At 71.1% G+C, this 56,196-nt stretch carries 47 protein-coding genes and 1 tRNA gene (1 of these 48 cut by a window edge); 23 read left to right on the top strand and 25 right to left on the bottom strand.

What is annotated here, in order from left to right; translation table 11 throughout:
* The first annotated feature begins 99 nt into the window (after positions 1-99).
* From ACGFW6_RS25255 to ACGFW6_RS25240, 4 genes are all read left to right on the top strand, one after another.
* On the top strand, positions 100-1,908 hold the full coding sequence (locus tag ACGFW6_RS25255; protein WP_393514006.1) for an ABC-F family ATP-binding cassette domain-containing protein: 1,809 nt from the start codon (positions 100-102) through the stop codon (positions 1,906-1,908).
* A gap of 373 nt (positions 1,909-2,281) precedes the next feature.
* On the top strand, positions 2,282-4,114 hold the full coding sequence (locus tag ACGFW6_RS25250; RefSeq protein WP_393514003.1) for a PQQ-binding-like beta-propeller repeat protein: 1,833 nt from the start codon (positions 2,282-2,284) through the stop codon (positions 4,112-4,114).
* A gap of 71 nt (positions 4,115-4,185) precedes the next feature.
* Positions 4,186-6,009 carry a PQQ-binding-like beta-propeller repeat protein gene (locus tag ACGFW6_RS25245; RefSeq protein ID WP_393514000.1) on the top strand — a complete coding sequence of 608 codons (1,824 nt, stop codon included), beginning with the start codon at positions 4,186-4,188 and terminating at the stop codon, positions 6,007-6,009.
* Between the two features lie 304 nt (positions 6,010-6,313).
* Complete coding sequence (locus tag ACGFW6_RS25240) at positions 6,314-7,006, top strand: LuxR C-terminal-related transcriptional regulator (RefSeq protein WP_393513997.1); 693 nt, start codon at positions 6,314-6,316, stop codon at positions 7,004-7,006.
* Between the two features lie 193 nt (positions 7,007-7,199).
* On the opposite strand, the gene ACGFW6_RS25235 is transcribed toward ACGFW6_RS25240, so the two are convergent.
* Positions 7,200-7,553 carry a hypothetical protein gene (locus tag ACGFW6_RS25235; RefSeq protein ID WP_393513994.1) on the bottom strand — a complete coding sequence of 118 codons (354 nt, stop codon included), beginning with the start codon at positions 7,551-7,553 and terminating at the stop codon, positions 7,200-7,202.
* A 20-nt stretch (positions 7,554-7,573) separates the two neighbouring features.
* A complete protein-coding gene (locus ACGFW6_RS25230) occupies positions 7,574-9,280 on the bottom strand; it encodes a sodium:solute symporter family protein (protein WP_393513991.1) in 1,707 nt (568 codons plus the stop codon).
* Positions 9,281-9,471: 191 nt separating this feature from the next.
* Here ACGFW6_RS25230 and galT point away from each other — a divergent pair, with 191 nt between their 5' ends.
* From galT to galK, 3 genes are all read left to right on the top strand, one after another.
* Entirely contained in the window at positions 9,472-10,533 is a 1,062-nt protein-coding gene (gene galT, locus ACGFW6_RS25225) for a galactose-1-phosphate uridylyltransferase (RefSeq protein WP_393513988.1), read from the top strand.
* On the top strand, positions 10,530-11,492 hold the full coding sequence (galE, locus tag ACGFW6_RS25220) for a UDP-glucose 4-epimerase GalE (RefSeq protein WP_393513985.1): 963 nt from the start codon (positions 10,530-10,532) through the stop codon (positions 11,490-11,492). Before galT ends, galE begins: the two co-directional genes overlap by 4 nt.
* 109 nt (positions 11,493-11,601) lie before the next feature.
* Positions 11,602-12,765 (top strand): galactokinase, encoded by a 1,164-nt coding sequence (galK, locus tag ACGFW6_RS25215; protein ID WP_393513983.1) that lies wholly within the window; start codon positions 11,602-11,604, stop codon positions 12,763-12,765.
* 142 nt (positions 12,766-12,907) lie between these two features.
* Here the strand turns inward: galK and ACGFW6_RS25210 are convergent, their stop codons facing one another.
* Positions 12,908-13,810, bottom strand: coding sequence for a sulfotransferase family protein (locus ACGFW6_RS25210; protein ID WP_393513980.1), 903 nt, complete (start codon positions 13,808-13,810; stop codon positions 12,908-12,910).
* A 41-nt stretch (positions 13,811-13,851) separates the two neighbouring features.
* The gene (locus ACGFW6_RS25205) at positions 13,852-14,313 is read right to left on the bottom strand and encodes a GNAT family N-acetyltransferase (protein WP_393514205.1); all 462 of its coding nucleotides are present in this window, start codon (positions 14,311-14,313) and stop codon (positions 13,852-13,854) included.
* A gap of 270 nt (positions 14,314-14,583) precedes the next feature.
* Here ACGFW6_RS25205 and ACGFW6_RS25200 point away from each other — a divergent pair, with 270 nt between their 5' ends.
* Entirely contained in the window at positions 14,584-15,357 is a 774-nt protein-coding gene (locus tag ACGFW6_RS25200; protein ID WP_150502036.1) for a response regulator transcription factor, read from the top strand.
* 206 nt (positions 15,358-15,563) lie between these two features.
* On the opposite strand, the gene tamR is transcribed toward ACGFW6_RS25200, so the two are convergent.
* Positions 15,564-16,061, bottom strand: a complete 498-nt coding sequence (tamR, locus tag ACGFW6_RS25195; protein WP_059196100.1) for a MarR family transcriptional regulator TamR — start codon at positions 16,059-16,061, stop codon at positions 15,564-15,566.
* 95 nt (positions 16,062-16,156) lie between these two features.
* Between tamR and ACGFW6_RS25190 the strand changes: the two genes are divergently transcribed.
* From ACGFW6_RS25190 to ACGFW6_RS25180, 3 genes are all read left to right on the top strand, one after another.
* Positions 16,157-16,966 (top strand): trans-aconitate 2-methyltransferase, encoded by an 810-nt coding sequence (locus ACGFW6_RS25190; RefSeq protein ID WP_393513977.1) that lies wholly within the window; start codon positions 16,157-16,159, stop codon positions 16,964-16,966.
* Positions 16,966-17,334 carry a VOC family protein gene (locus ACGFW6_RS25185; RefSeq protein WP_393513974.1) on the top strand — a complete coding sequence of 123 codons (369 nt, stop codon included), beginning with the start codon at positions 16,966-16,968 and terminating at the stop codon, positions 17,332-17,334. The genes ACGFW6_RS25190 and ACGFW6_RS25185 overlap by 1 nt, the downstream gene beginning before the upstream one ends.
* 63 nt (positions 17,335-17,397) lie before the next feature.
* Positions 17,398-17,571: a CsbD family protein gene (locus tag ACGFW6_RS25180; protein WP_271664250.1), complete on the top strand. Its 174-nt coding sequence runs from the start codon at positions 17,398-17,400 to the stop codon at positions 17,569-17,571.
* A 49-nt stretch (positions 17,572-17,620) separates the two neighbouring features.
* Here ACGFW6_RS25180 and ACGFW6_RS25175 read toward each other — a convergent pair whose 3' ends face one another.
* Positions 17,621-18,298: a TetR family transcriptional regulator gene (locus ACGFW6_RS25175; RefSeq protein ID WP_393513971.1), complete on the bottom strand. Its 678-nt coding sequence runs from the start codon at positions 18,296-18,298 to the stop codon at positions 17,621-17,623.
* Positions 18,295-19,305, bottom strand: coding sequence for an acyl-CoA desaturase (locus ACGFW6_RS25170; protein WP_393513968.1), 1,011 nt, complete (start codon positions 19,303-19,305; stop codon positions 18,295-18,297). Before ACGFW6_RS25170 ends, ACGFW6_RS25175 begins: the two co-directional genes overlap by 4 nt.
* Before the next feature lie 307 nt (positions 19,306-19,612).
* Between ACGFW6_RS25170 and ppc the strand changes: the two genes are divergently transcribed.
* Positions 19,613-22,345: a phosphoenolpyruvate carboxylase gene (gene ppc, locus ACGFW6_RS25165; RefSeq protein WP_393513965.1), complete on the top strand. Its 2,733-nt coding sequence runs from the start codon at positions 19,613-19,615 to the stop codon at positions 22,343-22,345.
* Positions 22,346-22,414: 69 nt separating this feature from the next.
* Here the strand turns inward: ppc and ACGFW6_RS25160 are convergent, their stop codons facing one another.
* From ACGFW6_RS25160 to ACGFW6_RS25130, 7 genes are all read right to left on the bottom strand, one after another.
* Positions 22,415-23,086 carry an LPXTG cell wall anchor domain-containing protein gene (locus ACGFW6_RS25160; RefSeq protein WP_393513962.1) on the bottom strand — a complete coding sequence of 224 codons (672 nt, stop codon included), beginning with the start codon at positions 23,084-23,086 and terminating at the stop codon, positions 22,415-22,417.
* Between the two features lie 146 nt (positions 23,087-23,232).
* The gene (locus tag ACGFW6_RS25155; protein ID WP_393513959.1) at positions 23,233-23,721 is read right to left on the bottom strand and encodes a hypothetical protein; all 489 of its coding nucleotides are present in this window, start codon (positions 23,719-23,721) and stop codon (positions 23,233-23,235) included.
* A gap of 65 nt (positions 23,722-23,786) precedes the next feature.
* Complete coding sequence (pth, locus tag ACGFW6_RS25150; RefSeq protein ID WP_393513956.1) at positions 23,787-24,389, bottom strand: aminoacyl-tRNA hydrolase; 603 nt, start codon at positions 24,387-24,389, stop codon at positions 23,787-23,789.
* Positions 24,390-24,486: 97 nt separating this feature from the next.
* Positions 24,487-25,083, bottom strand: a complete 597-nt coding sequence (locus ACGFW6_RS25145; protein ID WP_330354664.1) for a 50S ribosomal protein L25/general stress protein Ctc — start codon at positions 25,081-25,083, stop codon at positions 24,487-24,489.
* A gap of 197 nt (positions 25,084-25,280) precedes the next feature.
* A complete protein-coding gene (locus ACGFW6_RS25140) occupies positions 25,281-26,261 on the bottom strand; it encodes a ribose-phosphate diphosphokinase (protein WP_030952253.1) in 981 nt (326 codons plus the stop codon).
* Between the two features lie 75 nt (positions 26,262-26,336).
* Complete coding sequence (gene glmU / locus ACGFW6_RS25135) at positions 26,337-27,785, bottom strand: bifunctional UDP-N-acetylglucosamine diphosphorylase/glucosamine-1-phosphate N-acetyltransferase GlmU (RefSeq protein WP_393513951.1); 1,449 nt, start codon at positions 27,783-27,785, stop codon at positions 26,337-26,339.
* 122 nt (positions 27,786-27,907) lie between these two features.
* Positions 27,908-27,979: transfer RNA gene (locus tag ACGFW6_RS25130), tRNA-Gln, on the bottom strand.
* Positions 27,980-28,396: 417 nt separating this feature from the next.
* Here ACGFW6_RS25130 and ACGFW6_RS25125 point away from each other — a divergent pair.
* Positions 28,397-29,728, top strand: a complete 1,332-nt coding sequence (locus tag ACGFW6_RS25125; RefSeq protein WP_393513948.1) for a sensor histidine kinase — start codon at positions 28,397-28,399, stop codon at positions 29,726-29,728.
* A 69-nt stretch (positions 29,729-29,797) separates the two neighbouring features.
* Here ACGFW6_RS25125 and ACGFW6_RS25120 read toward each other — a convergent pair whose 3' ends face one another.
* Complete coding sequence (locus tag ACGFW6_RS25120; RefSeq protein WP_393513945.1) at positions 29,798-30,292, bottom strand: SUKH-3 domain-containing protein; 495 nt, start codon at positions 30,290-30,292, stop codon at positions 29,798-29,800.
* Between the two features lie 193 nt (positions 30,293-30,485).
* Positions 30,486-31,010 carry a YwqJ-related putative deaminase gene (locus ACGFW6_RS25115; RefSeq protein WP_393513942.1) on the bottom strand — a complete coding sequence of 175 codons (525 nt, stop codon included), beginning with the start codon at positions 31,008-31,010 and terminating at the stop codon, positions 30,486-30,488.
* Positions 31,011-31,318: 308 nt separating this feature from the next.
* Here ACGFW6_RS25115 and ACGFW6_RS25110 point away from each other — a divergent pair, with 308 nt between their 5' ends.
* The 3 genes from ACGFW6_RS25110 (at position 31,319) to ACGFW6_RS25100 (ending at position 36,940) form a co-directional block, all read left to right on the top strand.
* On the top strand, positions 31,319-32,344 hold the full coding sequence (locus ACGFW6_RS25110; protein WP_393513939.1) for an SMI1/KNR4 family protein: 1,026 nt from the start codon (positions 31,319-31,321) through the stop codon (positions 32,342-32,344).
* 8 nt (positions 32,345-32,352) lie between these two features.
* Positions 32,353-35,808, top strand: a complete 3,456-nt coding sequence (locus ACGFW6_RS25105) for an SUKH-4 family immunity protein (RefSeq protein ID WP_393513936.1) — start codon at positions 32,353-32,355, stop codon at positions 35,806-35,808.
* Positions 35,809-36,052: 244 nt separating this feature from the next.
* Complete coding sequence (locus ACGFW6_RS25100; RefSeq protein WP_393513933.1) at positions 36,053-36,940, top strand: cellulose-binding protein; 888 nt, start codon at positions 36,053-36,055, stop codon at positions 36,938-36,940.
* 24 nt (positions 36,941-36,964) lie between these two features.
* On the opposite strand, the gene ACGFW6_RS25095 is transcribed toward ACGFW6_RS25100, so the two are convergent.
* The 5 genes from ACGFW6_RS25095 to ACGFW6_RS25075 form a co-directional block, all read right to left on the bottom strand.
* On the bottom strand, positions 36,965-38,575 hold the full coding sequence (locus ACGFW6_RS25095; RefSeq protein ID WP_393513931.1) for a cation acetate symporter: 1,611 nt from the start codon (positions 38,573-38,575) through the stop codon (positions 36,965-36,967).
* Positions 38,572-39,090, bottom strand: coding sequence for a DUF485 domain-containing protein (locus ACGFW6_RS25090; RefSeq protein WP_393513928.1), 519 nt, complete (start codon positions 39,088-39,090; stop codon positions 38,572-38,574). The genes ACGFW6_RS25095 and ACGFW6_RS25090 overlap by 4 nt, the downstream gene beginning before the upstream one ends.
* Before the next feature lie 236 nt (positions 39,091-39,326).
* Entirely contained in the window at positions 39,327-40,031 is a 705-nt protein-coding gene (locus tag ACGFW6_RS25085; protein ID WP_393513925.1) for a hypothetical protein, read from the bottom strand.
* Positions 40,032-40,141: 110 nt separating this feature from the next.
* Positions 40,142-40,636 carry a GNAT family N-acetyltransferase gene (locus ACGFW6_RS25080; protein ID WP_393513922.1) on the bottom strand — a complete coding sequence of 165 codons (495 nt, stop codon included), beginning with the start codon at positions 40,634-40,636 and terminating at the stop codon, positions 40,142-40,144.
* A 161-nt stretch (positions 40,637-40,797) separates the two neighbouring features.
* Positions 40,798-42,366 (bottom strand): MFS transporter, encoded by a 1,569-nt coding sequence (locus ACGFW6_RS25075; RefSeq protein WP_393513919.1) that lies wholly within the window; start codon positions 42,364-42,366, stop codon positions 40,798-40,800.
* Positions 42,367-42,809: 443 nt separating this feature from the next.
* Here ACGFW6_RS25075 and ACGFW6_RS25070 point away from each other — a divergent pair, with 443 nt between their 5' ends.
* Positions 42,810-43,598, top strand: a complete 789-nt coding sequence (locus ACGFW6_RS25070) for an ABC transporter ATP-binding protein (RefSeq protein WP_030952029.1) — start codon at positions 42,810-42,812, stop codon at positions 43,596-43,598.
* Complete coding sequence (locus ACGFW6_RS25065) at positions 43,595-46,159, top strand: ABC transporter permease (protein ID WP_393513916.1); 2,565 nt, start codon at positions 43,595-43,597, stop codon at positions 46,157-46,159. The genes ACGFW6_RS25070 and ACGFW6_RS25065 overlap by 4 nt, the downstream gene beginning before the upstream one ends.
* A gap of 84 nt (positions 46,160-46,243) precedes the next feature.
* Here the strand turns inward: ACGFW6_RS25065 and ACGFW6_RS25060 are convergent, their stop codons facing one another.
* Complete coding sequence (locus ACGFW6_RS25060; RefSeq protein WP_393513913.1) at positions 46,244-47,698, bottom strand: DUF2079 domain-containing protein; 1,455 nt, start codon at positions 47,696-47,698, stop codon at positions 46,244-46,246.
* Positions 47,699-48,125: 427 nt separating this feature from the next.
* Between ACGFW6_RS25060 and mfd the strand changes: the two genes are divergently transcribed.
* Positions 48,126-51,656: a transcription-repair coupling factor gene (gene mfd / locus ACGFW6_RS25055; RefSeq protein ID WP_393513910.1), complete on the top strand. Its 3,531-nt coding sequence runs from the start codon at positions 48,126-48,128 to the stop codon at positions 51,654-51,656.
* 54 nt (positions 51,657-51,710) lie between these two features.
* Here mfd and ACGFW6_RS25050 read toward each other — a convergent pair whose 3' ends face one another.
* Both ACGFW6_RS25050 and ACGFW6_RS25045 read right to left on the bottom strand, forming a co-directional pair.
* Entirely contained in the window at positions 51,711-52,127 is a 417-nt protein-coding gene (locus ACGFW6_RS25050) for an SgcJ/EcaC family oxidoreductase (RefSeq protein WP_393513907.1), read from the bottom strand.
* Between the two features lie 81 nt (positions 52,128-52,208).
* Positions 52,209-52,790: a TetR/AcrR family transcriptional regulator gene (locus ACGFW6_RS25045; protein ID WP_393513904.1), complete on the bottom strand. Its 582-nt coding sequence runs from the start codon at positions 52,788-52,790 to the stop codon at positions 52,209-52,211.
* Positions 52,791-52,919: 129 nt separating this feature from the next.
* Here ACGFW6_RS25045 and ACGFW6_RS25040 point away from each other — a divergent pair, with 129 nt between their 5' ends.
* Positions 52,920-53,801 carry a hypothetical protein gene (locus tag ACGFW6_RS25040; RefSeq protein ID WP_393513901.1) on the top strand — a complete coding sequence of 294 codons (882 nt, stop codon included), beginning with the start codon at positions 52,920-52,922 and terminating at the stop codon, positions 53,799-53,801.
* Between the two features lie 161 nt (positions 53,802-53,962).
* Here ACGFW6_RS25040 and ACGFW6_RS25035 read toward each other — a convergent pair whose 3' ends face one another.
* A complete protein-coding gene (locus ACGFW6_RS25035; RefSeq protein WP_393513898.1) occupies positions 53,963-54,145 on the bottom strand; it encodes an antitoxin in 183 nt (60 codons plus the stop codon).
* Positions 54,146-54,352: 207 nt separating this feature from the next.
* On the opposite strand from ACGFW6_RS25035, the gene ACGFW6_RS25030 reads away from it, so the two are divergent.
* From ACGFW6_RS25030 to ACGFW6_RS25020, 3 genes are all read left to right on the top strand, one after another.
* Positions 54,353-55,120, top strand: a complete 768-nt coding sequence (locus ACGFW6_RS25030; protein ID WP_393514202.1) for an HNH endonuclease family protein — start codon at positions 54,353-54,355, stop codon at positions 55,118-55,120.
* A 43-nt stretch (positions 55,121-55,163) separates the two neighbouring features.
* Positions 55,164-55,907 (top strand): N-acetyltransferase, encoded by a 744-nt coding sequence (locus ACGFW6_RS25025; protein ID WP_393513895.1) that lies wholly within the window; start codon positions 55,164-55,166, stop codon positions 55,905-55,907.
* Positions 55,908-56,129: 222 nt separating this feature from the next.
* A protein-coding gene (locus ACGFW6_RS25020) for a hypothetical protein (protein ID WP_393513893.1) crosses the window boundary here: on the top strand, positions 56,130-56,196 show its beginning. 572 nt of this gene lie beyond the right edge of the window; only the first 67 of its 639 coding nucleotides appear in the window; it begins with the start codon at positions 56,130-56,132; the stop codon falls past the right edge of the window.

The raw sequence follows: 56,196 nt of genomic DNA, 5'->3' as shown, positions 1-56,196 counted from the left end.
GGGTCCCCGGGGCGCACGGCTGTGCGGACGGCGGCGTACGGGGCTGTCGGCGGGCCCGACTACCCTGGAAGGTCGATCGTCCCCCTGGGCAGGAGAGAAATGGCCGTCAACCTGGTCAATGTCGAGAACGTCAGCAAGGTGTACGGCACCCGTGCCCTGCTCGACGGTGTCTCGCTCGGCGTCTCCGAGGGCGACCGCATCGGCGTCGTCGGACGCAACGGCGACGGCAAGACGACCCTGATCCGGATGCTGGCCAAGGTGGAGGAGGCCGACACCGGCCGGGTCACCCACTCCGGCGGACTGCGCATCGGCGTGCTCACCCAGCACGACTCGCTCGACTCCGCCGCGACCGTCCGGCACGAGGTCATCCGGGACATGGCCGACCACGAGTGGGCGGGCAACGCCAAGGTCCGGGACGTGCTCACGGGCCTCTTCGGCGGGCTCGACCTGCCCGGCTTCCCGCAGGGCCTGGACACCGTCATCGGCCCGCTCTCCGGCGGCGAGCGGCGGCGGATCGCGCTCGCCAAGCTGCTCATCGAGGAGCAGGACCTCATCGTCCTCGACGAGCCCACCAACCACCTCGACGTCGAGGGCATCTCCTGGCTCGCCCAGCATCTGCGGGAGCGGCGCTCGGCGCTCGTGTGCGTCACCCACGACCGCTGGTTCCTCGACCAGGTCTGCACCCGCATGTGGGACGTCCAGCGCGGCGACGTCTTCGAGTACGAGGGCGGCTACTCCGACTACGTCTTCGCGCGGGCCGAGCGTGAGCGCATCGCCGCGACCGAGGAGGTCAAGCGGCAGAACCTGGTCCGCAAGGAGCTGGCCTGGCTGCGCCGCGGCGCCCCCGCGCGGACGTCCAAGCCGCGCTTCCGGGTCGAGGCCGCCAACGAGCTCATCAAGGACGTGCCGCCGCCCCGCGACAGCAGCGAGCTGATGAAGTTCGCCTCCTCCCGGCTCGGCAAGACGGTGTTCGACCTGGAGGACGTCACCGTCCAGGCCGGCCCCAAGGTGCTGCTCAAGCATGTGACGTGGCAGCTCGGCCCCGGTGACCGCATCGGTCTGGTCGGCGTCAACGGCGCGGGCAAGACCTCGCTCCTGCGCGCCATGGCCGAGGCCGCGCGGACCGAGGGGGAGACCCAGCCGGCCGGCGGGCGGATCGCGGTCGGCAGGACCGTCAAACTCGCCTACCTGTCCCAGGAAGTCGCCGAGCTGAACCCGAACTGGCGGGTGCTGGAGGCCGTTCAGCAGGTGCGTGAGCGCGTCGACCTGGGCAAGGGCCGGGAGATGACCGCCGGTCAGCTGTGCGAGACGTTCGGCTTCAACAAGGACAAGCAGTGGACGCCGGTCGGCGACCTGTCCGGCGGTGAGCGCCGCCGGCTGCAGCTGCTGCGCCTGCTCATGGACGAGCCCAACGTCCTCTTCCTGGACGAGCCCACCAACGACCTCGACATCGAGACCCTCACCCAGCTGGAGGACGTCCTCGACGGCTGGCCGGGCTCGATGATCGTCATCTCCCACGACCGGTTCTTCGTCGAGCGCACCACGGACCAGGTGTTCGCCCTGCTCGGCGACGCCACGCTGCGGATGCTGCCGCGCGGTATCGACGAGTACCTGGAGCGCCGGCACCGCATGGAGGCGCAGGTCGCCGCCGCTGCCGCGACTCCGGCCGCGGAGAAGGCCGTACCGGAGAAGAGCGCGGCCGACGCGCGTGCCGCCAAGAAGGAGTTGCAGAAGATCGAGCGGCAGCTCGACAAGCTCTCCGAGCGGGAGACCAAGCTGCACGCGCAGATCGCCGAGCACGCGACGGACTTCGGGAAGGTCGCCGAACTCGACGCGGAGTTGCGGGACTTGGCGGGTCAGCGGGACGAGCTGGAGATGCGCTGGCTGGAACTCGCCGAGGACGCGTAGCGCTTCGCGGGGCGGCCGTGACCACGGAAGTGCCGGGCTCCTGTGGGGTGTCGGGTGCGGTGGTGTCGGGGCTGGTCGCGCAGTTCCCCGCGCCCCTTCAGGGCGCCTGCGGCGCCACTTCCACGGCCTCCTCAGGGCGTCGGCGGTGTCTCTTCACGGCGTTCGCGCGTGGGCTGTGAAGGGGGCGTGAAGGCGCATAACGAGGGCATCACGGGGCGGTTCTCCCTTGGGAACAGGGGGTGATGGGGGCCGGTGCGCTGTCGGTGGCGGGTGATAGAAAGGGCCGCCTGAGAACAGTCTGAGAAATGCTGGTGTGGCGGAAACGCGACGGCACAGAACGTGGCACCACACCGGTCTCAAGGGGGAACCGCTCATGAGCCAGCCGCCCAACCAGCCGCCGCAGGGCGGTTTCGGCGCACCACAGGATCCGCGGCAGGGCGGCTTCGGAGCGCCGCAGCCCGGTCAGCAGGGCGCGCCGCAGACCCCGCCCCCGCCGCAGGGCGCCCCCCAGACACCCCCGCCGCCGCAGGGCCCGCCGCAGACGCCGCCGCCCCCGCAGACCCCGCCGTCCGGCGCCCCGCAGCCCGGCTACGGCTACCCGCAGCAGCCGGGCCAGCCCGCCCAGCCGGGCCCGTACCAGTCCGGCCCGTATGCCCAGCCGCAGCAGCAGCCGTACGGCTATCCGCAGCAGCCCGGCCCCTACGGCCAGCAGCCCGCCCCCGGTTACGGCTATCCGCAGCAGCCGCAGTACCCCGGCGCCCCCGGCACCCCGCCCGGCGGCTCGCGCAATCCCTTCAAGGGCAAGCCCGCCGTGGCCATCGGTGCCGCGGTCGCCGTCCTGCTCGTCATCGGCGGCACCGTGTTCGCGGTGACCCGCGGCGACGACAAGAAGGACGAGCCGGTCGCCCAGCAGAGCGACGACCCCAAGGGCTCCGCGTCGCCGTCGGACTCCGGTGACGGCGGCAGCACGGGCGGCGAGGACCCGGAGAACCTCAACGCGGGCCGCCAGGCCGGCGAGGCGAAGGTGCTCTGGTACAAGCCGGCGCCCGACGCGCCCAAGTCCGGCGCCGACGCCCCCGGCATGTGGATCACCGACAAGACCGCGGTGAAGGCGGCGTACAAGCAGCTCTTCGGCTTCAAGGTCGCCGACGGCGCCGACGCCTGGGACCCGATCACGTTCCCGGAGAAGATCTGCGCGGTCACCCCGCAGAAGTCCGACAGCGACAAGATCGTCGTCGCGTACATGAGCGGCAGCAGCGACCGCGCCAAGTGCAACCAGCTGCAGCAGGTCGACCTGAACACCGGCGACAAGGGCTGGAAGGGCGACGTCGCCGACGGCCAGCTCTTCGACAGCACCCTCGACGTCGAACTGTCCATCACCGGCAAGACGTTGCTGGTGGGCCGCTCGCAGTCCGGCACGGCGTACGACATCGACAGCGGCAAGAAGATGTGGGACAAGACGCGGTTCGGGGACAAGTGCTTCCCCGACGCGTTCGCGGGCGGCGAGAAGATCATCGCCGTCGCGTCCTGCGCCGCCTCCAGCAGCGACGAGCACGACGAGGTGCAGCAGCTCGACCCGGCGACCGGCAAGGCGAAGTGGACCATGCGCTTCGACAAGGGCTGGCGCGTCTCACGCGTCTTCTCCCTCGACCCGCTGGTCATCTACGGCACCAACGAGGACAAGAAGGCGTGGAACATCTCCACCTTCGACTCCGCCGGCAAGATCCGCTCGCAGGTCGACGCCGACCTCGAGATCGGTGCCGAGTGCGGCTGGGCCATCCTCCAGCGTGACCTTCAGGGCTGCTCCGGCGTGGTCGCCGACGCCAACACGCTGTACATGCCCACCAAGGCGACCGCCAGCGCCAACGAGATCGTCGCCATCGACCTCGGCAACGGCAAGGAGAAGTGGCGGGTGAAGTCCCCCGCCGACGACTCGATGCTGCCGATCAAGGTCGAGGACGGCAAGCTCATCGCCTACGTGCAGGCGTCCTACGACGCGGGCGGCCAGGTCGTGGCGATCCCGGTCTCCGGGAGCAGCCACCAGCCGGCGAAGGTGCTCCAGAACCCGGCGAGCGCCGCGGACATCGAGAACGGCTTCTTCTCCAAGGCCTACGACTGGGCCGACGGCCGCTTCTACCTCTCCAGCACCCGGCTGAGCGGGCAGGACGAAGCCAAGGAGAAGCTGATGCTCGCCTTCGGCGAGTGAGACGCGCGCCGCTCGCGCCCCTCGCACCCGACCTCGTGTCCGTCGTCCCCCTCCCCTGAGGTACCCACGCCATGACCCAGCCGCCGCCTCCGCCGCCCAACCAGCCCCCGCAGGGCGGGTTCGGCCCGCCGCAGGACCAGCCGCCCCAGCAGCCGGGCGGCGGCTTCGGCGCACCCCAGACGCCGCCGCAGCAGCCCCAACAGCCGCCCGCGCAGCCTCCGCAGCCGCCCGGTCAGCCCGCGTACGGCTATCCGCAGGCGCCCCAGGCCCCGCAGGGAGCCCCCCAGACCCCGCCCGGCTACGGCTACCCCACCCCGCCGGCCGGGTACGGCCAGCCGCAGAACCCTTACGGCCAGCCCCAGAACCCCTACACCCAGCCGCCCGGCTACGGCTATCCGCAGCAGACCGTGCCGATGCACCCCCAGCCCGGACAGCCCGCCGGCGGTGGCCGGTCCAGCTCGCAGCTGGCCGTCGTCATCGCGGCCGCGGTCGTGGTGATCGCCCTGATCATCGGCGGCGTCTGGTACGCGAAGGCCGGTGACAAGGGCGGCAAGGACGACACCGCCAGTTCCAGCGGCGGCACCGGCGGCGGGGGCGACGACTCGGGCGGCGGCTTCGACGCCCCCGACGGGTCGGAGAAGGTGCCCTCGAACACCGCCTCCTCGGTCCTCTTCCAGGTCCCGGCGCCCGATGTCGACGACGACACCAGCATCGTCGTGTCCGGCTCCTGGCTGACCGACAAGGCGTACGTCAAGAGCGGTGTCGCGGAGATTGTCGGCTACGACCCCGACAAGGGCTCCAAGCTGTGGTCCGTCAAGCTGCCCGGCCCGGTCTGCCAGGCCGCCAGGCACATCAGCGAGGACGGGGTGACGGCGGTCGCCTTCGAGCCCGCCATGCCGACCAAGGACAAGCCCTCGCACGGCTGCACCCAGGTCGCCGCGATCGACCTCGACGCGGGCAAGAAGCTCTGGACGAAGACCGCCCAGAACGAGGACGGGCTGATCCGCTACGACAACATCACCCTCAGCGGTGGCACGGTCGCGGCCGGCGGCACCAGCGGCGGCGCCGCCTTCGACCTGAAGACCGGCAAGTCGCTGTGGGTCCCGAAGGCCGACGACAGCTGCTACGACCTCGGGTACGCGGGCGGCCCGAAGATGGTCGCGGTCCGCAAGTGCGGTTCCTACGACCAGCCCCAGCTGCACATCCAGACCATCGACCCGAAGACCGGGAAGGTGATCTCCGAGTACGAGATGGCCGAGGGCGTCGAGTACGCCAGCGTCATCTCCACCGACCCGCTGGTCGTGGCGGCCGAGGCCGGCCAGTCCGAGGACGCCATCGGCATCACGGATGCCTTCTCCATCGACAACAGGACCGGCAAGCTGCGCATCCGCATCTCCGTGCCGGGCGACCAGTACGCGGCCCGCTGCTCCGGCGTCACCACGATCGAGGCCTGCACGGGCGTCGTGGTGGGCAACGACCGGCTGTATGTGGAGACCGAACAGCACGACGGCGGCGGCGAGTACGGCCAGACCAACGAGATCGTCGCCTTCGACCTGGCCACCGGCAAGCAGACCGGCCAGCGCGCGGACGCGGGCGACCGGTACACGATCACACCGCTGCGCATGGACGGCGGCAACGTGATCGCGTACAAGCGTCCCCCCTACGACAAGGGCGGGCAGATCGTCAGCATCGACGGCGGCAGCTTCGAGGAGACCAAGCTGCTGGAGAACCCGTCCACCAGGGCGGTGCGGGACGTGGAGACGCGGATGTCGCCGGAGTACTCCGAGATCCTCTACGCGCAGGGCCATCTGTACATGTCCGCCAAGTTCGCCAGTGAGCTGGGCAGTTCGGACACCCGCAAGTCCCATGTGATCGCGTTCGGCGCGAGCGGCTGACGCGGCCGCGCCCGGTCGTCGAGACGGCTCCGTCCCTGCTCGGGGGCGGGGCCGTTCGCGTACCGCCTCATCGCCCTCGAATGCGCGGAAAGCCAGAAAATCCGCCGTTCCGGGGCACTTCTCGCCGGTAGGGGGAGCGCAACGTCGAACAAGCGTGTAGCTTCCGGGGGCATGAAGGGCGGGGGAGCCGGGAGGGGGCTTCTGTCCGCGCAGACCAGTGGGCACCCGTAGTGGGGCATCCGGACTGGCGCAGGCGGTCCTGGGTATTGATGGGGATCCACTGGGGGGACTGGGGGGTTGCTCGATGGGAGTTCGGCTCATGGTGGTCGACGACCACCGATTGCTCGCCGAGGCGCTGGCCTCGGCACTGAAGTTGAGGGGGCACCGGGTGCTGGCCGCGGCGGCGCCTGCCGCGGGGGCGGCGGAACTGGTGATCACGCGGGCGCCCGAGGTGTGCCTGCTGGGGACGGCGACGCCCGCGGAGCCGGGGATGTTCGACCCGGTGGCGAAGATCAAGCGGGAACGCCCGCAGGTGGCGGTGCTGGTGCTCGGCCCGGTGCCGAGTCCGCGGGGCATAGCGGCGGCGTTCGCGGCCGGGGCGTCCGGCTACGTCCGGCACGACGAGCGCATAGAGGGCGTCGAGCGGGCGATCATGAAGGCACGGGCGGGCGAGGCCGCGGTGGCACCGCAACTGCTCCAGGGCGCGTTCAGTGAACTGCTCAACCCCGCCGCGCAACCGGACGACGAGGGCCAGCGCCTGCTCCAGATGCTCACACCGCGCGAGGTCGAGGTCCTGGTCCGGGTGGCCGACGGTGAGGACACCCGCCTGATCGCCGCCGGCATGGGCATCGCCCCGTCCACGGCCCGCACCCATGTCCAGCGCGTCCTGATGAAACTCGGCGTCGGCTCCCGCCTGGAGGCGGCGGCCCTGGCGGCGCGTACGGGGTTGCTGGACCGGGCGGGTCCGGTGACGCAGGCGGAGACTCGGGGGGAGTAGGCAACGCCGGTCCGCATGTCTTCGGCCCGTCCGGCGTTCGGGGGCGAGCCGGTCGGCACCTTTCAGCCTGTCCGGCGTTTGAGCACGAGGCCCGTTCAGGGCCGAAGCGGGGGTCCGGGGGCGGCAGCCCCCGGGGGGACGGGAAGGCAGGGGCGGCGGGGGCGAGAAAGGAATGGCCCGCCCCCACCCACCGTCAGCCCTTCGGCGCCGCCCCGGCCTCCTCCTCCGCCTCGACATCCGGCGGTGGCGGAGCCGTCGGCCGCAACTTCAGCCAGACCAGGAAGAAGATGCCCAGCAGCAGCATCCCCAGCCCGGTCCACAGGTTGATGTTGACGCCCTCGGCCTTGTCGATGGCGGCGTCGTCATCGGTGAGCCCGGCGATCGTGACGATCACGCCGTAGATCACGAAGAGCCCGCCGATGATGCGCCGGATGTCGAACAGCCGCGCGGCCGTCGTCGACTGCCCCTGGAGTTCGCTGACCTCGCGCTGGACGTCCTGCTCGGAGAATCCGGAGGACCTGGGGTGTTCGGAGTGATGGTCGGTCATGGTCTGTCAGTCCTCCGTCGTCAGAACGAGAACGAGAACGGGATGTAGCAGGCGGCCGCCAGCACCACCGCGCCCCAGCCCAGCAACGCCGGCTTGCGGTACCACGCGTCGTCGCCCTCGGCCGGCGGCTCGGCCATCCCCGGGGAGCGGGTGCCGTAGACCAGGCCCTGGAGTTCCTCCGTCGGCTTGGGAGCGGTGAACAGGGAGACGGCGATCATGACGACCGCGCCGGCCACGAATCCCGCGATCGCGGAGACGAAGTTGGCGCCCTGGTCGGTGGGGATGGAGATGATGTCCAGTTTGTAGAAGACGAAGTAGTTCACCATCGCCGCCGTCGTGCCGGCGAGCAGACCCCAGAAGCCCGACTTCATCGACGCCCGCTTCCAGAACATGCCGACGATGAAGACCACGAACATCGGCACGTTGAAGAAGGAGAACAGCGTCTGGAGGTAGCTCATGATGTTCGAGAACGACGAGGCCAGGAACGCCGTGCCGATCGAGGCCATGACACCGACGGCCGTGATCAGCCGTCCGAAGCGGACATAGTAGGAGTCCTCGCGGTCCTTGACCACGTACTTCGCCCAGATGTCCGTGGTGAACACCGTGTTGAAGGACGACACGTTCGCCGCCATGCCGGCCATGAACGCGGCCAGCAGACCGGTCACCGCGATGCCCAGCACGCCGTTGGGCAGCAGCCCCTCCATCAGATAGGGGATGGCGTCGTTGTACTGGTAGCCCGACTCCTCCGTGCCGAAGCCGGGGACCAGGGCCGCGGCCGCCAGGCCCGGGATCATCACCAGGAACACGATGAAGATCTTCGGGAACGCCGCGATCAGCGGCGTGCGCTGGGCGGCCGAGAGGTTCTTCGCGGACAGCGCCCGCTGGACCTCGGCGAAGTTCGTCGTCCAGTAGCCGAAGGAGAGCACGAAGCCGAGGCCGAGGACGATGGTCAGCCAGTTCGCGCCCAGCGGGTTCGCCTCGCCGATGCCGGTGCCGCCCCACGCGGTGACGAAGTCGTCGCCGTGGGTCTGGGTCAGCTTGTCGCTCAGGCCGTCCCAGCCGCCGACCTTCTTCAGCGCCAGCACGGTGATCGGGATCAGCGCGGCCAGGATCACGAAGAACTGCAGGACCTCGTTGTAGATCGCGGAGGACAGCCCGCCGAGGGTGATGTACGCGAGCACGAAGAAGCCGGCGACCACGATGGCCACCCACTGCGGCCAGCCCAGCAGGGCCTCGACCACGATCGCCAGGGCGTACAGGTTGACGCCGGCGATCAGGATCGCCGCGAAGGCGAACAGGATCGAACTGAGCAGGTGTGCCCATTTGTCGAAGCGCAGGAGCAGGAACTCGGGGACCGAGCGGACCTTGCTGCCGTAGTAGAAGGGCATCATCACCAGGCCGAGGAACACCATGGCCGGGATGGCGCCGATCCAGTACCAGTGGACGGTGTAGGCGCCGTACTGGGCACTGTTGGCGGCCATGCCGAGGATCTCGGTGGCGGCCAGGTTGGCGGAGATGAAGGCCAGGCCGGTGACCCAGGCAGGCAGGGAGCGCCCGGAGAGGAAGAAGTCGAGGGTGGTCTTCACCGAGCGGCGGGCCGCGAAGCCGATGCCCAGCACCACCACGAAGTAGATGCCGAGCAGCGTGTAGTCGAGCCAGTTCGTCGGGAGCCGCAACTCGGCCGCGAGGTAGGTGGGGGTGGTGGGGGAAATTGTGGGGGTTTGCATGCGTACTCGCTTCGTCTCGCGAATCGATACAGAGCGGAACCTACGCCCCTGCGTTCAGTAATTGAACACGTCCGGTGATGCTCTTTGTTTGATTGTGATGTTGACGCGGGTGGTGAGTTGTGTTTCGCTGTGTTTAGTTCTGTTTGATGGAGACTCGGAAGAACCCTGAGCGGCTCGAAATGGAGTCCGGCGTGAAGAAGACCTCGACCCGACTGGCCGACGGTCGTGAGCTCATCTACTACGACCTGCGCGACGACACCGTGCGGGACGCGGTCGACCGCCGCCCTCTGGAGCGGACCGTCACGTCGTCCGAGATCCGTCACGACGTGCTGCTGGGCGACGCGGTCGCCATCGCCTCGCACCGGCAGGGGCGGACGTACCACCCGCCGGCCGACCAGTGCCCGCTGTGCCCCTCCGAGGGCGACCGGCTGAGCGAGATCCCCGACTCGTCGTACGACGCCGTGGTCTTCGAGAACCGTTTCCCCTCGCTCGCCGGCGACTCGGGGCGCTGCGAGGTCGTCTGCTTCACCTCCGACCACAACGCGTCCTTCGCCGACCTCTCCGAGGAGCAGGCGCGGCTGGTCCTGGACGCGTGGACGGACCGGACATCGGAGCTGTCCTCCCTCCCCTCCGTCCAGCAGGTGTTCTGCTTCGAGAACCGCGGCGCCGAGATCGGTGTCACCCTGGGGCACCCGCACGGGCAGATCTACGCCTACCCCTTCACCACGCCGCGCACCGCCCTGATGCTGCGCTCTCTCGCCGCGCACAAGGACGCCACCGGCGGGGAAAACCTGTTCGACGCCGTCCTGGAGCGTGAACTCGCCGACGAGCGGGTCGTCCTGGAGGGTGAACACTGGGCGGCCTTCGTGCCGTACGCCGCCCACTGGCCGTACGAGGTCCACCTGTACCCCAAGCGCCGTGTGCCCGATCTGCTCGCCCTCGGTGAGGACGCCCGCTCAGAGTTCCCCAAGGTTTATCTGGAACTCTTGAGGCGCTTCGACCGGATCTTCGGTGAGGGTGAGTCCTCGACGCCGTACATCGCCGCCTGGCATCAGGCGCCGTTCGGCACGCTGGAGGACTTCGAGGGCGTCGTGCGGGACGATTTCGCGCTTCACCTCGAGCTTTTCACCATCCGCCGCACTTCCGGCAAGCTGAAGTTCCTCGCGGGTTCCGAGTCCGGCATGAACGTGTTCATCAACGACGTGCCGCCGGAGCGCGCGGCCGAGCGACTGCGAGAGGTAGCGAGTAGATGAGTGGGAAGTTTCTGGTCACCGGCGGAGCCGGCTACGTCGGCAGCGTGGTCGCGCAGCACCTGATCGAGGCGGGTGACGAGGTCGTCGTGCTCGACAACCTCACCACCGGCTTCCGCGAGGGTGTGCCGTCCGGGGCGTCCTTCATCGAGGGCGACATCCGTGACGCCGCCAAGTGGCTGGACTCCTCCTTCGACGCGGTGCTGCACTTCGCCGCGTTCTCGCAGGTCGGCGAGTCGGTCGTGAAGCCCGAGAAGTACTGGGACAACAACGTCGGCGGCACCATGGCGCTGCTCGGTGCCATGCGTGAGGCGGGCGTGCGCAAGCTCGTCTTCTCCTCCACGGCGGCCACCTACGGCGAGCCGGCCGAGGTACCGATCGTCGAGTCCGCCCCGACGCAGCCCACCAACCCCTACGGCGCCTCCAAGCTCGCCGTCGACCACATGATCACCGGAGAGGCGGCGGCCCACGGCCTCGGTGCCGTGTCGCTGAGGTACTTCAACGTCGCCGGCGCCTACGGCGAGTACGGCGAGCGCCACGACCCCGAGTCGCACCTGATCCCGCTCGTCCTCCAGGTCGCCCAGGGCCGGCGTGAGGCGATCTCCGTCTTCGGCGACGACTACCCGACGCCGGACGGCACCTGCGTGCGCGACTACATCCACGTCGCCGACCTGGCCGACGCCCACCTGCTGGCGCTGAAGGCGGCCAAGCCGGGCGAGCACCTCATCTGCAACCTCGGCAACGGCAACGGCTTCTCCGTCCGCCAGGTCATCGAGACCGTCCGCCAGGTCACCGGACACCCGATCCCCGAGGTCACGGCCCCGCGCAGGGGCGGCGACCCGGCGGTCCTGGTCGCCTCCGCCGACGCCGCCCGCGAGCGGCTCGGCTGGAACCCGTCCCGCGCGGACCTCGCGGGCATCGTCGCGGACGCGTGGGAGTTCGCGCAGCGACGCGCAGGTTAAGTTCTACGGCCGGTGCCGCCGGCCGCAGGTTCTCAGGCGTGCGGCCGGTCAACTCACCGGCCGCTTCGGCCGGTTCGGCCGGTTCAGCAGGGAAGGTCAGGGTCAGGGGATGAACGTCGACACGGCAGCCGCGGTCGCCGAGCGGTTCGAGGAGCTGTACGGGGCCGGGCCGGAGGGGGTGTGGGCCGCGCCGGGCCGGGTCAACCTGATCGGCGAGCACACCGACTACAACGACGGCTTCGTCATGCCGTTCGCGCTGCCGCACACCGCGGTCGCGGCGGTCTCACGGCGCGCCGACGGCGTGCTGCGGCTGCACTCGGAGGACGTCGAGGGCGGCGTCGTCGAAGTGCGCGTCGACGACCTCGAACCCGAGTCGGACCGTGACTGGACGGCGTACCCGTCGGGCGTGGTGTGGGCGCTGCGCCAGGCCGGCCACGCCGTGACCGGCGCCGACATCCACCTGGCCTCCACGGTCCCGGCCGGCGCCGGCCTGTCCTCGTCGGCGGCCCTGGAGGTCGTCGTGGCGCTCGCCCTGAACGACCTGTACGACCTGGGTCAGAAGGGCTGGCAGCTGGCCCGGCTGTGCCAGCGGGCGGAGAACGTGTACGTCGGCGCCCCGGTCGGGATCATGGACCAGACGGCGTCCGCGTGCTGCGAGGCGGGGCACGCCCTGTTCCTCGACACCCGCGACCTGTCCCAGAAGCAGATCCCCTTCGACCTGGCCGCCGAGGGCATGCGGCTGCTGGTCGTCGACACCCGGGTCAAGCACTCGCACAGCGAGGGCGAGTACGGCAAGCGCCGCGCCGGCTGCGAGAAGGGCGCCGCGCTGCTGGGCGTGGACGCGCTGCGCGACATCGCCTACGACGACCTGGCCGCGGCCCTCGACCGGCTCGGGGACGAGGAGGAGGTGCGCCGGCTGGTGTGCCACGTCGTCACCGAGGACCAGCGGGTCGAGCGGGTCGTGGCGCTGCTGGAGTCGGGTGAGACACGGGCGATCGGCCCGGTGCTGACCGAGGGACACGCCTCCCTGCGGGACGACTTCCGCATCTCCTGCCCGGAGCTGGACCTGGTCGTGGACACGGCCCTGGCCAGTGGCGCCCTGGGCGCGCGGATGACGGGCGGCGGCTTCGGCGGCTCGGCGATCGTGCTGGCCGAGGCGGCGGACGTGGAGACCGTCACCAAGGCGGTCGAAGCGGCCTTCGCCGGCGCCGGGTTCACGGCGCCGAGGGTGTTCGAGGCGGTACCGGCGGCGGGGGCGCGGCGCGTGCGCTGACGCTCCGCTGGGTGGGCCGCGTCACGTTGTCGGTCGTGTGCGGCGCCGTGGGGGCTGGTCGCGCAGTTCCCCGCGCCCCTGAGGGCGGCGCCACGCGCCTGCCCGCCCCCGGGGGAGGGGGCGGCGCTGCGGGCCGGCTCGCTCAGAGGTACCCCCACTCGCGGCACATCGGCCGCAGCGCCTCCGGGATGTCGTCCGGCGGCGGTGCCGGGCGGTCCGGCTGGACGCGGCCCGAGCGGATCTTGTCGTTCCAGTCGCCGAAGCCGCCGCCCAGCACGGCGCCCTCCAGGCTGCCGCCGTAGTCGAGCATGCCGGGCTCGTACTCCAGCTCCAGGAAGCGGCAGATGCCGCCGAGCGCTGCGGCGGGGTCGGCGGTGAGGTCCTCGTAGCGCAGGATGTGCCCGCCGACCTCGGCGTACGCCTCCTCCATGGCCTCCATGTACTTCAGTACGCGGGTGGCCGCGTCGCCGGCGGTGCGGTCCGGGACGGCCTCGTGCCAGGACCGGGCCACCGCGGCCGGATGCCGGCGCAGGAAGACGAAGCGGGCGTCGGGCCAGGCCGCGGCGATGCGCCGCCAGGCGAAGGCGTTGCCCGGGGTCTTCTCCACGACGAACGACTTGCCGGCCTTCACCAGCTCCCGGTGCAGGGTGCGGTCCCACAGCAGCGCTTCGAGCTCCTCGTGCCCGAGCCCGAGCGCGCGCATGGACTTCTCGGTCGGGCTGTGCGCCTTGAAGTACACCTCCAGACCGGTCAGATGCAGCTCGTGCGAGGCGTGCAGCCGGGAGTGCGCGCCCAGCATCATGCGCAGCAGCGTCGATCCGGACCGCACCGACGTCAGGATGAACACCGGCCGCTTCAGCAGCCGGTCCACCGCCGGATCCACGGGCCTGCCCGCGGCCTCGGCCGCGGGGCGCTCCGGGCGCGGACCGCGGGGCTTCGGTATGGCGTCGAGGCTGCCCGGCGCCGGCCGGGGGACGGGCACCTTGCGCACCTGGTACCCGGTCGTCGCACCGATCTTCGAGTTCAGCTTCCGCAGCATGCTCATGGGGCGGAGGGTAGGGGAGGTGTCTGAGACGACACTGAGACTCAGCTCTGGTTCAGATGTTTGGTCAGCGTGTACTCCGTGATGCCCGGCGGATAGTCCGGGATCACGCAGACCACCTCGTACCCCTGCTTCCGGTAGAACCCCGGCGCCTGGAAGTCCCAGGTCTCCACGCGTGCCGAGGTGCAGCCCCGTTCGGCACGGGCCACGCTCTCCGCGTGTGCGAGCAACTGCGAACCCAGTCCGGTCCCGCGGGCGCGCTCGTCGACCCAGAGATAGGTGACGTGGAGCCAACTGGTCCAGGTGTGGCCGACGAGACCGCCGGCCAGGGCGCCGGAGTCGTGCAAGGCCCATACCTGGAGCGGAAGTTCACGTTCACCTGGGGTTCCGCGCAGGGCGCGCAGGATCGGGGAGGCCGCGGTGTTGGCGTCCCGCAGCCGGCGGCGGAGCAGATCCAGCCGTGATTTGTCGACTTCTGTCTCCAGACGAAACATGCGGCTCACCATAAACGCGCTGGACAACCAGTTCTGCAAATTACCTTCCGCTCCTGGCCCCCGGCCGTACCCTGATGAACAGCACCGGTGGGGGCCGGTGCTGATCAGGGGGCGAGACAGGTCGGGTTCGACGCCCGAAGTGGGGGGTAGCAGTTCCTGCACGGCGGCGGCCGTGCGCCATCCCCGCTTCGGGCGTCGTGCCCGCGACGGTGTTCGTCTCCCGGTGTCGTCTTCGACGATGGGGTATCCCCTGCTCTTCGAGAGCGTGGGGAAGGGGGTTTCGTGGTTCGCATCCGAGTGCTGGTCGTCGACGACCACCGCATCTTCGCCGAGTCGCTCGCCGCCGCCCTGGCCGCCGAGCCCGACGTCGACGTCTCCGCCGCGGGCAGCGGTCCGGCCGCGCTGCGCAGTCTGGAGCGCGCCGCCGCCGAGGGGCGCCGGTTCGATGTCCTGCTCGTCGACGCCGATCTGGGCGGCAACGTGCCAGGTGTCCGGCCCGCCGTGCCCGTTCAGGAGGTGGGCGAGGACGGGCTCGTGGACGGCATCTCGCTGGTCGCCGGGGTCCGCTCCGCGCAGCCGGCGGTTCGGACCGTCGTCCTCGCCGAGAAGGACGATCCGCGCCGGGCCGCGCTCGCGCTGCAGGCCGGTGCGTCCGGCTGGGTGGCCAAGGACTGCTCGCTGTCCCGGCTGCTCACCGTCATCCGCGGGGTGCTGCGCGACGAGACCCATCTGCCGCCCGCCCTGCTCACCGGGGTGCTGCGGGAGCTGACGGCGGCCCGCAAGCACCGCACCGAGAGCGAGCGGCTGGTCGAGTCGCTGACACCGCGGGAGCGCGAGGTGCTGCGTTGCATGGTGGCGGGCCTGGGGCGCAAGGCCGTCGCCGAGCGCCTGTATCTCTCCCCGCACACCGTCCGCACACACATGCAGAACGTCCTCGGCAAGCTGGGCGTCCACTCGACCCTGGCCGCGGTCGCACTCGCCCGCCGTGCGGGGGTGGGCCCGGTGGACCTGGGCGCGACGGGCCGCATCATCCCGGAGGAAAGCAGCAGCGCCTGACGCACGCAGCCGAACTCCACCCCCAGGGCGCGGGGGCCGTGCCGACAGCCTTGACCGGCACCGCTGAGCCGCACCCCCCAAGGGGCGGGGGCCGTGCCGACGGCCCTGACCGGCACCGCTGAGCCGCACCCCCCAGGGGCGCGGGGAACTGCGCGACCAGCCACGACGGAGCCGCGGACGGCGAACGGTAGGTCGCGGCTCTCGGCTCAGCCGGGAATGTTGTCGAACGGCGCGGTCAACTGGCGCAGCAACCCGGCCAGTTCACCCCGCTGCGCCCGCGAGAGCTCCGCCAGGATCGCCCGCTCCTGGTCCAGCAGCCCGGCAAGCGCCTGATCCGCCCGATCGCGCCCCTCGTCCGTGAGCCGGACGAGGACCCCGCGCCGGTCGCTGGGATCGGGCAGCCGCTCCACCAGGCCCTTCTTGGCCAGGCGGTCGATGCGGTTCGTCATCGTGCCCGAGGTGACCAGGGTCTGGGTCAGCAGCTGTCCCGGGGAGAGCTGATACGGCGTCCCCGCGCGCCGGAGCGCGGTCAGTACGTCGAACTCCCAGGGTTCCAGGCTGTGCTCGGAGAAGGCGAGCCGGCGTGCGCGGTCCAGATGCCGGGCCAGTCTGCTGACGCGGCTGAGCACCTCGAGCGGTTCCACGTCGAGGTCAGGGCGCTCCCGGCGCCACGCTGCGACCAGCCGATCGACCTCGTCCTCCATGACGATCAGTGTAGTGGTTGTGTCGACGTGAAGTCTCTTGACGTCAAGATACCTGTCAGGGCAGGCTGGAGAGCGAGCCGAGACAGGAGGCCCTCATGTCCGCTGCCGCCACCCCCACCTGGGACCCCGCCCAGTATCTGCGTCACGCCGGCCACCGCGCCCGCCCCTTCGCCGACCTGCTGGCCCGCGTCCCGGGCCTGCCCACCGAGCGGCCCCGCATCGCGGACCTCGGCTGCGGACCCGGCAACGTCACCGCCCTGCTCGCCGAACGCTGGCCCACCGCGCACATCACCGGCTACGACAACTCCGCCGAGATGCTCGACAAGGCCCACGTCGAGCACGAGGGCCCCACGGCCGGCGGCGGCCGCCTCGACTTCGCCCCGGCCGACGTACGGACCTTCACGCCCGGGCAGCCGCACGACCTGATCATCAGCAACGCCACGCTCCAGTGGGTGCCCGGGCACGCGGACCGGTTCGCGGACTGGGTGGCCGCCCTGCGTCCCGGCGGCACCTTCGCCTTCCAGGTCCCCGGCAACTTCGCCGCACCCAGCCACCGCCTGATGCGCGACCTCGCGCCCCGCCACGGCCTCGACGACGTCCTGCGCCACGACGACGCCGTGCTCGACCCGCGCGACTACCTGGCCCGGCTGGCCGACCTGGGCTGCGCGGCGGACGTGTGGGAGACGACGTACGTCCACCTCCTGACCGGCGAGGACCCGGTGCTGGACTGGGTCAAGGGGACGGGGCTGCGGCCGGTCCTCACCGCGCTCGCCGACGAACCCGAGCGGCGCGACGCCTTCCTGGACGAGTACCGGGCGGCCCTGCGCACGGCCTATCCCACCGGCGCGCACGGCACGCCCTTCCCGTTCCGCCGGATCTTCGCCGTGGCCCGCAGGGAGGCGTGATGATCACCGCCGTCGACCATGTGCAGCTCGCGGCCCCGCCCGGCTCGGAGGAACGGCTGCGGACGTACTACGTGGACGTCCTCGGCATGACCGAGATCCCCAAGCCCTCCGTGCTCGCCGCGCGCGGCGGCTGCTGGTTCCGGGCGGGCGGCGTGCAGCTGCACCTCGGCATCGAGACCGGCTTCAGACCGGCGAGGAAGGCGCACCCCGGGCTGCGGGTCACCGGGATCGAGCGGTACGGCGACCGGCTGAGGGCGCACGGGGTGCCGGTGGAGTGGGACGACAGCCTGCCCGGGCACCGGCGGTTCTACTCCCGGGACCCGGTGGGCAACCGGCTGGAGTTCCTGGAGGCCCAGGCCGCTGTTTGAGCGGCCCCGCACCGGGTCACCCGCTGGGGGACAGCGAAGTCCAACCTTGCGGGAGTGAGCAACGTGGCGAAGGAAGAGAAGACCCGTGCCATGAAGGAGCAGGCCAAGGGCAAGGCCAAGGAAGCCGTGGGCCGCGTCGTCGGCAACGAGCGCATGACCGCCGAGGGCAAGGCCGACCAGATGAAGGGCGACGCGCGCCAGGCGAAGGAGAAGGGCAAGGACACCTTCAAGCACTGAGCGCGCCGACCGGGCGCCGGCCGGGCGACGGCCGGCGCCGGCGGCGGGGTCAGCTCTTGCGGCGCCCTATCAGATGCGGCTTCGCCTCCAGGCCGTCCAGCCCGTGCCAGGCCAGATTCACCAGATGGGCCGCCACCTCCGCCTTCTTGGGGCGGCGCACGTCCAGCCACCACTGGCCGGTCAGGGCGACCATGCCGACCAGGGCCTGCGCGTACAGGGGGGCCAGCTTGGGGTCGAAGCCGCGGCTCTTGAACTCGCGGCCCAGGATGTCCTCCACCTGGGTGGCGATGTCCGAGATCAGCGAGGCGAAGGACCCCGTCGACTGGGGGATGGGCGAGTCACGGACCAGGATGCGGAAACCGTCCGTGTACTCCTCGATGTAGTCCAGGAGGGCGAAGGCGGCCTGCTCGCACAGCTCCCGTGGGTGGCCCGCCGTCAGGCTGCTCGTCACCATGTCGAGCAGCCGCCGCATCTCCCGGTCCACCACGACCGCGTACAGCCCCTCCTTGCCGCCGAAGTGCTCGTACACCACCGGCTTCGAGACTCCCGCCTTCGCGGCGATCTCCTCCACCGACGTGCCCTCGAACCCCTTCGCGGCGAAGAGGGTGCGACCGATCTCCAGCAGCTGCTGGCGGCGCTCCGCACCGGTCATCCGGGTACGGCGCGTCCGCCGAGGCTTCTCGTTGCTGGGGGTACTGCTGGAGTCGGTCGCCACGGCGTCAATCATGCCGTCTTTACGGGTTCCTTCCGGCGCCGGGCGCTGCCTTCCTCGTCGTTCCGGCGCGAATCGATACGTGAGCGTGACGGCCAGCGCACGTCGTAGGCCCAGCCGAACATCTCGCACCAGCGGATGATCCGGGCCGAGGAGTCGATCTGCCCGCGCTCCACACCGTGCCGGGCCGACGTCGGGTCGGCGTGGTGGAGGTTGTGCCAGGACTCGCCGCACGACAGGACCGCCAGCCACCACACGTTGCCCGAGCGGTCACGCGACTTGAACGGCCGCTTGCCCACCGCGTGGCAGATCGAGTTGATCGACCACGTCACGTGGTGCAGCAGCGCCACCCGGACCAGGGAGCCCCAGAAGAAGCCGGTGAAGGCGCCCCACCAGGACATCGTCACCAGACCGCCGATCATCGCCGGCAGGGCCAGCGACAGCACCGTCCACCAGATGAACTGACGCGAGATCGTGCGGATCGCCCGGTCCTTGATCAGATCCGGCGCGTACTTGTCCTGCGGGGTGCGCTCCTCGTCGAACATCCAGCCGATGTGCGCCCACCACAGGCCCTTCATCAGCGCCGGGACGGTCTCGCCGTACCGCCACGGCGAGTGCGGGTCACCCTCCGCGTCGGAGAACTTGTGGTGCTTGCGGTGGTCGGCGACCCACCGCACCAGCGGGCCCTCCACCGCCATCGAGCCGGCGATCGCGAGCGCGATGCGCAGCGGACGCCTCGCCTTGAAGGAACCGTGGGTGAAGTAGCGGTGGTAGCCGATCGTGACGCCGTGGCAGGCGAAGAAGTAGAAGAAGACCAGCAGACCGAGGTCGAGCCAGCTCACGCCCCAGCCCCAGGCCAGCGGCACCGCTGCGCCGAGCGCCAGGAACGGGACGACGATGAAGAGGAGGAGCGCGAACTGCTCGAGCGACCCCTTCTTCTCGCCGCCGAGCGTGGCAGAGGTCGTCGGGGTGTCGTCGTTCGCCTTCGGGGCGTCTTCGATCACATCGGAGCTCGTGGTCATGGGGCGTCCCCTGTGGGGTCGAGGGTTTTGGCAGGTGCCGGGGTTGCCGGAACCATTCCCGGGTTTCGTTACGAGGGTGCCTACGGTTCCGTAACCTACGGCGACGTAAGTATGGCAGTGCGTTGCCCGGCGGCAAGAGCCCGAGAGTCTGCGCGTCCGCATGGACACCTATCCTGGTGTCGGTCGGACAGCGCGGTCCGCTCTGATTTCTTCCCGGAAGTCAGGAGCCGTATGCGGCACCCGCCGCGCGGCACCTGCGACCGGGTTCCCTCCCGGACGAGCTTCAACACTGCAAGGAGCCGCACCTGTGAGCAGTGCCGACGACCAGACCACGACGACCGGCAGTGAGCTGCGAGCCGACATCCGCCGACTGGGTGACCTCCTGGGCGAGACCCTCGTCCGCCAGGAAGGCCCCGAGCTGCTCGATCTCGTCGAGAAGGTCCGCCGTCTCACCCGCGAGGACGGCGAAGCAGCCGCCGAGCTGCTGAGGGGCACCGAGTTGGACACCGCGGCCAAGCTGGTCCGCGCCTTCTCCACCTACTTCCACCTGGCCAACGTCACCGAGCAGGTCCACCGAGGCCGCGAGCTGCGCGCCCGGCGCGCCGCCGAGGGCGGCCTCCTGGCCCGTACGGCCGACCGGCTGAAGGACGCCGACCCCGAGCACCTGCGCCAGACGATCGAGCACCTCAACGTCCGCCCGGTCTTCACCGCGCACCCCACCGAGGCCGCCCGCCGCTCGGTCCTCAACAAGCTCCGGCGCATCGCCGCCCTTCTGGAGGCCCCCGTCCTCGAAGGGGACCGGCGCCGCCACGACACCCGACTGGCCGAGAACATCGACCTCGTTTGGCAGACCGACGAGCTGCGCGTCGTACGCCCCGAGCCCGCCGACGAGGCCCGCAACGCCATCTACTACCTCGACGAACTGCACGCCGGCGCCGTCGGCGACGTCCTGGAGGACCTGACCGCGGAACTGGAGCGCGTCGGCTACAAGCTGCCCGACGCCACCCGCCCGCTCACCTTCGGCACCTGGATCGGCGGCGACCGCGACGGCAACCCCAACGTCACCCCCCAGGTGACCTGGGACGTCCTCATCCTCCAGCACGAGCACGGCATCAACGACGCCCTGGAGATGATCGACGAGCTGCGCGGCTTCCTGTCGAACTCCATCCGCTACACCGGCGCCACCGAGGAACTCCTGGAGTCCCTCAAGGCCGACCTCGACGCCCTGCCCGAGATCAGCCCCCGCTACAAGCGCCTCAACGCCGAGGAGCCCTACCGGCTCAAGGCCACCTGCGTCCGGCAGAAGCTGGAGAACACCAAGACCCGGCTCGCCAGGAACATCCCGCACGAGGCCGGCCGCGACTACCTCGGCACCGGCGAACTGCTGCAGGACCTGAAGCTGATCCAGAGCTCGCTGCGCGAACACCGCGGCGGACTGTTCGCCGACGGCCGCATGAACCGCACCATCCGCACGCTGTCCGCGTTCGGCCTCCAGCTCGCCACCATGGACGTCCGCGAACACGCCGACGCCCACCACCACGCCCTCGGCCAGCTCTTCGACCGCCTCGGCGAGGAGTCCTGGCGCTACGCCGACATGCCCCGCGAGTACCGCGCCAAGCTGCTCGCCAAGGAACTGCGCTCCCGCCGGCCCCTCGCGCCCACCCCGGCGCCGGTCGACGCGGCCGGCGAGAAGACCCTCGGCGTGTTCGAGACGATCAAGCGGGCCCTGAAGGTCTTCGGACCCGAGGTCGTCGAGTCGTACATCATCTCCATGTGCCAGGGCGCCGACGACGTCTTCGCCGCGACCGTCCTCGCCCGCGAGGCCGGCCTGATCGACCTGCACGCCGGCTGGGCCAAGATCGGCATCGTGCCGCTGCTGGAGACCACCGACGAGCTCAAGGCCGCCGACACCATCCTGGAGGACATGCTCTCCGACCCGTCCTACCGGCGCCTCGTCGCGCTGAGGGGCGACGTCCAGGAGGTCATGCTCGGCTACTCCGACTCCTCCAAGTTCGGCGGCATCACCACCTCGCAGTGGGAGATCCACCGCGCCCAGCGCCGCCTGCGCGACGTCGCCCACCGCTACGGCGTCCGGCTGCGCCTCTTCCACGGCCGCGGCGGCACCGTCGGCCGCGGCGGCGGCCCCTCGCACGACGCGATCCTCGCCCAGCCCTGGGGCACCCTCGAAGGCGAGATCAAGGTCACCGAGCAGGGCGAGGTCATCTCCGACAAGTACCTCGTGCCGTCCCTGGCCAGGGAGAACCTGGAGCTGACCGTCGCGGCCACGCTCCAGGCGTCCGCCCTGCACACCGCGCCCCGCCAGTCCGGCGAGGCACTCGCCCGCTGGGACGCGGCCATGGACGTCGTCAGCGACGCCGCCCACGCCGCGTACCGCAAGCTCGTCGAGGACCCGGACCTGCCGACGTACTTCCTCGCGTCGACGCCGGTGGACCAGCTCGCCGACCTGCACCTGGGCTCGCGGCCCTCCCGCCGCCCCGGCTCGGGAGTCTCCCTCGACGGGCTGCGCGCCATCCCGTGGGTGTTCGGCTGGACCCAGTCGCGGCAGATCGTGCCCGGCTGGTTCGGTGTGGGCTCCGGCCTCAAGGCGCTGCGCGAGGCGGGCCTGGACACCGTGCTCGACGAGATGCACGAGCAGTGGCACTTCTTCCGCAACTTCATCTCCAACGTCGAGATGACCCTCGCGAAGACCGACCTGCGCATCGCCCGCCACTACGTCGACACGCTGGTCCCGGACAACCTGAAGCACGTCTTCGACGACATCGTCACCGAGCACGAACTCACCGTCGCCGAGGTCCTGCGCGTCACCGGGGAGAGCGAACTCCTCGCCGCGCAGCCCGTGCTGAAGCAGACGTTCGCCATCCGCGACGCCTACCTGGACCCGATCTCCTACCTCCAGGTCGCCCTGCTCAAGCGCCAGCGCGAGGCGGCGGCGAGCGACGCCGAACCCGACCCGCTGCTCTCCCGCGCCCTGCTCCTGACCGTCAACGGCGTGGCGGCCGGCCTGCGCAACACCGGCTGACCGCACACACGACAGTGCCCCCGCGCTCGTACGAGCACGGGGGCACCGTTCGTTCACCTGTTCCGCGCGTCAGGCCCTGCGACGCCGGAACACCAGGTAGCCGCCGGCGCCCAGCAGCGCGGCCGCGGCCGCCGACAGCAGGCCCACCGGGGCACCGTTGCCGGTCTCGGCGAGGTCGCCCTCGGCGTCGCCCTGCGTGGACGGCGAGGACGACGGGGCCGCCTCGCCGGCGGACGTGGACGGGGTCGCGGCCGGCTCGGTGGTCTCCTCGCCCGGCGTCTCGGACCCGGGCTCGGAGGCGGACGGCGTGGGCGTGCCGCCGCCCGGCTCCTCGTCCTCGCAGTCCGTCCAGAACACCTTGTGCTTCGCGGCACCCTTCTCGCCGTCGAAGTTCCAGAACAGCTTGTAGTGGCCGTCGGGCAGCGTCATGTCGTCCGTGCGGCCGTGACCGTCGCCGTCCAGCGTGATCGCGCCGGACTCGACGGTCTCGCCCTTGACGGCGGCCGTCGGAGCCCAGGCCTCGATATGCCAGGAGACCTGCTGGACGGAGTCAAAACCGAACGCGTCGAGGTAGAACTCGCACACGTGCGGCTCGTTCTTGCGCAGTTCCTCGCCAGTGGTGGCGTCATGGATCTTCACGGTGCCGTTGTCACCAGGAGCGGTCGCGTGCGCGGCCGGAGCGGACAGCAGCGCTGCCGCGGCGACGGCGGACAGGGCACCGACGCGGTTGAGGGTACGCATGGGGCAGTAGTCCATCTTCGAGAAGGAACGGGAAGATGTGGAGGGGGCGGCTCAGCTTCCTGCCGGGAATGACTCCAGGTCAATCACGAACAGGGAACGAACAGAATTGCCACAAGCAACACACCCCTGACGGCCCCTGAGCGCCGTCAAACCACCACAAAAGCCGCCGTCAGCAAGGCTGTTCCCAACCCCGCCAGCACCCATGCCGACCGCGTCCGCCGCAACCCGCCCGCGACCACCACCGACGCCAGCAGCAATGCCCCACCCAGCGGAACCCACGCATAGAGCACGCCCGCCGGCCCCGACCGCACGACCTCGTCACTGCCCGGCTTGATCACGACCGTGTACGTCTGCCCTTTGCGCACGGCCACGTTCTTCTCGACCACGACCGACGCACGCGCCCGAGAACCCTGCGACACCGGCGTGTACGGCCCGCTGCAGGTGTCCGCACCACACCGCGTCACCTCGATCGTGCCGCTCTCCCGGCCCTTCGTGAGCATCACATGCTGAGCCGTGCCCCACGACGCCCAGACCCCCGCGATCAGGATCAGCACCGCGACCGTACCCATCGCCGCGAGCCGCCCGAACCGCAGCGCCGAGACAGCGCCCTGACTGGAGACAACGGCAGAAGGCATGGCCGCGATCCTTGGCCATGCCCCTGCGCCCGGTCAACCTCGGCCCGGCCGGACAGGCGGACAAGTCAGGAGTTGTACGTGCTTTGCGCCCGCTCCAGCCCTTCGATCACCAGACACTCCACCGCATCCGCCGCACGGTCCACGAAGTAGTCCAGCTCCTTGCGCTCCGCCGACCCGAAATCCTTCAGCACGAAGTCCGCGACCTGCATCCGACCCGGAGGCCGGCCGATCCCGAACCGCACCCGGTGATAGTCCGCACCCATCACCTTCGTCATCGACTTCAGCCCGTTGTGCCCGTTGTCCCCGCCACCGAGCTTCAACCGCAGCGTGCCGTAGTCGATGTCCAACTCGTCATGCACGGCGACGATGTTGCCCACGGGCACCTTGTAGAAATCCCGCAACGCGTTCAACGGCCCGCCGGACAGGTTCATGTACGACATCGGCTTCACCAGGATCACCCGCCGGTTCAGCGGCCCCGGCGGTCCGATCCGCCCCTCGACGACCTGCGCCTGCGCCTTCCCGGCCCGCTTGAACTTCCCCCCGATCCGCTCGGCCAGCAGATCCGCCACCATGAACCCCACGTTGTGCCGGTTCATCGCGTACTCGGGTCCCGGATTACCGAGGCCGGCAACCAGCCACGGCGCACTCGGATCGGTCGTCACGTCCATGTCTCCATTGATACGCGCCAGCCGCTGCCCCCCACGGGAACAGCGGCTGACGAAGCGATGACGGAGGCGAGGATCACACCTCCGCCGGAGCCGGGGATCAGGCCTCGGCGACTTCCTCGCCCTCGGCCTCTTCGCCCTCGGGGGCCTCCTCGGCCTGGGCGGCCAGGACCTGGAGGACGACCGTGTCCTCCTCGACGGCCAGCGTGGTGCCCTTGGGCAGCTTGATGTCCTTGGCGAGGACGGAGGAGCCGGCCTCCAGGCCCTCGACGGACACGGTGAAGGACTCGGGGATGTGCGTGGCCTCGGCCTCGACCGGCAGCGCGTTCAGGACGTGCTCCAGCAGGTTGCCACCGGCGGCCAGTTCGCCCTCGGCGTGCACCGGGACCTCGACCGTGACCTTCTCGCCGCGCTTGACCAGCAGCAGGTCGACGTGCTCCAGGAAGCCCTTGATCGGGTCACGCTGCACGGACTTCGGGATCGCGAGCTCGTTGGTCTTGCCGTCGATGTCCAGGGCGATCAGGACGTTCGGCGTACGCAGCGCGAGCAGCAGGTCGTGGCCCGGCAGGGTCAGGTGCAGCGGGTCCGAGCCGTGGCCGTACAGGACACCGGGGACCTTCGAGTCACGACGGATGCGACGGGCGGCGCCCTTACCGAACTCGGTACGGGTCTCGGCGGAGATCTTGACCTCGGACATGATCACTCCTCGTAGAAAACTGGGGGCGGACGTGGTCACCCGGCCACGAACGGCCTGCTACGAAGAGCGCGTCGATAACGGACCGCCGGATCCCGTGAACGGGAAACGGCCTCCCTCGCCGAGCAACTGAAGCAGTCTACTCGGAAGGGGAGGCCGTTCCCAAAAGGATCTCTGCGGCACGGTCCGCCGCGCGATTCCTACTGCTCGTCGAAGAGGCTCGTCACCGAGCCGTCCTCGAACACCTCACGCACCGCGCTCGCGATGGTCGGCGCGATCGACAGCACCGTCAGCTTGTCCAGATCACGGCTCAGCTCACCCGGCGTCGGCAGGGTGTTGGTGAACACGAACTCGCCCACGCGGGAGTTCTTCAGCCGGTCCGCGGCGGGGCCGGAGAGCACACCGTGCGTGGCTGTCACGATGACGTCCTCGGCGCCGTGCGCGAACAGGGCGTCCGCGGCGGCGCAGATCGTGCCACCGGTGTCGATCATGTCGTCGACCAGGACGCACACCCGGCCCTTGACCTCACCGACGACCTCGTGGACGGTCACCTGGTTCGCCACGTCCTTGTCGCGCCGCTTGTGCACGATGGCCAGCGGGGCGCCCAGGCGGTCGCACCAGCGGTCGGCCACCCGCACGCGGCCGGCGTCCGGGGAGACGACCGTCAGCTTCTCCCGGTCGACCTTGCGGCCCACGTAGTCCGCGAGCAGCGGCAGGGCGAAGAGGTGGTCCACCGGGCCGTCGAAGAAGCCCTGGATCTGGTCGGTGTGCAGATCGACGGTCAGGATGCGGTCCGCACCGGCCGTCTTCATCAGGTCCGCGATCAGACGCGCCGAGATGGGTTCACGCCCACGGTGCTTCTTGTCCTGACGGGCGTAACCGTAGAACGGCACGATGACCGTGATGGAGCGGGCCGACGCACGCTTCAGTGCGTCGATCATGATCAGCTGCTCCATGATCCACTGGTTGATCGGAGCCGTGTGGCTCTGGATCACGAAGCAGTCCGCGCCGCGCGCCGACTCCTGGTAGCGCACGTAGATCTCGCCGTTCGCGAAGTCGAAGGCCTTCGTCGGGACGACCCCGACCTCCAGCTGCTGGGCGACCTCCTCGGCAAGCTCGGGGTGGGCGCGGCCGGAGAAGAACATCAACTTCTTCTCGCCGGTCGTCTTGATCCCGGTCACAGCTGTCTCCTCAGAGGTGTCTCAACTGGGTGTGCACTTATCACGGTACGCCGTGTTTGGCGCACCCGTTTCCGGTCAGTCCTCGCCCTCGACCTGCCGAGACGCCGCCTCCGCGGCCTTCGCGGCCGCACTGCCCGGACGCTTGCGAGCCACCCAACCCTCGATATTCCGCTGCTGACCACGGGCCACGGCCAGCGAACCGGGCGGCACGTCCTTGGTGATCACGGACCCGGCGGCGGTGTACGCACCGTCCCCGATCGTGACAGGAGCCACAAACATGTTGTCCGAACCGGTACGGCAGTGCGAGCCGACCGTGGTGTGGTGTTTGTCCTGTCCGTCATAGTTCACGAACACACTCGCGGCACCGATGTTCGACTGCTCACCGATCGTCGCGTCACCCACGTACGACAGGTGCGGGATCTTCGTCCCCTCGCCGATCGAGGCGTTCTTCGTCTCGACGTAGGTACCGATCTTGCCCTTCGCGCCCAGCCGCGTTCCCGGACGCAGATACGCGAACGGCCCCACACTCGCCTGCGCGCCGACGACGGCGCCGTTGGACACGGTGTTGTCCACCCGCGCCCCGGCCCCGACCCGCGTGTCCTTCAGCCGGCTGTTCGGGCCGACCTCGGCACCCGCGCCCAGATGGGTGGCGCCCTGCAGCTGCGTGCCCGGCTGGACCGTCACGTCCTGCTCGAACGTCACGGTCACATCGACCCACGTCGTCGCGGGATCGATCACGGTCACACCGGAGAGCATCGCGGCCGTCAGCAGCCGGTCGTTGAGGATCCGGCGGGCCTCGGACAACTGCACCCGGTTGTTGATCCCGGCGATCTCACGGTGATCGGCCGCCACCGAGGCACCCACCCGATGACCGGCCTCACGCAGGATGCCGAGCACGTCGGTCAGGTACTCCTCGCCCTGGCTGTTGTCGGTGCGGACCTTGCCCAGCGCGTCCGCGAGCAGCTGCCCGTCGAACGCGAACACACCCGAGTTGATCTCCCGGATCGCCCGCTGCGACTCCGTCGCGTCCTTGTGCTCCACGATCGCGGTCACGGAACCGGAGGCGCCGTCCCGCACGATCCGCCCGTAGCCCGTCGCGTCCGGGACCTCGGCGGTCAGCACCGTCACGGCGTTGCCGTCCGCGGAGTGGGTGGCGGCGAGCGCGGTGAGGGTCTCGCCGGTGAGCAGCGGGGTGTCGCCGCACACGACGACGACCGTGCCGTCGACGGCACCGCCGAGCTCCTCCAGAGCCATACGGACGGCGTGACCGGTGCCGTTCTGCTCGGCCTGCACGGCGGTGCGTACGCCGGGGTCGATCTCGCCGAGATGCGTGGTGACCTGCTCGCGGGCGTGGCCGACCACGACGACGAGATGCTCGGGGTCCAACTCACGTGCGGCGGCGAGCACATGGCCCACGAGGCTGCGTCCGCAGATCTCGTGCAGGACCTTCGGTGTGGCCGACTTCATACGGGTGCCCTCACCCGCTGCGAGAACGACGACGGCTGCCGGGCGAATGGCGCTCACGGTTTGCCCTTCGGATGTGGCGGGGGTGGGGTGACATCCGCAGGATACCGGGGCGTTTCATGGGGGATATGAGAGCGGGCCCTGACTGCGCTGTCAGCAGTCAGGGCCCGTACGAACCAGGGCTCCCCCGCCAGGACTCGAACCCGGACAGATGGCACCAAAAGCCACAGTGCTGCCAATTACACCACGGGGGATCATTCTCGACTGAACCGGACATTTAGTCAGGTCGCCGAGCGGCGCCTCCTACTATGCCGTACCGGACGCCCTCCGTGCGACGGTGCAACTCGGCGCTCCTCGTGACGTGGACGATCGGTCAGCCCCGGCAGGAGTCGCCGCCGTTCTCGTGAACGGTCTTGAGGGTGCTGTTCCTTGAGGGCGGCCCGCTGCGAGGCCGAGGCGTCTTCGGGTCCGCGCACTCGCTGGTTGTGCGGGTGAATGTGCCGTGGGCATACCGTCCGGGCGGAATGATCTGTTCCGGAGTTGAACGGCAGGTGATTCAACTGTTCGATGGATATCGGGCGGTTTCGCTTACGTTCGGTCACGGAGTGTGGTGTAGGCCAGTCCGCGAAACTCGCCGGAAAGGCGGGGCGGTCGGCCCTTAGGCTGGAGGCATGACCACGACGGGGGAAGACCGCGCCGGGGACCCGCCACCGGGGGCGGGGCTGTGGTGGTGGGGCAGGATGCGCAGTGCCGTGCTGGACGTGAGTCTGGCGGTGGTGTCCGCACTGGAGTGCGGGGCGGAAGGGGTCCGGTTCGCCCGTGACGCCGGGATCCCGGTGGCCGCGGGAGTCGTGTTCGGGGTACTGGCCGGTGCCGTGCTGGTGCTGCGCCGCCGCTGGCCCATCGCGGTCGTGCTCGTGTCGATCGCGGTGCTGCCCGCCCAGATGGGGTTCCTGCTCGGCATCGTCGGGCTGTACACGCTCGCCGCCTCCGAACTGCCGCGGCGGATCATCGCCTCCCTGGCCGGGATGTCGTTCGTCGGCACGTTGATCGTGACGTTCGTGTGGGTGCGCCAGGGCGTGGCCCGGGGCGATCTGACCTTCGGGGACTGGGTGGTTCCGTTCGCGTCGGTGACCACGGCCCTCGGTGTGACCGCGCCTCCTCTTCTTCTCGGCCTGTACGTCGGTGCGCGACGGCGGCTGATGGAGAGCCTGCGGGAGCGGGCGGACAGCCTCGAACGGGAGCTTCAGCTGCTGGCCGAGCGGGCGGAGGAGCGTGCCGAGTGGGCGCGGGGCGAGGAGCGGACGCGGATCGCGCGGGAGATGCATGACGTCGTCGCGCATCGGGTGAGTCTGATGGTGGTGCACGCCGCCGCGCTGCAGGCGGTCGCCCGTAAGGACCCGGAGAAGGCGGTGAAGAACGCCGCGCTGGTGGGGGACATGGGCCGGCAGGCGCTGACCGAGCTGCGGGAGATGCTCGGCGTGCTGCGCAGCGGGGCCGCCACGGCGGACCGGGCGCGGGGTGCGGTCGTGCCGCTCGCCGCGGTGGGGGCGGCCGCCGCCGCGGCGGCGGACCGGGAGCTGGCCGGCGGGGACGAGGGCGCCGTGGAGGGGCCCTGTCTGTCGGAGCTGGAGGAGCTGATCGGGCAGTCGGCCGCGGCGGGGATGGTCGTGGAGCTGTCGGTGGAGGGCGAGACGCGGGGGTACGCGGCGGAGATCGAGCAGACGGCGTACCGGGTGGTGCAGGAGGCGTTGACCAACGTCCACAAGCACGCGGCGGGCGCGAAGACGCATGTGCGGCTCGCGCATCGGATGTCGGAGATCGCGATGCAGGTGGAGAACGGTCCGCCGCCGGAGTTGTCGTCGGCGTCGTCCGCGCGGCTGCCGTCGGGTGGGAACGGCCTGGTGGGGATGAAGGAGCGCGTCGTGGCGCTCGGCGGGGTGTTCGTGTCCGGGCCGACGGACGCGGGGGGTTTCCGGGTGTCGGCGGTGATTCCGGCCTAGCCGGGCGGCGACCGGCTGTCCGTGCCCGGTGGGCGGCTGTCCGTGCCGGTGGCCGGGCGGGGTGCCGGGTCAGCCCGCGGTGAGCCGTACCGGCTCTATGCCCGCGACGAGGCCGGAGAGGGCCTGGTCGATGTCGGGGCCGAGGTACCAGTCGCCGGTGTGGTCGAGGGCGTAGATACGTCCCTCGGAGTCGATGGCGAGGAGTGCCTGGGTGTCGGGTTCGGCGCCGAGGGGGCAGACCTCGGTGTCGAGGGCGCGGCCGAGGTCGCCGAGGGTGCGGGCCATGTGGAGGCCGTGCAGGGGGTCGAAGTGCAGGTGGGCCGGGGCGACCTGGCGTCCGGGGCCGGTGGGTGCGATGTGCAGGCCGCCGAACTCGGCCCAGGCCTCGACCGCGGCGGGGAAGACGGCGTGCCGGTGGCCGGCGGGTGAGACGTGTTCGCGCAGGGCGTCCGCCCAGACTTCGGCCTGTTGTATGTCCCAGCGCCCGGGCTGCCAGCCGGCGGCGCGCAGGGCGGCGTCGACGGGGACGGGGAAGCGGGTGGTGGAGGTGCGGTCGGTGTGCATCTGCCCTTCGTTCGTCGAGTGCGCCGGTGTGGCGGCGGTGGTGTTCGGCCGCCCGGCGGGGTGCGGTCGTACAAGTGGAGCCGGTCGTACAGGTTGAGCCGGTGGTGCGGATGGTGCCGGTGGTGCTGGTGGTGTGGGGGTGGGTGTGGTGGGCCGGGTGTGGGCCGCAGGGGCAGCGTCCGGCGGCGCCGGGTCAGCCGTCGGCCGCCGCGGGGTCGACGACGCGGACTCCGAAGTGGGCGCTCAGGGCGGTGCAGGCGCGGCACGGCGCGGCGAAGCTGCCGTGCAGGGGATCGCCGTCCTCGCGGATGCGGCGAGCGGTGAGCTTGGCCTGCTTGAGGGCTTTGCGCGCTTCGCCGTTGGTCATGGGTTTGCGCGCGGCGCGTTTGCTGCGGGTGGCGTCGGCGGCGGCGATGTGGCGCGAGATGAGGATGGTCTCCGCGCAGCGCCCGGTGAAACGGTCGCGTTCCGAACTGGTGAGGGTGTCGAGGAAGTCCTGCACCAGATGGTGCAGATCGGGGGCCTGGTCGCCGCGGGCGGCGGTGCCGGTGAGCGTGGCGCCGCGGACGGAGAGGGCGGCGGCGACGGTGGGGAGTATGCCGTCGCGGCGGTGGTGGAGGGCGGGCGCCTGCATGGTTTCGGTGGCGCTCCAGCCGATGCGGGGGTCGCCGGACCTCGCGGCCTGCGGCCCTGTCTGCGTCGCGTTCATGATCATCATCCCCTCCCGAGCATCCCCCGGGCATGCTCTCGGACGTCACAGAGTGCCAAATGCCGTGGCGGGTGCGGAAGCTGGGGCGACGCGACACGCCCGGGTTTGGGCAGGCTGTCACGGCGGGGTGACGGCTGGTCACGGAAGCGGAGGGGGTCGTGACCGGCGCCGGTGACCGGGCTCGTCGTACCGCATAGGCTGTCGGCACCGCTTTCCATGCGGTGACGCGTGGACGCAGACGAGACAGTCGATACGTGCCGTTGTGACCGAGAGTGGTCGTGGTGGCGCGCATCAGAACGCCGCAGGGGGCAACCGCCATGACGACAGGTCGGCTCGGGCTGGGGGCACCTCCCGGCCGCCAGGCCGGGGGACAAGCCGCGCCGCCGAACGCGGCCTACGCCGGGCAGGTCGTGCATTTCCCGGATCCGGTACGGGCGTCCCGTCACCCGAGAGGAGTACGGGTCGACGAGCGTGGTTACCCCGACTTCTCGCCGTACGCGCGCGTGGCGGCGGAGATCGCGGAGCCGCCGGAGGGCTTCGGCGTCGACGAGTTGCGGCTGACGGACTACGTGTCGGCGAACGCGGCGCTGGCGGCCACCGGGCACGAGTTGTGGGACACGGTGCCCGCGGTGGCGACGCCGCACGGCTGGACGTGGCATCACGCGGTGGGCACGCGTCGGCTGGAGCTGGTTCCGGTGGAGGTCAAGGCGCTGCTGCGGCATCACGGGGGGATAGCGACCTCGACGGTGGACCAGGACAAGCGCGGGACGCGCCCGTTGCAGGAGACCCGGCCGGCGCACTTCCGGCTGCCGAAGTCGGGTGTGGCGGTGACGGAGGCGCAGGCGCTGGGTGTCGAGGAGGACCTCGGCTACCGGCTGCCCGGCGCGTACCGCTCGTTCCTGAAGGCGGCGGGCGGGTGCGCGCCCGTCGGGACCGCGCTGGACGCCGAGTTGGGCCTGTTGATCGACCAGCCGTTCTTCACGGTGCGGGACGAGGCGGCGGTCAACGACCTCGTCTATGTCAACAAGTGCCTGCGCGACCACCTGACCAAGGACTACCTGGGCGTCGGGTTCGTGCAGGGCGGGCTGCTGGCCGTGAAGGTGAAGGGCGACCGGATCGGTTCGGTGTGGTTCTGCGCGTTCGACGACGCCCGGGACGTGGATCCCTCGTGGCCGCCGGCGGAACGGGTGGAGCGGCTGCTGATGCCGTGCGGTGAGGACTTCGACACGTTCCTGTCGCGGCTGGCCGGTTCTCCGCCGGAGTTGGAGACGGTGGCGAATCTGATGGTGGACGGTGGGTTCGCGCATGCGGTACCCGTCGCGGCCACGGCTGTGGGGGAGTGAGCTTCGCGATGGTGACGTTCGCGCAGGCGCAGGAGCGCGCCGAGGAGTGGATCAACGGGGACGTGCCGTCGTACCAGCATCGTGAGGTGCGGGTGCGGGAGTTCGAGCTCGGGTTCGTGGTGTGGGCCGAGGACCGCGCCGACGGGCCGCGTTCGGACGGGGGTGCGCAGCGGCTGGTGATCGCCCGGGACAGCGGGGAGGCCACGTTGTGGCCCGCGCTGCCGGTGGGCGAGGTGATCCGCCGCTACGAGGAGGAGTACGGCCGCGCCGACGCGGTCGCCGAGCCCGCGCCGGCGCCTCCGGCCCGGGTGGACCTGAACCAGACGTCGTTCCTGCTGACGCCGCCGGAGTGGTTGCAGGAGGCGGCGGACCGGATGGGCACGTCGGGCGGCCGGAGCGGAGCGCTGGCGGCGAGCGGCGGCGCGGGTGACGCGGGTGCCGGGTCCGCCGGTGGCGCTTCGGGTGCCGGTGCCGGTGCCGGGTCCGCTGGTCGTGCTTCGGGCGCTCCGGGTGCTGGTGGTGCGTCCGTCGGAGGTGCTTCGGGTGCCGGGGCCGCCGGTGGCGCGTCCGGTGGCGGGGGGCTCGCCGAGACGTGGGGTGGGCCGTCGGCGGACGGTGGGCCGGGTGCGGCCGGTGTGCCCGACGGGGCGACTCCGTGGGCCGGCACGGACACCAACGCCGATCCCGGTGAGGACCGTTCCGTGCCGTTGCCGGAGACGGTGTTCGCGCCGCCGCTGAGCGGTGACGACAGCGTGCCGCAGCATGTGCAGGCGGATGCCCAGACGGCGTTGATGTCGGGCGGCAGCCAGCTTCCGCCCACGGCGGTCTCACGGGCGCTCGGCGACGCGAACGCGGCGGGCGGCACCGGCGCGACGCCTCCGCCGGGTGCGCCTTCGTACGGCTATCCGCAGGGTGCGGGTGGGCCGGGTACGCCGCCTCCGCCCTCGTACGGTTACCCGCAGGGTGGCGGTGGGTCGGGGAGTACGCCTTCGCCGGGTGCGACACCTCCGCCTCCGCCCAGTGCGCCTTCGTACGGTTACCCGGGTGGCGGTGGGTCGGGGAGTACGCCTTCACCGGGCGCCACGCCTCCGCCTCCGCCGGGTGCGCCTTCGTACGGCTATCCGCAGGGCGCCGGTGGGCCCGGTACGCCGCCTCCGTCCGGTAACGCCGGGGTGCCGCACGCTCCGGGTGCTCCCGGGGCGCCGGGGCAGTCCGCGGGGGCGAACGCCGCTGACATCGCCGATGCCGCCACGAGCAAGGCCGCGCCTCCGCGGGCGCGGGGCGGGGCGACGCCGCCTCCGCCGCCGGGTGCGCCGGGGATGCCGGGTGCGCCGGTCGGCGGCACTCCCGCGCCGCCGTCGGCTCCGGGTGCTCCGGGTTCGCCGGGTGCTTCCGGTGGCGGTTACGTGCCCACGCAGCTTGTGTCGTCGCTCGGGCCCGACGGGCCGGAGGGCGTCGCCGGTCCCGGCGCATCGCAGGGGCCCGGTGCTGCGCAGGGTCCGGGAGCTTCGCAGGGTCCGGGTGCGCCGAACCCGCCCGGTGCTCCGAACCAGCCCGGCCTTCCCAGCCAGCCCGGCCTTCCGAACCAGCCCGGCCTTCCGCAGCCTCCCGGTGCTCCGGGTGCGCCCGGCATGCCCGGCGCGCCGCAGCCTCCGGGCGCCCCCAACCCGCCCGGAACGCCCGGCGGTACGCCCCCCGGCGGGGTGCACCACGCCGCCACGATGCTGGCCGACCCGAGCCGCATGGGGGGTGCGCCCCAGCCTCCCGGGGCACCCCATCCTCCGGGTGCTCCGGGTGCTCCGGGTGCTCCGGGTGCTTCGGGTGCTTCGGGTGCTCCAGGTGCTCCGCAGGGTCCCGGCGCTCCGAACCCGCCGGGCGTTCCCCACGCGCCGGGCACTCCTGGCGCTCCCGGCATCCCGCATCCGCCCGGTACGCCGGGCGCCCCCGGCATGCCCCCGCCTCCCGGAGCCCCCGGTGTGCCTGGCGCCGCCGGTCCCGGTGTGCCCCAGCCTCCCGGCGCTCCAGGCTCCGCCGGTGCGGGAGGTGCCGTTCACCACGCGGAGACCGTGCTCGCCGGTCCGGCGGTCGGCGGCCCCGGAGTGCCTCCGCCGCCGCAGGCCCCCGGCGCGCCGCAGCCTCCGGGTGCCCCCGGCATGCCAGGTGCACCCGGCATGCCCCCGGCGGGACCAGGCATGCCGCCTCCCGGCGCTCCCGGCGCTCCCGGCGTCCCGGGTGCCCCCGGCATGCCTGGCGCCCCCGGTATGCCCGGCATGCCCGGCGCCGCGCAGTCGCCCATGCCGCCCGGTGCCGTCGCGCCGCCGCCCGGTCACCCCGGTCACCCCGGTCTCGGGCAGCCCGCCCCCGGACATCTCGGCCCCGGTCAGCCCGCGCCCGGTCAACCCACCCCGGGACACCAGCCCCCCGGACACCCCAACCCTGGTCCCCCCGGCCCCGGTCAGCCCTCGTACGGCTACCCGCCGCCCCTCGGTCAGCCGACCGTCGGTCCCGGCTACCAGGCCGTTCTCCGGTACCGGGCGCAGGACGGCTCGGAGCAGCAGCTGATCCGGCGTTCGGCGCCGGGCACGCCGCACCCGGAGTGGCAGATCTTCCATGAGCTGCGGGGCATGAACGTGCCGCCGGACCAGGTCCTGGAGCTGCACACCGAGTTGGAGTCGTGCGAGCTGCCGGGTGCGTACTGCGCGCGGATGATCCGGGAGCAGTGGCCGCAGGCGCGCATCACCTCGATCGCGCCGTACGGCACCGATCACGCGAGCCGGCAGCAGGGCATGCAGCAACTGCTCGCCCACCAGGGCGAGTTGCACGAGGTCGCCGATGGGCCCGCCCGGCCGGCGCCGGTGCGTGCCCCGCTGCCGCAGGTGCAGGCGGCGCCGCCGATTCCGCCGGAGGGCGTGGCGCAGGAGCTGGCGGGGGCGTTCGGACCGGGGCTGTTCCGGTTCGAGCAGGCCGCCGTGTCCCGGCAGGGCGTGCCGCCGGTCGTGGCGCACAGCCTGGTCGTCGGTGGGCTGCCGATGGACATGGGTCCGTTCTTCTGGGCGCAGGCCCAGCCCGGGCGGCCCGTTCCGACGCTGGCGGAGCTGGCGCAGGAGCGCGGGGTGCAGCCGGCGTCGGACGCCGGGTCGTACCTCGTCATGGGCAGCGACTTCGGCAAGGCCATCTGTGTGCAGTACGGGACGGCGAACATCGTCGCCGTGCCGGTGGAGGCCGGGCCGGGCGGTGCGCCCGTACCGCCGCAGTTCGTGAACACGGGTCTGCCGGAGCTCCAGCGCTGCCTGGCGCTGCTCGGCCGGATGTGGCGTCTGCGCTTCGGCCTGAACCAGGAGCAGGCGGGCCGCTGGACCGTCGACTTCCAGGCCCAGCTCGCCGCCCTCGACCCGGCGGCGCTGGGTTCGCCGGAGAGCTGGTGGTCGGTGCTGCTGGAGCAGATGTGGGACGGCTTGCTGTGACGCCGCCACCCGACTGTTTGTGAGGACCTCCCGCGGTCGCCGGTGACGGCGGCCGGACGAGGCGGTGAAAGGGCCGGCTCCCGGTGATACGACCGGGTCCGGCCCTTTCGCATGCCCGGCCCCCGCCCTCCGCGCACCCACCCCGTGCCCGGAGTGTCGCGTTATGACCGTCTCTGCCCCATCCCGCAAGATGTGCGCTAAATCATCATTTTTCGCAGTCGCTCGGCGGAGAGGGGTTCTGAGGATGAGCAGCGAACCGGGCTCGCTCCACGACTTCGTGGTCGTCAAGGGGCGTGGCTACCGTCCCGATCAGGTCGACGTCTACGTCGAGGCCCTCTTCCGCGACCGGGACGCCGCCTGGGAGCGGGCCGCCCGACTCACCGTGCTGGCCAAGGAGATGGAGGCGGAGGCGGAGCGGCTGCGGGAGGAGGTGGCGCAGCTCGGCCCACAGACCTACGAGGCCCTCGGGGACCAGGCGCGGCGGCTCTTCGAGCTGGTGCAGAAGGAGGCCGAGGCCGTGCGGGAGAGCGCGCGGCAGGAGGCCGAGAGCCTGGTCGGCAAGGCGAGGACGTGGGCGAGCGGGCTGCGGGACGCGGCCCAGGCGCATGCCGACGCCCTGAACGCGGAGGCTGAGGCGTACGCCGAGGAGCGGATGCTCGCGGCGCGTGCCGAGGCGGACGAGATCCGGGTCGCCGCCCGGCGCATGGTGCGCGAGGAGCGCGGTCTGGAACTGCTCGCGCTGCGCGAGCTGCGGCACCGCACCACCCGCATGCTCACCGAGCAGTCCAAGGACCACGACGAGCGCCGGTCCGTGCTGGAGCAGGAGACCGGGGAGAAGCTCGCCGCGCAGCAGGCGGCGGAGGAGGACCGCGAGAGGCGGGCGCAGGAGGCGCTGGCCGAGGCGAAGGAGCTCTACGCCGAGGCGGACGCCGCCGCCCGCAAGGTGCAGGAGGAGGCGCAGGAGCGGGCGACGGAACTGGTCACGCAGGCCAGGCTCCGGGCCGAGGAGATCGCCCGCGAGACCGAGCAGGTGCTGCGCGAGCACGGCGAGGTGTGGGACGACGTGCGCACCCACATCGGCCAGATGCGCAACAGCCTGACGGCACTCACCGGCCAGGCCGCCCAGGAGTGACCCGGGCGGCCCGCCGGCCCCGGATCAGTTGCCCCTGCGTACCGCCCCCGCCAGGATCCAGCCCTCCACGGCCTCGTACTGCCGTCGCTGGTCCTCCGACTCCCGGCGTCCCGACTTGATCGTGCCGAGCCAGCCGAAGAGGAAGCCGGCGGGTACGGACACCAGGCCGGGCGTGGTGAACGGGAACCAGTTGAAGTCGGCCTCGGGGAAGGCCGAGACGGGTGAGCCGGAGACCAGGTTGGTCCACGGCATCAGCGCCAGCACGACCGCCGTGCCGCCGATCAGGGTCCACATCAGTCCGGCGCGGGTGTACCGGCGCCAGAACAGGCTGTAGACCAGGGCCGGGGCGATGGCCGAGGCGCCCAGGGTGAAGGACAGGGTCACCAGCGGCTGCAGGCTGCGGTGCTGGACCATCGTGGCCAGCACGATCGCCGGGATCCCGACCCCCAGCGCCGCCAGCCGCGCCAGCGCCATCTCGCGGTGCCCGGACAGCTCCCGCATCCGGGTGGCGAACAGGTCGTGGGCGAGGGAGTTGGCGCAGGCGAGGATCATGCCCGCGACGGAGGCGAGCACGGTGAGGAAGATGGCCGTGGTGACCGCCGTGAACAGCAGGCTCTCCGCGGTCGAGACCTCGGCACCGAACACGGCCTGGGAACCCAGCAGATAGGCCGTGTTGCCCTGCGGGTCCGCCCCGGCGATCACCTCCCGCCCGATCAGCGCCGTCGCGCCGAAGCCGACGATCGTGATCACCAGCACGAACAGCGCCACGCTCGACACCGCCCAGGACATGGACCTGCGCACCTGACGCGCACCCGTCGCCGTGTACATGCGCATGGTGATGTGCGGCAGCACGCCGCCGCCGAGGACGACCGCGAGCTGGGAACTGATCATGTCGATGCGCGGGTACGGGCTGCCCGCGAACTGGAGCCCCGACTGGAGGAACGCCGGGCCCACCCCGCTCTGCTGCGCCGCCGCGTCGAACAGCGCGCCCGGGTCCCAGTCGAACCGCTGCAGCACCAGTACGGCGACGACGGCGCCCGACCCGAGCAGCATCACCATCTTCAGGATCTGGATGAGAGCCGTGCCCTTCATCCCGCCGATGGCCGCGTAGCTGATCATCAGCACGCCGAGGCCGATGACGCATCCGGTCTTCAGGGTGTCGCCGGAGAAGCCGAGGATGAACGCCAGCAGTTGCCCGGTCCCGGCGAGCTGCACCAGCATCAGCGGCAGCAGCGCGGCCAACGTCACCCCGCACGCCGCGATGCGCACACCGCGCCCCGGCATCCGGCGGGCCAGCGCGTCGCCCATGGTGAACCGGCCCGCGTTGCGCAGGGGTTCGGCCAGCAGGAACATCAGCAGCATCAGCGACAGGGCCGTGCTCAGCGCCAGCACGATCCCGTCGTAACCGCACAGCGCGATGACGCCGGTGGTGCCGAGGACGGTCGCCGCGCTGATGTAGTCGCCGGCGATCGCCAGGCCGTTGCGCATGGGGGACAGCGAGCTGTAGCCGGTGTAGAACTCGTCGAGGTCGTCCCGGTCCGGGCCGGTCATCACGCACAGCAGCAGCGTGATGGTCACCACGACACAGAACGCCACCAGCGACATCGCCTGCGCGTTTCCACTGAAGTCGGTCATCGTCCGGCCCTCCGCTGTCCTGCCTCGCGCTTGGCGTCCACCGCGGCCTCCTTGCGGATCCGGTCCGCGATCGGGTCGACGTAGCGCCTGGCGGTGTGTTCGTACAGGCCGATCGCCAGCCAGGTGACCGGCAGTTGCAGCAGTGCGAGCAGCAGGCCCGCGGGCAGTCCGTCGGTGACCGTGCCCGTCATGAAGCCGGGCGCGAAGGCGGAGAGGATCAGGAACAGCGTGAAGTACCCGAGCGCGGTGAGTGTCGCCACCCGCCGCTGCCAGCGGTAGGCGCCGCGCAGGATCCGCAGGTCGCTGTGGTGCCCGAGGGGGGTGTGCTCCGACGTCCGGTGGCGTGGGGGTGCCGGTGGTTCCGGCGGGACGGGTGGCTGCCAGGGGTAGGTGGCGTACGACGGGGGAGAGGATGGCTGGAACCTGTCGTACGGATCGTGCGGTTCGCGTGAGTTGTGCGGGTCGTACCGGTCGTACCGGTCGTGCTGGTTGTACGGGTCGTACGGGGAGGACATCCCGGTGCTCCTTGCGTGGCTCGGGTCCGGCGGCGGACCGCAGGGAGGTGGGGGGCGGGCGAGCCACGCAGGTTACTGCGGAGTACCAGGTGATGGCGAGGGTTTCTGCAAACTGAGTGGTCGGTATGCGCTTCCGATGCCGAACCGTGTCTGACCTGGGGTGTTACCGCCGTTAACTCAGACTTTTGAAACGGGTGCGCGGCGGCCGTCGTCGCGGCGCTTTCCGGTCGGCGGTGTCACGGTCTGAACGCGGCCGCGGAGACCTCGCGTTCCAGCTCGGCCCGGTGGAACTCGTACGTGCCGATGCCGGAGACCTTGATCAGCAGACAGAAGCGTTCGAGCGAGGACAGCCGCCCGGCCACGTCGGCGTATTCGCGCCGCAGGAAGTGGACCGCCGCGATGTTGCCCACCGACGTCTGCCCGGACACCAGGAACACGGGGCAGGCGGACTCGGTGGGCGTGAACTTCGCCACGAGGGCGTACTCCTGGTTGCCGCGGTCGCAGCGGAACTTCTCTCCGCCGACCTCTATGGCCATGGAGTCCGCGCCGGTCCCGTCGTAGGGATGGACGGTGACTCCGGGGAGATACGCGGCGAGATGTCCACCGGTACGGATGTTGGCGCCCCCGCTCGGTCCGCCCACGCAGAACTCGGTGCGGTCGCCGTTGCTGCCGCGGAAGTCGGCGGACTCCACGGCGACCTTGCAGCCCAGCTCCCCCGCCAGCAGCGACAGCTCGACCACCGCGCGGACGTCCCGGTAGTGCGCCGTGCCGGGCGCGTTGTACTTGTTGCCCAGCACGATCAGGCAGGTCTGCCCCGGCCGGACACCGAAGAACGCGGCCCTCCGGTTCACCTCACGCGTGCGCTTGGCCCGCTCCCACAACCAGACGAAGACACCGCCGAGCAGGCTGGTCACCAGCCCGATCACGATGTTCGCGACCACGGAAAGAATCGCGTCCCCCTCTCCCCGTCCGGCATCTTGTCATGCCGGGGCCCGGCGGAGCCCCGCGACGAACGCGGCGCGGGCAGGCGCCGGGCCGGTTCTCCGCCCCGTCAGTGCCCGAGCCGCTCGCGTCGGTAGCGGATCCCGGGCAGGCCGCCGACCGCCGTCTCGCCCAGGGCGACGAACCCGTTCTTCTCCAGGACGGTCCGGGACGCGAGGTTGTCGAGCGTGGTCACCGCGACGAGCGACGTCAGGCCGTACGCCGTGGCAGCCACCCGGCACATCTGCGCGACCGCCGCCGTGGCGACACCCTTGCCGGCCGCGAACTCGCCGATGCGGTAGCCGAGTTCGGCGGAGCCGTCCTCGACGTCGAGCAGGTTGACACGGCCGATCAGGCGCTCCTGGTCGTCCAGCACGACGTGGAAGTGGCAGATCCCTGCGTCCTGTTCGGCCAGCAGGGCCGCGTGCCGGGCCGCGAATCCCGCGGGGGTGAAGTACTCGTCCCCGCGGTCCGGCACCGTACGGGCGAAGTACGCGCGGTTCGCGCGCTCGAAGGCGAGCACGGCCTCGGCGTGGTCGGCGCGCAGGCGCTCCAGGGTCGGCATGAGGGACAGCGTAGGTGAGGCCGTCAGGGGCCCGTCCGTGCGGGGAGGGAGACCCGTGCCGTCACCCTGCACCCCCGGCCACGACGGCAGGTCGGGAGTCCGCGGCCCGGCGTCCCCCGCGCGGCCGCGCCTTGGCGGACCGTCCCCGGACGACCCGGCGGTCAACGCCCGTCCTCCGCGACGGGGTCCTTGACGGCGTCGGCCGTGACCTGGTCCGAGACCCCGTCCTCGGGCTCCTGCAGGACCGGGAACCGCCGCGGCGCCAGCAGCAACAGCACCAGGAACGCCAGCGCCGCCGCGCAGGACGCCCCCAGATACACGGCGTGCACCGCGTCGGCGATGGCCCTGCGGGTGGCCTCCGGAGCCGTGCCGCCGGAATCGAGGGCGCGGGTCACCGAGTCCAGGTCGTCTCCGCCGCCCAGCCGGGACGCCAGCACGCCGTTCGCGACCGCGCCGAACAGTGCCGCGCCCACCGTCTGGCCCGTCTGCCGGCAGAACAGCACCGACGCCGTGGTCGTGCCCCGCTCCGACCAGCCCACCGTCGACTGCACGCCCACGATCAGCGGCAGTTGGAACAGCCCGAGCGCCGCCCCCAGCAGCAGCATCAGCAGCGTCGGCTGCCAGGCCGCCCCGGGATACGGCAGGAACAGGAACGCCAGCAGGATCAGCGAGGCCGTCCCGATGCCCAGCATCGCCGTGTTGCGGAAGCCGATCCTGCGGTACACGTGCTGGCTCAGCGCCGCCGACACCGGCCAGCTCAACGTCCAGACCGACAGCACGAATCCGGCCGCCACCGGAGCGAGCCCCAGGACCGCCTGCGCGTACAGGGGCAGGAACACCGTCGGCGCCACCATCAGCAGCCCCAGCGCGCCGAGGGCCAGGTTCACGGCCGCGATCGTGCGGCGCCGCCACACCCACCCGGGGATGATCGGCTCGGCCGCCCGGCGCTCCACCAGCACCACGACCACCACGAGCGCGAGCCCCGTGGCGAACAGGGCCAGGGACGGGGCCGACAGCCACGGCCAGGCCACCCCGCCCTGCACCAGCGCCGTCAGCAGCACGCCCCCGCACGCGAACACCGCCAGCGCGCCGGCCCAGTCGACCCGGGTGCGGGTGCCGGTCGCCGCACGCTCCGGCTCGTGCAGATGGCGGGCGATCAGCCACAACGCCACCGCCCCGATGGGCAGGTTGATGAGGAAGATCCAGCGCCAGTCCGCATAGGCCGCGAGCACACCGCCCAGGCCCGGTCCGGCGACCGCCGACAGCGCCCACACCGTGGACAGCTTGGACTGGATCTTCGGGCGTTCCTTCAGCGGGTACAGATCGGCGGCCAGGGTCTGGACCGTGCCCTGAAGGGCTCCGCCGCCCAGCCCCTGCACGATCCGGAACGCGATCAGCGCCGCCATGTTCCAGGCCACCGCGCACAGCAGCGACCCCAGCAGGAACACGGCCGCGCCCGCGATCAGCACCGGCTTGCGGCCGAAGGTGTCGGAGAGCTTGCCGTAGACGGGCAGGGTCACCGTCACCGCGAGCAGATACCCCGAGAACAGCCAGGAGAAGACGGAGAAGCCGCCGAGGTCGCCGACGATCTGCGGCACGGCCGTGGAGACGACGGTCGCGTCCAGAGCGGCCAGCGCCATCGCGAGCATCAGGGCCGCGACCACGGCCCCGCGCTTGTCGGATCCGGCGCGCGGTGCGGTGTCGGGTATCGCAGGTCTCGAACTGCCCACCGGGTTCCTCTCCTGATGCTTTCCCCTTGCACCTATCTGCCGCGGAACAGCTTCCCACTTGGCCCGCCCGTCGCCCAGCCACCACCCCTCAACGACGCGCTTCGCGCGCCACCTGCTGATTGCCGCGGGAGGGTGGAGGCTCGATGAGCCGAAGGGCGGAGACGACCCCGACGCGTACTCCACCGAAGGGTGGAGAGCCCCTAGGGGAACCTCCGTACCAGGTCTCGGGGAGGGTTGGTACCGCCGGAGGACGAGACGGTGCGGGTGCCGTCCTTAACCTGGCTTTACGCCGCTGGGGGGCGGCTCACCGAACCATCGGGGGTGGGGTTTTCCCCCGCACAAGAGGGGGCCGGGCACCAGCGCGCCGGACCCTCTCCCGCCACGAGACTGAACGTCGTAGCAGTTCTCGCGATTCATTCGCTGACCGACTTAGGAGACATACCGTGACATCGGCTGTGACCATTCCCAGGCACGGGGGTACTGGAGGGCGTACGGCCGTTGCCGCACGGGCGCGGCAGGTCGTCAAGGCGTACGGGTCGGGGGAGACCCGAGTCGTCGCGCTCGACCACGTCGACGTGGACATCGCGCGGGGCCAGTTCACCGCGATCATGGGTCCCTCGGGATCCGGCAAGTCCACGCTCATGCACTGCCTCGCCGGGCTCGACACCGTCACCAGCGGTCAGATCCACCTCGACGAGACCGAGATCACCGGGCTGAAGGACAAGAAGCTCACCCAGCTGCGCCGGGACCGGATCGGCTTCATCTTCCAGGCGTTCAACCTGCTGCCCACGCTGAACGCCCTGGAGAACATCACGCTGCCCATGGACATAGCGGGCCGCAAGCCCGACCGGGCGTGGCTCGGCCGCGTCGTCGACACCGTGGGGCTCTCCGACCGGCTCAAGCACCGGCCGACCCAGCTCTCCGGCGGTCAGCAGCAGCGCGTCGCCGTCGCCCGTGCCCTGGCCGCCCGACCGGAGATCATCTTCGGTGACGAGCCGACCGGAAACCTCGACTCCCGCGCCGGCGCCGAGGTCCTCGGCTTCCTGCGCAGGTCCGTCGACGAGCTCGGGCAGACCATCGTGATGGTCACCCACGACCCCGTCGCCGCCTCGTACGCGGACCGGGTGCTGTACCTCGCCGACGGACGCATCGTCGACGAGATGTACAAGCCGACCGCCGACGCCGTCCTGGACCGCATGAAGGACTTCGACGCGCGGGGGCGTACGTCATGACCGTCCTGAAGACCTCGATGCGCAACTTCTTCGCGCACAAGGGGCGGATGGCGCTGTCGGCCGTGGCGGTGCTGCTGTCGGTGGCCTTCGTGTGCGGGACGCTGGTGTTCACCGACACCATGAACACGACGTTCGACAAGCTCTTCGCGGCCACGTCGTCCGACGTGACGGTCTCCCCGAAGGAGGCCAAGAGCGAGGAGACCCCGCAGAACGGTGTGCCCGAGTCCCTGCCCGCCTCGCTGCTGACGCAGGCGCGGCAGGCCGACGGCGTCAAGTCGGCGGAGGGCGCGGTCAGTTCGATGAACGTGACCGTCGTCAACAGCGAGAACAAGAACATGGGGTCGTCGAACGGCGCCCCCACCATCGCCGGCAACTGGACCAGGAACGACCTGCGGTCCATGGAGATCACCTCCGGACACGCCCCGCGCGGGCCGACCGAGACGATGGTCGACGCCGACACCGCCGACAAGCACGACCTGAAGCTCGGCGACGAACTGCGCACGATCGCGCAGACCGGTGACTTCACGGCGAAGATCGTCGGCATCGCCACCTTCAAGGTGACCAACCCCGGTGCCGCGATCGTCTACTTCGACACCGCCACCGCACAGCGCGAACTGCTCGGCGCCACCGACCGGTTCACGCAGTTCAACGTCACCGCCGCGACCGGCGTCAGCGACGCGCAGCTCAAGCAGAACGTCACGCGCGCCCTGGACGGCACGTACAAGGTCCAGACGCAGCAGGAGACCGCGGACGAGAACCGCAAGGACGTCGGCGAGTTCATGGACGTCATCAAGTACGCCATGCTCGGCTTCGCCGGGATCGCCTTCCTCGTCGGCATCTTCCTGATCATCAACACCTTCTCGATGCTGGTCGCCCAGCGCACCCGCGAGATCGGTCTGATGCGGGCGATCGGATCGTCCCGCAGGCAGGTCAACCGTTCCGTGCTGGTCGAGGCGCTGTTCCTCGGGGTCGTGGGCTCCATCCTCGGCGTCGCCGCCGGTGTCGGCATCGCCGTCGGCCTGATGAAGCTGATGTCGATGGCCGGCATGAACCTCTCCACCGACGACCTCACCGTGAAGATCAGCACCCCGGTCGCCGGTGTGATCCTGGGCGTCGTCGTCACCGTCCTCGCCGCCTACCTGCCCGCCCGCCGGGCCGGCAAGGTCTCCCCGATGGCCGCCCTGCGCGACGCCGGTACGCCGGCCGACGGCAAGGCGGGCTGGATCCGGGGCCTGATCGGCGCGGTGCTCACCGCCGCCGGTGCCTTCGCGCTCTACACGGCCGCCACCGCCGACAAGGCGAGCGACGGCGCGCTGATGCTGGGAGCCGGGGTCGTCCTCTCCCTGATCGGCTTCGTCGTGATCGGTCCGCTGCTGGCGGGCGCGGTCGTCCGGGTGATCAGCGCGGTGCTGCTGCGGGCCTTCGGCCCCGTCGGCCGCATGGCCGAGCGCAACGCGCTGCGCAACCCGCGCCGCACCGGCGCCACCGGCGCGGCCCTGATGATCGGCCTCGCGCTGGTCGCCTGTCTCTCGGTCGTCGGCTCCTCGATGGTCGCCTCGGCCACCAGCGAGCTCGACAAGTCGGTCGGCGCGGACTTCATCGTCCAGGGCAACCAGCGGATCGTGCCGCAGGCCGAGAAGGCGATGGAGCAGAGCCCGGGCCTGGCCCATGTCACCCGCTACAAGACGCTCGAAGCCGAGCTGACCACCCCGGACGGCAAGACCGACGACTCCGGCATCACCGCCGCGGACCCGACGTACGCCGAGGATCTGCGCCGCCCCACCACGGCGGGCACCCTGTCCGCCGCGTACGGCAAGGACGCCATGTCGGTCGGCTCCGACTACGCCAAGAAGCACGGCGTCCGGGTCGGCGACACCATCACCGTCGCCTTCAAGGGCGGTGAGACGGCCGAGCTCAAGGTCGCCGCCATCACCGACGACGACACCTCCATCGACCAGGGGGCGCGCTACACCAGCATCGCCACGATGCAGAAGTACGTCCCCGCGGACCGCGTCCCGCCGAACGAGATCATGTTCGCCAAGGCCGAGGACGGGCAGCAGGACCAGGCGTACGCCGCCCTGAAGAAGTCGCTGGAGCCGTACCCGCAGTACCAGGTGCGCGACCAGACCGACTTCAAGGAGGAGCTCAAGGACCAGGTCGGACAGCTGCTGAACATGGTCTACGGCCTGCTGGCCCTGGCGATCATCGTCGCCGTCCTGGGCGTCGTGAACACCCTGGCCCTGTCGGTGGTGGAGCGCACGCGCGAGATCGGCCTGATGCGGGCGATCGGTCTCTCCCGGCGTCAGCTGCGCCGCATGATCCGCATGGAGTCGGTGGTGATCGCCCTGTTCGGCGCCCTGCTGGGCCTGGGGCTCGGCATGGGCTGGGGCGCGACGGCCCAGAAGCTGCTCGCCCTGGAGGGCCTGAACGTCCTGGAGATCCCCTGGCCGACGATCATCGGGGTCTTCATCGGCTCGGCGTTCGTGGGCCTGTTCGCGGCACTGATCCCGGCGTTCCGGGCGGGCCGGATGAACGTACTGAACGCGATCGCGACCGAATAGCCACCGCATACGGGGGTTGCGGGGGATGGGCCCGGTCCGGAAGGCGCTGCCACCTTCCGACCGGGCCCGGCCGCGTCCGAGGGCTCAGCCGGCGGCCTGCCGCTCCAGGAGGACGACTCCGAAGGCGGTGCCCTTGGTGGTGTACCGGGTGTCGGGGTGCAGGGTCCGGGCGTACGCCTCGACGTCCCGGTGGCGCTTGCGGGAGTTGTCCAGGGCGATGAAGTCGGGCTCGACGCCACGGGTGTTGCTGATCCAGAAGACCCGGCAGCGCGAGGTGAGCCGGCTGATCGGCGCGATGTTCGCCTCGACGGAGGCGCCGTCGGGAACCTCGGCGAGGAGCCGCTCTATCGCGCTCACGCGCGCGGGCTTGCGGTAGATCTCGCTCTCGGTGAGCGCGGCCAGCGGCAGCGACGTGGTCAGCGCGAGGGAGGCGGCCGCGACGGCGGCGGGCAGGTGCCGGACGTACGAACGCAGCCACGCGCGCGTGCTGTGCCGGCAGATCACGAGGGCGTCGACGAGCGCGAACGTGACGACCGGCATCAGGACGGCGCTGTAGTGCCAGTCGGTCCCCCAGTACTGCGGGTAGGCGGAGACGAAGCGCCAGCCGAGCGTGGGCAGGGCGACGAGCAGGACCGGGGAGCGCAGGGCGAGCAGCCCGGTGGTGGGTATCAGGAGCCAGGCGAGCGTACGGAGCTTGGTGTCGAGGCCGTCGAAGGGACCGCCGCCGCCCGGCTCGCTGACCTTGTTCCAGTAGTCGTAGCCGCCGGCGGCGTTGAAGCTCGGTATGACCACGAGCAGGGTCAGCGCGAGGGCCGCCGCGCCGAGGACGGCGACACCGAGCGCCCACCGACTCGCCCGCACCGACTCCTGACGGGCCCGCCAGGCGACGACCAGGGCGATCGCGGTGACGGTGAACCCCAGGTCCTCCTTGACCAGGACCAGCGGAAGCGCCCAGAGCAGAGCGGCCCGCCACCGCCGTGCGAGGAGTGCTTCGAGGCTGAAGGCGATCAGCGGCACGGCGAAGCAGATCTCGTGGAAGTCGAAGTCGACCGCCTGCTGGAGTCCCCACGACAGCCCGTACGCGACACCGATCGCGAACCCCTGCCGCGGCCCGAGCAGCCGGCCCGCGGCCCGTGTGACGGGAACCACGGACAGCGCGAAGAGTGCCGCCTGCGCCACGAGCAGGGTGATCGAGGAGGGGAAGATCCGGTACACCGGCGCCAGCAGCACGGTCACCGGGCTGAAGTGGTCCCCCAGGATGTTGAACCCCGGCCCCTTGAGGTCCGCGATCGGCGCCCGGAGATGCGCGTACGACCGGATGACCTGCTCGAATATCCCCAGGTCCCACGACTTCTGCCCCAGATGCCGGTAACGGCCCACGGAGACGATCAGATACCCGACGAACAGCACGGCAGCCAGCAGCCAGGGCTCACGCCGGCCGGGGACGGGCCCCGCCTGCTCCGCGGGACGCCGGTCGGACGCCGGTATGTGAGGGTCGCAGGACGTACCGGGCGACGCCGGGGGAGCGGGGGTGGGCATGGAGGGACCTTACGCGGTGCGGACTTTTCACCGCCGTTCAGGTTCTTTCAGCCTCTGGAGTGTCTGGGGTGTGTGAGGGACTGACGACAGCCGGTCCGCACCCCTTCAGCCCGGCCGGCGTTTGAGGACGCAGCCGTTCGGGCCGAACCTTTCGGCCGGGCCGCACTCTTTCAGCCCGTCCGGCGTTTGAGGACGAGGCCGTTCGGGCCGACGCGGGGGTCCGGGGGCGGCAGCCCCCAGGGACGGGACGGGTAGGGGCGGCGGGGGCGAGAAAGACCCGACCCCGCAGCGACGCCGACCACGGGAGAACGGACGTTATCCACAGGCCCCGGCGCCCACCCGCGCAGCGACGTACGCTGGAACACCCGGCCCGCCTCCCGCGTCGGGCCCTTCGTGTTGCCCACCCCCTCGGACGGAAGCGCCCTCCATGAGCCTGCACGGTCTGCTCGACGCCGTAGTCAAGGACACCGCCCTCGCGGAAGCGATCACGGCGGCCGCAGACGGCAACCGCATGCACGTCGACCTGGTGGGACCCCCCGCGGCACGCCCGTTCGCGATCGCAGCCCTCGCCCGCGAGTCCGACCGCACGCTCCTGGCGGTCACGGCGACGGGCCGCGAGGCCGAGGACCTGGCCGCGGCCCTGCGCTCCCTGCTGCCGTCGGAGGGCGTGGTGGAGTACCCATCCTGGGAGACCCTGCCGCACGAGCGCCTCAGCCCCCGCAGCGACACCGTCGGCCGCCGCCTCGCGGTGCTGCGCCGCCTCGCCCACCCCAGCTCCGACGACCCCGAGACCGGCCCGGTCTCCGTCGTCGTGGCCCCCGTACGCTCCGTCCTCCAGCCCCAGGTCAAGGGCCTCGGCGACCTGGAACCGGTGGCCCTGCGCACCGGCCGGACCGCCGACCTGGGCGCCGTCGTGGAGGCTCTCGCGGCCGCCGCGTACGCGCGCGTGGAGCTCGTCGAGAAGCGCGGCGAGTTCGCCGTGCGAGGCGGCATCCTCGACGTCTTCCCGCCCACCGAGGAACACCCCCTGCGCATCGAGTTCTGGGGCGACGACATCGAGGAGATCCGCTACTTCAAGGTCGCCGACCAGCGCTCCCTGGAAGTAGCCGAGCACGGCCTGTGGGCGCCGCCCTGCCGCGAGCTCCTCCTCACCGACGACGTCCGCGCCCGCGCGCGTGCCCTCGCCGAGGAGCACCCCGAGCTCGGTGAACTGCTCGGCAAGATCGCCGAGGGCATCGCCGTGGAGGGCATGGAGTCCCTCGCGCCGGTCCTCGTCGACGACATGGAGCTGCTGCTCGACGTCCTGCCCAAGGGCGCCATGACGGTCGTATGCGATCCGGAGCGGGTCCGTACGCGTGCCTCCGATCTCGTCGCGACCTCGCAGGAGTTCCTCCAGGCGTCCTGGGCCGCCACGGCCGGCGGCGGCGAGGCGCCCATCGACGTCGGCGCGGCCTCCCTGTGGTCCATCGCTGACGTCCGTGACCGGGCGCGCGAGCTGGACATGATGTGGTGGTCGGTGTCGCCGTTCGCCGCCGACGAGACGCTCGACGCGGACACCCTCAAGCTCGGCATGCACGCCCCCGAGTCGTACCGCGGTGACACCGCGAAGGCCCTCGCCGACACCAAGGGCTGGCTCGCCGACGGCTGGCGGACGGTCTTCGTGACCGAGGCCCACGGCCCGGCCGCCCGCACGGTCGAGGTGCTCGGCGGCGAGGGCGTCGCGGCCCGCCTGGAGACGGACCTGGGGGAGATCTCCCCGTCGATCGTCCATGTAGCGTGCGGCTCGATCGACTACGGCTTCGTGGACCCGGCCCTCAGACTGGCGGTGCTGACCGAGACCGACCTGTCCGGGCAGAAGGCGGCAGGCAAGGACGGCGCCCGGATGCCGGCCCGCCGCCGCAAGACCATCGACCCGCTCACCCTGGAGACGGGCGACTACATCGTCCACGAGCAGCACGGCGTCGGCCGCTACATCGAGATGGTGCAGCGCACCGTGCAGGGCGCCACGCGCGAGTACCTCGTCGTGGAGTACGCCCCGGCCAAGCGCGGCCAGCCCGGCGACCGGCTGTACATCCCCACCGACCAGCTGGAGCAGATCACCAAGTACGTCGGTGGCGAGGCGCCCACGCTGCACCGTCTGGGCGGCGCCGACTGGACGAAGACGAAGGCGCGGGCCAAGAAGGCCGTCAAGGAGATCGCCGCCGACCTGATCAAGCTCTACAGCGCGCGCATGGCGGCCCCCGGGCACGCCTTCGGCTCGGACACCCCCTGGCAGCGCGAGCTGGAGGACGCCTTCCCGTACGCCGAGACCCCCGACCAGCTGACGACCATCGCCGAGGTCAAGGAGGACATGGAGAAGTCGGTCCCGATGGACCGCCTGATCTGCGGCGACGTCGGTTACGGCAAGACGGAGATCGCGGTGCGGGCCGCCTTCAAGGCGGTACAGGACGGCAAGCAGGTGGCCGTCCTGGTGCCCACGACCCTGCTGGTGCAGCAGCACTTCGGGACGTTCTCCGAGCGCTACTCGCAGTTCCCCGTCAACACCCGGGCCCTGTCCCGCTTCCAGACCGACACCGAGGCGAAGGCGGTCCTGGAGGGCCTGCGCGAAGGCTCGGTGGACATCGTGATCGGCACGCACCGCCTCTTCTCGTCGGAGACCAAGTTCAAGGACCTGGGCCTGGTCATCGTCGACGAGGAGCAGCGCTTCGGCGTCGAGCACAAGGAACAGCTGAAGAAGCTGCGCGCCAACGTCGACGTCCTGACGATGTCCGCGACCCCGATCCCCAGAACCCTGGAGATGGCGGTCACCGGCATCCGCGAGATGTCGACCATCACCACCCCTCCGGAGGAGCGCCACCCGGTCCTGACCTTCGTCGGCCCCTACGAGGAGAAGCAGATCGGCGCCGCGATCCGCCGTGAACTGCTGCGCGAGGGCCAGGTCTTCTACATCCACAACCGCGTCGAGTCGATCGACCGAGCCGCCGCCCGGCTGCGCGAGATCGTCCCCGAGGCGCGTATCGCCACGGCGCACGGCCAGATGTCGGAGCAGGCGCTGGAGCAGGTCGTCGTCGACTTCTGGGAGAAGAAGTTCGACGTGCTCGTCTCGACGACGATCGTCGAGTCCGGCATCGACATCTCCAACGCCAACACCCTGATCGTCGAGCGCGGCGACAACTTCGGCCTGTCCCAGCTGCACCAGCTGCGGGGCCGGGTGGGCCGGGGCCGGGAACGCGGCTACGCGTACTTCCTGTACCCGCCGGAGAAGCCGCTGACGGAGACCGCCCACGAGCGTCTCGCGACCATCGCCCAGCACACCGAGATGGGTGCGGGCATGTACGTGGCCATGAAGGACCTGGAGATCCGCGGCGCCGGCAATCTGCTGGGCGGCGAGCAGTCCGGCCACATCGCGGGCGTCGGCTTCGACCTGTACGTCCGCATGGTCGGCGAGGCGGTCGCGGACTACCGCGCCTCGCTGGAGGGCGGGGTGGAGGAGGAGCCGCCGCTGGAGGTCAAGATCGAGCTCCCCGTCGACGCGCACGTCCCGCACGACTACGCGCCAGGCGAGCGGCTCAGGCTGCAGGCCTACCGCGCCATCGCCTCCGCCAACACGGAGGAGGACATCACCTCCGTGCGCGAGGAGCTCGTCGACCGCTACGGCAAGCTGCCCGAGCCGGTCGAGAACCTCCTCCTGGTGGCGGGCCTGCGCATGCTGGCCCGTGCGTGCGGCGTCGGCGAGATCGTCCTCCAGGGCAACAACATCCGCTTCGCGCCGGTGGAGTTGCGGGAGTCGCAGGAGCTGCGGGTCAAGCGCCTGTACCCGGGCACCGTCATCAAGCCGGCCGTCCACCAGCTTCTGGTGCCCCGCCCGAAGACCGCGAAGGTGGGCGGAAAGCCGCTGGTCGGCCGGGAGTTGCTCGGTTGGGTGGGGGAGTTCCTGGCTTCGGTTCTGGGGTCCTGAGGCCGGGAGCGCGCCCCATGGGGCGGGGGCGCGCGGCGGCGGGGCGTGGTGGCCCTAGTCCGTCCGGACCTCGGTGTTCTGGCAGGCGTGGAGCAGCCATCCGCCGTCGTCCTGCCTGGTCATGACGTACAGCGGGGCGCCCTCGGTGTCGCCTGCCGGTGAGTGGTAGACCTGCCGGACCTTCACGGCCGCGACGTCGGGGCGCAGGAACTGCGTGTGCACGGTCTCGTAGGTGACCTCGCCGTCCCCACTCGCGCCGGGCAGCACGGCCCGGGTGAACTCGGCGATCGCGTCGAGGCCGACGAGGACCTTGCCGTGCGCGGTGGTCCACAGCGCCTCGGGGTGGAAGAGGGCGAGAAAGCCGTCGGGGTCCTTGGCGCGCTGGGTGCGCTCCACGGCGGCGACGACGTCGGCTATGGCGCGGAGGTCGTCCGCCCGTGCGGCGGAGGTGTGCGTGGCTTCGGTGGTCATGCGGATCACTCTGGGACCTCAAGGGGACTTGAGGTCAAGCGCCGTCCGCGGGTTCGCGCGCGGGTTCGCCGCGAGGCCTGTTCAGGCGGTGGTGCGGAACAGCATCGCCGCCAGGGTCCGGAAGATCTCCTCCGGGTCCTGGTCGCCGACCGGGCCGTCCAGGTTGTGGCTGAGCAGCAGGGTGGCGAAGCCGTGCGCCAGGGACCAGGCGGCGACTCCGGCCATACGGGCGTCGATGCCGAGTTCCTCGGGGCGTACCTCGGAGACGGCGCCGCGCAGGGCGTCGCCGGCGAGGGCGCGGGCCGTGGTCAGTTCCAGGTCGTCGGCGCGCAGCAGTTCGGGCGAGAACATCACCTGGAAGTGTGCGGGGTGTTCGCGTGCGAAGCGGACGTACCGCACACCCGCGTCCTTCAGGTCCGCCGCCTCGATGAGCGCGGTCGACAGCAGCCCGAACCCTTCGGCGGCGATCGCCGTGAGCAGCCCGGTGCGGTCCCGGAAGTGATGGGCCGGCGCGGCGTGCGAGACACCGGCACGGCGGGCCAGGTCACGCAGGCTGAGCGCGGACGGGCCGTCGGTGGCGATGACGTCCAGCGCGGTGGTGAGGATGGCGCGCCGCAGGTCTCCGTGGTGGTACGGGCGGCGGGGAGAGGTCTGCTGCGTCATGGCAGCAGCGTACGCGCAATCTAGGCGGCGACAAGTTTTCGGCATCTAGGCGTTGACAAGTTCAGGCGGGGCGGGCAATCTTGTCAGTGTCAAGTTGTGCGGTACAGGATGTCGAAGTGGGGGAGCGTCATGGTGAAGCAGGTCGGCGGTACGGATCCGGGTCGGGTGCGGCAGCTCTGGCATCTGCTGGAGCCGCTGCATGCGGTGCTGTACTACGCGCCGGAGGTCTTCGAGGAGGCCGCCGAGCTCGGGTACGCCACCGAGGAGCGCTGGCCGAGCTACTTCCCCTACCGAGCCGCCCCGTTGGGGGCCGTCGACGCGGAGAGGGTCGCGTCCGCGTTCTACAGCTTCAGCCCGGGCATGGTCGCCGAACACATCGACCCCGCCTGGAAGGTGGCGAGCCCGGAGGCCGTCCTGCGGGCGCGGGTGCGTGGGATCGACCGTGCCTACCGCGCGATGTTCGGCGACCGGGTGGACAGTCCCGAACTGGCCGAGCTCGTGGCCCTGCTCCGCCGTGCGGCCGAGGCGGCGAACACCGCGGGCCGTCCGCTCGCCGCGGCCAACGCCGGCCTGGACTGGCCGGAGGCGCCGCATCTTCAGCTCTGGCACGCGGCGACGATCCTGCGTGAGCACCGCGGTGACGGTCATATAGCCGCCCTGATGGTGGCGGGCCTGGACCCCGTCGAGTCGCTCGTCTCCTTCGCCGCGATCGGCGCCGCGTCCGTCGAGCGCTTCGAAAGCCGCGGCTGGAGCTCCGAGGAATGGGAGTCGGCTCGTGACCGTCTGATCGATCGAGGTCTGGTCGACGCGGACGGAGCGGCCACGGATGCGGGCCGCGAAGTGCGCCGCGCCGTCGAGCAGCACACCGACCGACTCGCCACCGCACCCTGGGACTCGCTCACCGCGGCCGAACTCGACCGGCTCGTCGAACTGCTCGGCGAGTTCTGGGTGGCGGTGCTGTCCTCCGGGCTGCTGCCCTCGGAGACGACGCTGGGGATCGGGAAGGTGTGACGGGGATTCGGCGGCTCGCGTCGCCGGCTGACGGGTGACTCCCGCTCGCGCGAAGCCGCCCGCGGGAGGTGTCTCCGTCCGCGGACGGCCCGTGCTTGTCAGGGCGGTCCATCAAGGCGCTTCGGTGACCGTCCGACCTCGGTCCCGCGTGGGCTCGGGTCCTACTGCTGGTCGGGCTTGTCGCGGTCCATGCCGAGTTCGCGCTCCATCCTCTGCTGCGCCTGGTCGACCTGGCCCTCGTGCTTGTTGCCCGTCCTCTCGTTGACCTTCCGCTCCGCGGTGTCGGACATGTCCCTTGCCTTGTCCTGCGCCTGGCGGTTCTTGAACCTGTCGAAGATGCCCATCCAGAGCTCCTTCCCGAGGTGATTCATCACCGACGATACGCCCGAGTTGCGAAGTATGCGCGATTGGGTCCTTTCATGCCCGGGACCGCCGTCCCCGGCCCTCCCGAATGCCGCCGTGCGCCGGGTCGCTACCGTGTGCGCGACGGGTTACCAGGGAAAACCGCCTGTGCGGGGCGGAACGCACAGTATGGGGAGGGGCGCATCGTGATGCGTCTGAAGGGCGGGGCGGCGAGCGCCGCGGCGATGCTCGGAACGGTGCTGGTCCTGGCGGGCTGCGAGAACGTCGATCTGCCCGTGGACGACGGGCCCTCCGGCGCCGTACCGGCCGAGGGATCCGGCCGTGCCGTGAGCCCGCTGGACAACGCCGACGGCACGAAACCCGGTCTCGCGCCGCTCACTTCGGATGCCGACCGGTCCGAGGCGCGGGCTCTGATCGAGAAGGTGGCGACCAAGGGCCGCGGCCCCAGGACGGGGTACGACCGGGACGAGTTCGGCTACGCGTGGATGGACTCGGCGCCGGGCGGCGTCCCGTTCTCCCGCAACGGCTGCGACACCCGCAACGACCTCCTGCAGCGCGACGGCGAGGACGTCCGCCACCGTTCCGGCTCGGACTGTGTCGTGGCCTCCATGACGCTGCACGACCCGTACACGGGCCGGACGATCGAGTGGACCAAGTCCAGGGCGACGACCGTGCAGATCGACCACGTCATGCCGCTGTCGTACGACTGGCAGATGGGCGCCTCCCGCTGGCCCGAGGGCAAGCGTCAGGACATCGCCAACGACCCCCTCAACCTCATGCCGGTCGACGGCCCGACCAACAGCTCCAAGGGCGACTCCGGACCCGCGTCCTGGCTCCCCCCGAACAAGAGCATCCGCTGCTCGTACGCGGTGCGCTTCGCCCAGGTGTCACTGAAGTACGAACTTCCGGTCACCGGCGCCGACAAGGAGACGATGCTGCGCCAGTGCGGCGGCTGAAAACGGGTTTCCGGCGCGGACGCCGCCCGCCTACGGTTCCGGCATGGAACTGAAGGTGTCGAGCCTCGCGGAACGTCCGGAGATGCTTGAAGCGGTCCTGGAGATGCCGGACACATGGCCGGAGTTCGTCGTCCACGACCCCGTCGGCAACGCGCACTACGCCCGGATCCCGCGCGAGTTCCCCGAGTACGCGCTGTTCGCGGAGGACGAGCGCGGTGAGGTGGTCGCGCACGCGTTCAGCGTGCCGTTCGCCCTCGGCGCCGAGGGCCGCGGCCGGCTGCCCGCACGGGGCTGGGACGAGGTGCTGGTGTGGGCCTTCGCCGACCTGCGCGGCGGCGTCCGTCCCGACACCGTCAGCGCCATCTCCGTCGTCATCGCCCCGCACGCGCTCGGCGGCGGGCTGTCCGCGCGCATGCTCGGCGCGATGCGCGCCAACGCCCGCGCCCACGGCTTCACCGAGGTCGTCGCCCCGGTCCGCCCCAACGCCAAACACCTCGAACCGCGCACCCCCATCGAGGAGTACGCCCACCGGGTGCGCCCCGACGGCCTGCCCCACGACCCCTGGCTGCGCGTCCACGCCCGGGCCGGAGCCACGATCGACTCCATCGCCCCGGCCTCCATGACCGTCGCCGGATCGCTGGAGCAGTGGCGCCACTGGACCGGGCTGCCCTTCGACGTCCCGGGCGAGGTCGAGGTGCCCGGTGCGCTGGTTCCGGTGCGGTGCGAACCGGAGCGCGGTTACGCGGTGTACGTCGAGCCCAACGTGTGGATGCGGCACCCGGTCTGAGCCCCGCGGCGGGCGTGCGCGTCCGGCAGGGCCGGAAGGCGAGGCTCCGCGCGACCTGCGCCGTCGCGGGAAGTGATCAGCACGACAACGGTTCGGTACAACCGGTGACCCTATGTCGGTGTCGACCTATACGCTCGAAGCGACAATCGCACGACCGAGGTTGTCCCGTACCGGGCAGGGTCGGTCGACCCCGCGCGCCCACCTCAGGCATCAGGAGCAGTCATGCAAGGCCACGGCTATCCGCAGCCGGTGAACCAGCCACCGCCCACGGGCTGGCTGGTCTTCCTGC

Origin of the sequence: Streptomyces sp. Y7 (assembly GCF_043195415.1) — a bacterium.
Taxonomy (GTDB): domain Bacteria; phylum Actinomycetota; class Actinomycetes; order Streptomycetales; family Streptomycetaceae; genus Streptomyces.
The sequence above is the reverse complement of the archived record's forward strand: the minus strand, read 5'-3'. Positions and strand labels throughout refer to the sequence as shown.

What these genes read in the sequence shown, in the direction of transcription:
- ACGFW6_RS25255 (WP_393514006.1), top strand. Translation starts at nt 100, where the DNA reads ATGGCCGTCAACCTGGTCAATGTCGAGAACGTCAGCAAGGTGTACGGC.
- ACGFW6_RS25250 (WP_393514003.1), top strand. Translation starts at nt 2,282, where the DNA reads ATGAGCCAGCCGCCCAACCAGCCGCCGCAGGGCGGTTTCGGCGCACCA.
- ACGFW6_RS25245 (WP_393514000.1), top strand. Translation starts at nt 4,186, where the DNA reads ATGACCCAGCCGCCGCCTCCGCCGCCCAACCAGCCCCCGCAGGGCGGG.
- ACGFW6_RS25240 (WP_393513997.1), top strand. Translation starts at nt 6,314, where the DNA reads ATGGGAGTTCGGCTCATGGTGGTCGACGACCACCGATTGCTCGCCGAG.
- ACGFW6_RS25235 (WP_393513994.1), bottom strand. Translation starts at nt 7,553, where the DNA reads ATGACCGACCATCACTCCGAACACCCCAGGTCCTCCGGATTCTCCGAG.
- ACGFW6_RS25230 (WP_393513991.1), bottom strand. Translation starts at nt 9,280, where the DNA reads ATGCAAACCCCCACAATTTCCCCCACCACCCCCACCTACCTCGCGGCC.
- galE (WP_393513985.1), top strand. Translation starts at nt 10,530, where the DNA reads ATGAGTGGGAAGTTTCTGGTCACCGGCGGAGCCGGCTACGTCGGCAGC.
- galK (WP_393513983.1), top strand. Translation starts at nt 11,602, where the DNA reads ATGAACGTCGACACGGCAGCCGCGGTCGCCGAGCGGTTCGAGGAGCTG.
- ACGFW6_RS25210 (WP_393513980.1), bottom strand. Translation starts at nt 13,810, where the DNA reads ATGAGCATGCTGCGGAAGCTGAACTCGAAGATCGGTGCGACGACCGGG.
- ACGFW6_RS25205 (WP_393514205.1), bottom strand. Translation starts at nt 14,313, where the DNA reads ATGGTGAGCCGCATGTTTCGTCTGGAGACAGAAGTCGACAAATCACGG.
- tamR (WP_059196100.1), bottom strand. Translation starts at nt 16,061, where the DNA reads ATGGAGGACGAGGTCGATCGGCTGGTCGCAGCGTGGCGCCGGGAGCGC.
- ACGFW6_RS25190 (WP_393513977.1), top strand. Translation starts at nt 16,157, where the DNA reads ATGTCCGCTGCCGCCACCCCCACCTGGGACCCCGCCCAGTATCTGCGT.
- ACGFW6_RS25185 (WP_393513974.1), top strand. Translation starts at nt 16,966, where the DNA reads ATGATCACCGCCGTCGACCATGTGCAGCTCGCGGCCCCGCCCGGCTCG.
- ACGFW6_RS25175 (WP_393513971.1), bottom strand. Translation starts at nt 18,298, where the DNA reads ATGATTGACGCCGTGGCGACCGACTCCAGCAGTACCCCCAGCAACGAG.
- ACGFW6_RS25170 (WP_393513968.1), bottom strand. Translation starts at nt 19,305, where the DNA reads ATGACCACGAGCTCCGATGTGATCGAAGACGCCCCGAAGGCGAACGAC.
- ACGFW6_RS25160 (WP_393513962.1), bottom strand. Translation starts at nt 23,086, where the DNA reads ATGCGTACCCTCAACCGCGTCGGTGCCCTGTCCGCCGTCGCCGCGGCA.
- ACGFW6_RS25155 (WP_393513959.1), bottom strand. Translation starts at nt 23,721, where the DNA reads ATGCCTTCTGCCGTTGTCTCCAGTCAGGGCGCTGTCTCGGCGCTGCGG.
- pth (WP_393513956.1), bottom strand. Translation starts at nt 24,389, where the DNA reads ATGGACGTGACGACCGATCCGAGTGCGCCGTGGCTGGTTGCCGGCCTC.
- ACGFW6_RS25145 (WP_330354664.1), bottom strand. Translation starts at nt 25,083, where the DNA reads ATGTCCGAGGTCAAGATCTCCGCCGAGACCCGTACCGAGTTCGGTAAG.
- ACGFW6_RS25125 (WP_393513948.1), top strand. Translation starts at nt 28,397, where the DNA reads ATGACCACGACGGGGGAAGACCGCGCCGGGGACCCGCCACCGGGGGCG.
- ACGFW6_RS25120 (WP_393513945.1), bottom strand. Translation starts at nt 30,292, where the DNA reads ATGCACACCGACCGCACCTCCACCACCCGCTTCCCCGTCCCCGTCGAC.
- ACGFW6_RS25115 (WP_393513942.1), bottom strand. Translation starts at nt 31,010, where the DNA reads ATGATGATCATGAACGCGACGCAGACAGGGCCGCAGGCCGCGAGGTCC.
- ACGFW6_RS25110 (WP_393513939.1), top strand. Translation starts at nt 31,319, where the DNA reads ATGACGACAGGTCGGCTCGGGCTGGGGGCACCTCCCGGCCGCCAGGCC.
- ACGFW6_RS25105 (WP_393513936.1), top strand. Translation starts at nt 32,353, where the DNA reads ATGGTGACGTTCGCGCAGGCGCAGGAGCGCGCCGAGGAGTGGATCAAC.
- ACGFW6_RS25100 (WP_393513933.1), top strand. Translation starts at nt 36,053, where the DNA reads ATGAGCAGCGAACCGGGCTCGCTCCACGACTTCGTGGTCGTCAAGGGG.
- ACGFW6_RS25095 (WP_393513931.1), bottom strand. Translation starts at nt 38,575, where the DNA reads ATGACCGACTTCAGTGGAAACGCGCAGGCGATGTCGCTGGTGGCGTTC.
- ACGFW6_RS25090 (WP_393513928.1), bottom strand. Translation starts at nt 39,090, where the DNA reads ATGTCCTCCCCGTACGACCCGTACAACCAGCACGACCGGTACGACCGG.
- ACGFW6_RS25080 (WP_393513922.1), bottom strand. Translation starts at nt 40,636, where the DNA reads ATGCCGACCCTGGAGCGCCTGCGCGCCGACCACGCCGAGGCCGTGCTC.
- ACGFW6_RS25065 (WP_393513916.1), top strand. Translation starts at nt 43,595, where the DNA reads ATGACCGTCCTGAAGACCTCGATGCGCAACTTCTTCGCGCACAAGGGG.
- ACGFW6_RS25060 (WP_393513913.1), bottom strand. Translation starts at nt 47,698, where the DNA reads ATGCCCACCCCCGCTCCCCCGGCGTCGCCCGGTACGTCCTGCGACCCT.
- mfd (WP_393513910.1), top strand. Translation starts at nt 48,126, where the DNA reads ATGAGCCTGCACGGTCTGCTCGACGCCGTAGTCAAGGACACCGCCCTC.
- ACGFW6_RS25050 (WP_393513907.1), bottom strand. Translation starts at nt 52,127, where the DNA reads ATGACCACCGAAGCCACGCACACCTCCGCCGCACGGGCGGACGACCTC.
- ACGFW6_RS25045 (WP_393513904.1), bottom strand. Translation starts at nt 52,790, where the DNA reads ATGACGCAGCAGACCTCTCCCCGCCGCCCGTACCACCACGGAGACCTG.
- ACGFW6_RS25040 (WP_393513901.1), top strand. Translation starts at nt 52,920, where the DNA reads ATGGTGAAGCAGGTCGGCGGTACGGATCCGGGTCGGGTGCGGCAGCTC.
- ACGFW6_RS25035 (WP_393513898.1), bottom strand. Translation starts at nt 54,145, where the DNA reads ATGGGCATCTTCGACAGGTTCAAGAACCGCCAGGCGCAGGACAAGGCA.
- ACGFW6_RS25030 (WP_393514202.1), top strand. Translation starts at nt 54,353, where the DNA reads ATGCGTCTGAAGGGCGGGGCGGCGAGCGCCGCGGCGATGCTCGGAACG.
- ACGFW6_RS25025 (WP_393513895.1), top strand. Translation starts at nt 55,164, where the DNA reads ATGGAACTGAAGGTGTCGAGCCTCGCGGAACGTCCGGAGATGCTTGAA.